This window comes from Pseudosulfitobacter pseudonitzschiae, from assembly GCF_900129395.1.
In the GTDB taxonomy this organism is placed as follows: Bacteria; Pseudomonadota; Alphaproteobacteria; order Rhodobacterales; family Rhodobacteraceae; genus Pseudosulfitobacter; species Pseudosulfitobacter pseudonitzschiae.
This window is the reverse complement of sequence record NZ_FQVP01000001.1, coordinates 225,170-282,473: the sequence shown is the minus strand read 5'-3', so window position 1 is coordinate 282,473 and position 57,304 is coordinate 225,170. Positions and strand designations below refer to the sequence as shown.

Below are 57,304 nucleotides of genomic sequence, written 5' to 3'. Positions count from 1 at the left end.
TGCGGCTGGCGATGCTTTGCAACGCGACAATCACGTGGGCGGCGGCCAGGTTGGGGTCGATCGCCTCGTGCGGGTTGGCGGCATGGCCGCCCTTGCCCACCACGCGAATGGTGAATTCATCGGCGCTGGCCAGCAGCGGGCCGGGGCGGATGGCGAAGGTGCCGGTGGGAAAGCCGGGCATGTTGTGCATGCCGTAAACCTCCTGGATATTCCAGCGGTCCATCAGCCCGTCCTTGACCATCTCGCGCCCGCCGCCGCCGCCCTCTTCGGCGGGTTGGAATATCAGCACCACGGTGCCGTCGAAATTCCGCGTCTCGGCCAGGTATTGCGCTGCCCCCAGCAGCATCGCGGTGTGGCCGTCGTGGCCGCAGGCGTGCATCTTGCCCGGCACAGTCGACGCATAATCCAGCCCGGTCGCCTCGATGATCGGCAGCGCGTCCATGTCGGCGCGCAGGCCGATCACGCGGTCGCTGGTGCCGCGTCCCTTGATCACGCCAACCACGCCGGTCTTGCCGATGCCGGTGGTGATCTCGTCAACGCCGAACGACCGCAGCTTGTCTTCGACGAACTTGGCCGTCTCGTGCACATCGAACATCAGTTCGGGGTGTGCGTGCAGGTGACGTCGCCACGCGGTGATGTCGCTGTGCATCTCGGCAAATCGGTTCTTGATCGGCATGGGACGGTCTCCTTCGGGGCTGTTTTGGGTCTAAATTCCGGGGCCAAGGGTCATGGCCGAGCCGTCGCTGAAGCGGGACAGGCGGAAACGATGCAGATCATGCCCCACCTTGTCGCCCGTGACCAGCGCCGCCAGCACCCGCCCCATGCCGGGTCCGATGCCAAAGCCGTGGCCGCTCATGCCGGTGCCCACGGTCAGGCCGGGGATGCTGGCCACGCGGTCCACCACGGGCACGATGTCGGGCATGGTGTCGATCATGCCGGCCCAGGTCCTCGCGTGGCGCACCTCGCCCAGTCCGGGCATCATGGCGGCGAACTGGCGCAGCAGCTTGGCGGCCTTGCGGCGGTTCGGCGTGGGGTTCAGCACGCGCATCTTCTCGAACGGGCTGACATCGTCATCCGCCCAGCGGCGCGGCGTGCCCCATGCGTCGGGATAGCCCGCGGGCGCACGCGGCAGCAGCCGCACACCGAACGGATCCGCGCGCAATTGCGTTGCATAGTGGCGCAGGCTGCGAAAGGCTTGCGGGCCGACGAAAAGCTCGGAAAATCCGCCCTGCGCCAGCGAATAGCCCCCATCGGCGCGGTGCCGGAAGGCGACCTTGCTGTCCGTCGCGCCGCCCTCATAGACCGCGTCCATCGGCTGTGTCGCCACCACGGTCGCCCGCACGCTGAGTTGCGGGACAAAGACGCCGTGCCGTTGCAGGAACAGCGAGGACCACGCACCACCGGCCAAAACCACTTGCGGTGCCTTGATGCGGCCCGTTTCGGTGATGACACCGGCCACCGCGCCGCCTTCGATGTCCAGCCCGCGCACGGCGCAGTTTTCGACCAAAGTGGCCCCTTCGCGCACGGCAATACCGGCCAGTGCCGGCACGGCGACCCAGGGTTCGGCGCGCATGTCCTGTGCGGTGTAGATGGCACCGGCGTAACGGCGCGACAGGTTCGGGATCAGCTTGGCCGTCTCGGCGCTGCTGAGCATCTTGCTGTCCAGTCCATGGGCGCGCGCATGCTCCAGCCATGCCTCGTACTTGGCATAATCCTTTTCGGATTCAGCCAGATAGGTCACGCCCTCTTGCCGCAGACCGATGTCCACGTTGGTCTGTTGGGCCAGCGCCCGCCAGTGGTCCGCAGCCTCAAGCACGATGGGGATCTCGTCGGGGTCGCGCCCCTGCACCCTGATCCAGCCCCAGTTGCGGCTGGACTGTTCGGCGGCGATGCGCCCCTTTTCCAGCAAGACGACGCGTTGGCCCGCGCGGGCCAGAAACAGGGCCGTGCAGACGCCGATCACACCGCCGCCAATCACCACGACATCCGCCTCTTGCGGGGCGGGACCGGGCCATTGTGCGGGTGTGTCCATAAAAGTGGGAAAGCTCATGCGCCGCACCCTACGCCTTGGATTGGCAGGTGCAAGGTGCGGCGAAATCCCAAAGGGAACTCGTGTTGAAAAATGGCGTGTTTTTCAGCAAATGACGCGGCGACAGATGCGCAAACCTAACGCACCCCGCCGGGCGCTGATCCACGCTGCGGAAGAAATCCGCCGATTGCAGGTCCCACGGGGGGCAGGCCCGCGCCCTTTCCGAAGACATGCGGAAATCAACACCCGCTTTGGTCTTGACGCCAAACCTATCAAACGAAACATTGCTCCAAAGTTTTCGCTTGGAATGGGCACAAGAAACGCCCATCGCCGGACTGAAAACATCGCCTCAAGTTGCCCTATTGGAGCTTTCTCATGAAATTTCGCTTTCCCATCGTCATCATTGACGAGGACTTTCGTTCGGACAATTCGTCCGGTCTGGGCATCCGTGCAATCGCCGAGGCGATCGAGAACGAAGGGTTCGAGGTGCTGGGCACGACCAGCTATGGCGATCTGTCGAAATTTGCCCAGCAGCAATCGCGCGCAAGTGCCTTTGTGTTGTCGATTGACGACGAGGAATTCACGCCCGGCCCCGATCTTGATCCGGCCGTTCTGAACCTGCGGTCCTTCATCGAAGAAGTGCGCTGGAAGAACAACGACGTGCCGATCTATGTCTATGGCGAAACCAAGACCAGCCGCCATTTGCCCAATGACATCCTGCGCGAACTGCACGGGTTCATTCACACCTTCGAAGACACGCCGGAATTTGTCGCGCGCCATATCGTCCGTGACGCCAAGACCTATCTCGAAGGCATCCAGCCGCCGTTTTTCAAGGCGCTGCTGGATTACGCCGAAGATGGATCATACTCGTGGCACTGCCCCGGGCACTCGGGCGGGGTCGCCTTTTTGAAAAGTCCCATCGGGCAGATGTACCACCAGTTCTACGGCGAAAACATGCTGCGGGCGGATGTGTGCAATTCGGTCGAAGAGCTTGGCCAATTGCTGGACCACAACGGCGCCATCGGCGCGTCCGAGCGCAATGCCGCACGCATCTTTAACGCCGATCACTGCTTTTTCGTCACCAACGGCACCAGCACATCGAACAAGATGGTCTGGCACCACACGGTTGCCCCCGGTGACGTGGTCGTGGTGGACCGCAACTGTCACAAATCCATTCTGCACAGCATCATCATGACGGGCGCCATTCCCGTCTTTATGAAACCGACACGCAACCATTACGGCATCATCGGGCCGATCCAGAAGTCCGAGTTCCAGATCGAGGCGATCAAGGAGAAAATCCGTGCCAACCCGCTGTTGGCGCATCTGGATGCGGACACGGTCAAGCCGCGCATCATCACGCTGACGCAATCGACCTATGACGGGGTTTTGTACAACACCGAGACGATCAAGGACATGTTGGACGGTTATGTCGAAAACCTGCACTTTGACGAGGCATGGTTGCCGCACGCGGCGTTCCACCCGTTCTACCGCACCTTTCACGCGATGGGCCGCAAACGCGAGCGGCCAAGCCAGTCGGTGACCTATTCCACCCAGTCGATCCACAAACTTCTGGCGGGCATTTCGCAGGCCAGCCAGGTCCTTGTGCAGGACAGCAAGAACACCAAGCTGGACCGCCATCTGTTCAACGAAGCGTACCTGATGCACAGCTCGACCAGCCCGCAATACAGCATCATCGCCAGTTGCGACGTGGCCGCCGCGATGATGGAACCGCCCGGCGGGCGGGCGCTGGTCGAGGAAAGCCTGCTTGAATCGCTGAATTTCCGCCGCGCGATGCGCAAGGTCGACGAAGAATATGGCAACGACTGGTGGTTCCAGGTGTGGGGCCCCGAAGAACTGGACGAAGAAGGCATCGACAGTGCCGACAACTGGGTACTGAAAAAGACCGACGCCGAAGGTGTGCAACCATCCGATGGCGAGGACTCCTGGCACGCCTTTGGCGATATGGCCCCCGGTTTCAACATGCTGGACCCGATCAAGGCGACGATCATCACGCCGGGCCTGAACCTGGACGGCAAATTCGACATGTCCGGCATCCCTGCCTCTATCGTGACTAAATATCTGGCGGAACATGGCGTGGTCGTCGAGAAAACCGGCCTTTACAGCTTTTTCATCATGTTCACGATTGGCATCACCAAAGGGCGCTGGAATTCGCTTTTGACCGAATTGCAGCAGTTCAAGGATGACTACGACAAGAACGTGCCCATGTGGCGGTGTATGCCCAAGTTCTGCGCAAAACAGCCGCGTTACGAAAAGATGGGGCTGGGCGATATGTGCCAGCACGTGCATTCGCTCTACGCCAAATTTGATGTCGCCGTTCTGTCGACCGAGATGTACCTGAGCGATCTGGTACCCGCGATGAAGCCGACCGATGCGTTTTCGCATATCGCTGCGCGCACAACCGAGCGCGTGCCGATTGATGATCTTGAGGGACGTATCACCACCGGATTGGTCACGCCTTATCCGCCGGGCATCCCGCTGTTGATCCCCGGAGAGGTGTTTAACAAGAATATCGTCGAATATCTGAAGTTTAACAGAACCTTCGCGCGCGAATGCCCGGGGTTCGAGACAGATATTCACGGGCTGGTTCAGGAACTGGATGAGAACAACCAGATCCAGTATTTTGCGGACTGTGTGGCAGTCGATTGATTGCTGGGGGCCCTGCCCCCAGCGCCTTTGCGCACTGTTACAAGTTGGTCTTTGACACGCTTGGCCACAGCGGGGCCGACCCTATTATCGAATGTTATGCAAATCCTGCTCCGCGCGACAGGCTTTCCGGGTCGTGTCGGTGATCTGTGCCAAGCAAAGCTGACCCAGTTGCCAAGCATGTCTGGCCCAAACCGGACCTTCGGCCCAGTCTGCGTCAATGTCTGGTGAGTGGACAAACCCGACCTCCGCCGCAGGCGCGTCAATGTCCGGTTTGGTGCCCCTTCCAAAAACGGTCGTTTTTGGAACGCAGTGATTGGGCTTGCTTGTCTCTGCAGATGAACCAGCTAATAATCGGCCTAGCCTACAGAAGCTACCGCGAAAGTCCAAAATGGCACCAATCGAACCTCAGCCACGTGTTAAACTCTCGAAGTTACGGGACATTGGTTGGGCCTTGTGGGATCCCATTGGCCTGCTTGGCCCTCCAGGCTCCCCATTCGGAGTATGGTCTGAAGAGGACCACCTTAGTTTTGCCGATGAGTACGATCGCTATTTAGTTTCAGCTGCATCGCAAATTCGGAGAGGGGAAGCCGACGAGATAGTCGCGGCATACCTTCAAGATGTAGAAATGAACCATATGGGTTTGGGTAGAGGGCGAGATACATGGAAGCGCGCCGTTGCAGTTGTCAAAGCAATACGTTCTGAAGAAGACCTGTGGACATGGCCAGATGAACAAGGACGATTTTCCTAAAACCCTCGCTTTTGGCGAGCCCGTAGAAGACTTCGGTTGTTGCTGCCACAAACCCCGTTCAAAACCAACGGAGTTATTGAACGTATTTGGTTGTCTTGCAAAAGCTGGCATTCATGCACCGCGCAGCATAAGACAATAAGGGCTCAAACCCGCCGTTCGCCGCAATTTTACGAAGGGCCGCTCGGCTCTCGCCCTGCGGATGCAGCGCCGCGCTTTGGATCAGCAACCTGTCACAAAAGTCGGTTTTGATTGGCAACCGCCCCCTAGCCCAGCCGCGCCACCAGATTGCGCATGAACTGGTGGCCCAGATCGAACTGCGCCACTGTGATGAACTCGTTCGGCTGGTGCGCCTGTGCGATGTCGCCGGGGCCGCAGACCACCGCCGAATAGCCCGCCGCCTGAAACTGGCCCGCCTCGGTGCCATAGCTGACCACATGCCCGCCGTTGTCACCGGTGATCTGGCGCACCATCATTTCGGCGGCGCCATTCTCTTCGGGTTTCAGAGGTGGCACGGCAAAGCGTTCCTTGACGTCGACCCGCGCGTCGGGGTGAACGGTCTGCATCCGTGCCTCGATGTTGCGTACATGCTCAAGATAGCTTTCTTTCAGCGCCACGGGGTCATCCCCCGGCACCGCGCGGAAATCCATTGAGAACCAGCAATCCTTGGCAGTGATATTGTGCGCCGTGCCGCCGCTGATCTGACCCACGTGCCAAGTGGTCACGGGCGGCTCGAACATCGCGCCCAGGGCGGTCGGCGGATTGGCAAAGTTCTCGGCGTTGCGCTGGTTGGCGAAGTCGATGATTTTTGCACCCTCAAGGATGGCGGAGACGCCGGTGTGCAGCAGCGACGAATGCACCTCGAAGCCGATCACATGGGTGTCGAACCCCTGCCCGCCCTTGTGGCCGGTCACCGCTTGCAGCATCGACGGCTCGCCGACGATCACCAGCTCTCCCTTTGGCAGGACCGGCTGCATCGCCTCGATCATCGGTGGCGCGCCGGTACAGCCGACCTCTTCGTCAAAGCTGAGCGCCAGTTGCAGGGGGCGTTTCACATCGGCGTATTTTGCTTCGACCAGCGCCCAGATCGCCAGCGCGTCAAAGCCTTTCATGTCACAGGTGCCGCGCCCGTAATATTTGCCGTCCCGTTCGGTCACCGTCCACGGATCGCTGTCCCACGGCTGACCATCGACCGGCACCACGTCGGTGTGCCCTGACAGCACGACGGCGCCTTCCTCCCATGGTCCTACATGGGCGAACAGCGCCGCCTTGTGCGGCTGGTCGGGATCGGGCCAGCGGTGGGCGGTGATGCCATGAGACCCCAGATAGTCCTCGACCCAGTCGATCAGCGGCAGGTTGGTGTCACGCGACACGGTGGGGAAGCTGATGAGCTTTGTCATCAGCTGCAAAGGCGTAAGGCGTTCGGGCATATCAGTATCCGCTGTCGGTGATCAGGATTTTGTGCCCGGGCGAAATCTCGCGGTATTCCGATGGTGCGGCAACATAATCAACAGGGTGAATGGGGGACGGGATCGGCTTGAAGTTCAGGTCTTTCTCGTCCTTGCGCTGGCGCGGGTCAGCGATGGGCACGGCCTTCATCAACGCTTGGGTATAGGGGTGCTGCGGGTTCTCGAACACCGCGCTGCGCGGCCCCATTTCCACGATGCGGCCCAGGTACATCACGCCGACGTGGTGGCTGACGCGTTCGACGACCGCCATGTCATGGCTGATGAACAGGAACGACAGGTCCATCTCTTCTTGCAGTTCCATCATCAGGTTCAGCACCTGTGCCTGCACCGACACGTCCAGCGCGCTGACCGCCTCGTCCGCGATGATCAGCTTGGGGTTCAGCGCAAGGGCGCGCGCGATGGCGACCCGCTGGCGTTGCCCGCCGGACAGTTCGTGCGGATAGCGGCGCATGAAACTGCGTGGCAGCTCGACGCGGTCGAACAGCATTTCGATGCGCTTGCGGCCCTCGTCGCCCTTGAACATGCCATAGTTCTGCATCGGCTCGGCCACCTGGTCCGAAAGCTGCATCTGCGGGTTCAGCGACGCGAACGGGTCCTGAAAGATCATCTGCATGTCCAGCCGCGCGGTGCGCAGGTCACGCTGGTTCAGGGCGATGATGTCCTTGCCCGCCAGCCTGACTTCACCCGAGAGCGGTTCGACCAGACGCAGGATCGACCGGCCAGCGGTGGATTTGCCACAACCGGATTCGCCCACAAGGCTGAGCGTCTGACCCTTGTTGATGGTGAACGACAGGTCCTCGACGGCGTGGACATTGGCCACTGTGCGCCGCAGCAACCCGCCCTTGACTGCAAAGCGCGTGGTCAGGTTGCGCACCTCAAGCAGCACTTCGTTCTCTTCGCCGACAATCGGTTTGATCTCGCCCTGGCTGCGGCCCAGCAGTTTCATCGGTTCGGGGTATTGTTTGCCGGTCATTTCGCCCAGCTTGGGCACGGCGGCCAGCAGCGCCTTGGTGTAGGGGTGTTGCGGGGCCTCGAAGATGTCGGCGACCGGGCCCTCCTCGACCTTCTTGCCGCGGAACATGACGACCACGCGGTCGGCCATTTGCGCGACCACCGCCATATCATGCGTAATGAACATCACGGCAGTGCCGGTTTCGCGTTTCAGCCGGTCCATCAGCGCCAGGATCTCGGCCTGAATGGTCACGTCCAGCGCCGTCGTCGGTTCATCCGCGATCAGCAGGCGCGGCTCGCAGGCCAGCGCCATGGCGATCACCACCCGCTGCCGCATCCCGCCCGACAGTTCGTGCGGGTATTGCTGCAGGCGACGTTCAGGTTCGGGGATGCGGACCTGGCGCAAAAGTTCCAGCGCGCGGGCGGATGCCTCTTTTTTGGTCATTCCCTTGTGCAGGCGCAGCCCTTCGGTCAGCTGGCGGCCCACGGTGAACACCGGGTTCAGCGCCGTCATCGGTTCCTGAAAGATCATTCCGATCTCGTTGCCGCGAATCGTGCGCATCAGGCTTTGGTCCGCCTGCGCCAGGTCGACATGGGCGTGATCCTTGCGATCGAACATCAACTGCCCGCCCGCGATCTTGCCGCCGCCGAATTCCACAAGACGCATCAGGGACAGCGATGACACCGATTTGCCCGATCCCGATTCGCCCACCACACAGACCGTTTCGCCCGCGTTGATCGAAAACGAGACATCCTCGACGCCCAGAACCGGACCGTCCTTGGTCTGGAATTCGACGCGCAGTTCGCGGATATCGGCAATCGGCCCTTCGGCCCCATGGTCCAGCATATGTTTCCCCGGCTGTTTTGACAGGAACGCTACGGCCATTGTTCGGGCACTGTCAAACCTATCCCGACGAATGCCCAATTATCGAGCAGGACGAGGGTTGCTTTTTCCGCCAAGTCTGTTTCGATGTGGTCATTCGTCTGGGGGACGCGGTAGAAAAATCTGACGTAATCGTTTGGTTACGTTGGGGAAATCAAAAGCTCCCACCGACGCGACACTGCGTGAACCCCCAAAACGGGGCACGCCAAAGGCACAAAACATGTGTCCAACAAGGAGTATATTATGAAACTCAAGACCCTATTGCTTGGCGCGGCTGCCAGCGTTGCCCTCGCTCCGATGGCAATGGCTGCGGGCCACGAAGGCGAACGCGGCCGCGATGGCGAGGTGAAAATCCTCTATTGGCAAGCGCCGTCGATCCTGAACCCGTTCCTGTCGGGCGGCACCAAGGACATCGAAGCGTCGTCGCTGGTGCTGGAGCCGCTGGCCCGTTACAATGAAACCGGTGAAATGGTGCCCTTCCTCGCGGTCGAAGTCCCCACGGTTGCCAACGGCGGCGTGTCCGAGGACCTGACCACGATCACCTGGAAAATCAAGGACGGCCTGATGTGGTCTGACGGCACGCCCGTCACCTCGGCCGACGTGAAATTCACTGCCGAATACTGTATGCACCCCGAAGGCGGCTGCGCGCAGGGAGCGTTCTTTGATGGTGTCGAAACCGTCGAGGCCGTGGACGACCTGACCGTCAAGGTCACGTTCAACCAGCCCAAGCCGAACCCCTATGGCCCCTTTGTCGGCGGTCAGTCCCCGATCATTCAGGCCGCACAGTTCGCCGACTGCCTGGGCGCCAAGGCCCCCGAGTGCACCGAGGCCAACTATAACCCGATCGGGACCGGTCCGTTCAAGGTTGCAAGCTTCAAGCCCAACGACGTGATCCAGTACGAAGCCAACGAAAACTACCGCGAAGAAGGCAAGCCCGCCTTTGCCAAGATCACCCTCAAGGGTGGCGGCGATGCGAACTCGGCCGGTCGTGCGGTTCTGGAAACAGGCGAATTCGACTATGCCTGGAACCTGCAGCTGGCACCCGACGTCATCGCCAAGATGGAAGCCGCCGGTTACGGCAAGGCCATCAACGGCTTTGGTCCGCTGCTTGAGCGGATCGAGATGAACCTGACCAACCCCTCGCCCGATCTGCCGCCGGAAACGCGGTCGACCGTGGCGGAACCCCACCCGATCCTGAGCGACGTGAAAGTGCGCAAGGCGCTGTCGATGGCCATCGACCGTGAACTGCTGACCGAAGTGGGCTATGGCAAGGCCGGTGCGCCGACCTGTAACCTGGTGCCTGCCCCTGCGATCTACGCCTCGGACAACACCGACTGCCTGGTGCAGGACATCGAAGGCGCCAAGGCGCTGCTGGAAGAAGCCGGCTGGACCGACACCAATGGTGACGGCGTGCGCGAAAAGGATGGCATGAAGCTGTCGCTGCTGTACCAGACATCGACCAACGCCGTCCGTCAGGACTTTCAGGCGCTGATCAAGGATTGGTGGGAACAGATCGGTGTTGAAACCGAACTGCGCAACCTGGACGGTTCGGTGTTCTTTGGTGGTGACCCCGGTTCGCCCGACACCTTCCAGAAGTTCTATGCGGACGTCGAAATGTACGCCAACACCTTCAACGGCACAGACCCCCAGCAGTATCTGGCGGCCTACCGTTGCGGTGGCGAACCGAAGCCGTCCAGCCAGTGGCAGGGTGAGAACATCAACCGCTTCTGCGATCCGGCCTATGACGCCATGATCGACGAACTGGCCCGCACCGGTGATCTGGACGCGCGCAGCGCGCTGGCCAAGAAGATGAACGACATGCTGACCAAGGACACGTACACCATCGTGCCGCTGGTCAACCGTGCGCGCGTCTCGGCACATGCCAATTCCTTGGGCGGTGTCGTGCTGAACGTCTGGGATTCCGAGCTGTGGAACGTCGGCGACTGGTATCGCATCAAGGAATAATGCATAAAGTTGTTGTGTCCCCTTCTTTGGAAGGGGGCACGGCCTTCCGACCCTCGGGACAGGGTCGCAATAATCAAGACTGACGCATAAAGGCGCCACACACATGATTACCTTCGCAATCCGCCGGTTGATCCTGTCGATCCCGACGCTTTTGTTCATCAGCCTCGTGATCTTTCTTCTGCTGCAACTCGCGCCCGGTGACCCCATGGCGCAGGTGCCCCTGACGGTGCCGCCGGAAGTCAAAGAAAAGATGCGCATCGCGCTTGGACTGGGTGAACCGCTTTACGTTCAATACTGGAAATGGATGGTTCAGTTCTTCTGGGTCGAGCCGATGGTGTTTATCGACTGGCTGACCCGTGACAGCACCCTGCTGGGCTGGCTGCCCGATACATCGCTGTATGACGGACGCCTGCGCATGTTGTCCTGGCAGACACGCGGTCCGGTGATGGACCTGGTGGTGCAATCCATGCCCCAGACGATCTGGGTTGTTGGCATGGCCTATGTCGTGGGGGTGCTGATCGCGCTGCCCATCGGCATCTATTCGGCCTATCGCCATTATTCGGTCTTTGACCAGACCGGCACATTCATCACCATGATCGGCTTTTCGATCCCGCCTTTTTTCACCGGTCCCCTGCTGATCGTGATCTTTGCGGTGCAGCTGGGCTGGTTGCCATCGAACTATAACACGGTGCACGAGGTCACCAACTGGGACACATTCGTCTACCAGCTCAAGCAGATGGTGCTGCCGGTGATGGTTCTGGCGCTGCAAACCACGGCGCAGATCAGCCGCTATATGCGGTCGGCGATGCTGGACAACCTGGGCCAGGACTATGTGCGCACCGCCCGCGCCAAGGGCCTGCGCGAAGGCGTTGTGGTCATGGTGCACGTGCTGCGCAACTCGATGATCCCGGTGGTCACCGTGATCGCATTGGGCATTCCCGCGATCTTTGGCGGGGCCATCATCACCGAGAACGTCTTTGGCGTGAACGGCATTGGCTACCAGTTGCTGATTGCGCTGTTTGCCAATGACATCCCGACGGTGATGACGCTGACCTTTATCTTTGCCATCCTGATCGTCCTGTTCAACCTGATCGCCGACGTGCTCTACGGCGTGCTCGACCCGAGGATCCGCTATGACTGACCAACCCCTCGTGTCCGGTCCCGACCCCGAAATTGACGAACAGGCCTATGGCGCATTGCAGGACAAGGGGCCCATCGCCCCGCCCCGCAGCCAGTGGTATGACGTCTGGAACCAGTTCAAGCACCACAAGGGTGCGATGTTCGGTGGCTTTTTCCTGATCTTCATCACCCTGTTCGTGCTGATCGGCCCCTATATCTGGACGCTGGACGCACAAAAGCTGGACATCCGCGCCAAGGACATGCGCCCGATCTGGACCCTGATCTGGGACAGCGAGGCCAAGGCCGCCTGGGCGCATCCCTTTGGCACCGACCAGCTGGGTCGCGACCTGCTGGCCAACCTGATCAAGGGCGGTCGCGCGTCGATGGCCGTCGGCTGGGCCGCAATGATCCTGGCGTTGCTGATCGGCACCTTTGTCGGTGTGGTCGCGGGTTACTTCCGCCGCGCCGATTTCTGGCTGATGCGCTTTACCGATCTGGTGCTGAGCCTGCCGATCCTGCCGCTGCTGCTGGTGGCCGTGACCCTGTTCCGCCAGCCCCTGCGTGCCAACTTTGGCCCCGAGACAGGCATGTTCATCCTGATCGTGGGCGTGGTCGGCATCACCTCGTGGATGCAGACGGCGCGGATCGTGCGCGGCGATATTCTGGCGCTGAAGGAACGCGAGTTCATCCTGGCGGCGCGGTCCATCGGCACCAAGAATTCCAAGATCATCCGCCGCCACCTGCTGCCCAACGTGATCTCGCCGATCACCGTGTCGGCGACGCTGGGTCTGGCCACCGCGATCATCACCGAAAGCGCGCTGTCATTCCTGGGCGTCGGCTTTCCGTCGGACTTCCCCACCTGGGGCAAGCTGCTGGCGGATGCGGTGCAACGGATGGAGCAGTTCCCCGAGCGTGTGCTGCTGCCGGGCATCGCGATTTCGCTGACGGTGTTGTCGGTGAACTACCTGGGCGACGGTCTGCGCGACGCGCTGGACCCGCGCATTCGCGGGCGCTGAGGCGGCGCATCTTCTGTCACGCGCAACTGGCGGGCCACACGGGCCGCCAGTTGCGGCACTGGCGGCGCATCAGCCAGCCTGCCGTAGTGGTTCAGCACCTGCCCCGCCAGCACCGGATGCCCCCGTGCCAGCGCCGCCTTGACCAGCCCCTTGTGATAGCTGACCGACCCCTTGCGCTGCCGCAGGTGCACGGCAAAGCCGTCATGCCCCTGCCCCTCTAACAGACCCCGCATCAGGTCGCCAAAGCCCCCCAGCGCCGCCAGATGATGCGGAATGCGGTGGCCCATGAACGGACAGCGCAGCACCGTCAGCCGTGTGTCGGGCAGACGCGCCACATGGGCCATGTCAGCGGCGTGATAGGGGTCAACCAGCACCACGGCGCGGCCTGCAAGCCGCAGGCAGCTTTGCGCATCCAGATAGCGCGGGTCCTCCCAGTCGCCGCGATGCTGCCCTTGGGGATAGCGCCGCTCGAACGGGACACGTGCGCCGATCAGGGTCGACTGCGGGCTGATCGCCACCACCCGCGCCCCCGGCGCACTGGCGACAAAGGTGCAGGCCGCAAAGCCCCCCATCGAGCTGCCATAGAACACCACATCGTCAAAGCGCCGGTAAAACCCGCTGTCGCGCAGCCCGTCAAAGAAATCGAACACGGCACGCCGACGATACCAGTCGTTGCACGGCCCCGTCATCAGCCCCAGATGCGACCAGCCCGCCGCCTGCGCCAGATCCCACGCCCAGGGCCTGCGCGGCGGCGGTGCCAGATGCGCGCCCATAGTGTCGAAACTGACCAGCAACCGCGGCCCGCGCGGCACAAAGACGGCGCGGTGACGGTGCAGCGACCGCATCCAGCCGCCTGCTGCCTGTGCCGCCTTTTTCGTTGCGCGGTAATACCAATGCTTGCTCATGCCGACGGGGATAACCCATCGGCTTTGCCATCCGTTTAAGCGATGCCCCGTCAACAGCGGCTTTCCGCAGGGGATTTTAGACGCAGTTGTCGATCATTTTCGGCAATGGCGCTTGGTCCAATGACCCCTATTCCACGTGCCGCTTGATCCGGCGCAGCATCAGCCACACGGCCCCGATCACCGGCAGGGTGGCGGCGGCTGTCAGTATGCCCTTGCTGATTTCGAAATGGGCGGCCAACGGATACAGAAGATAACCCACCAGCGAGACCGCGTAGTAGCTGATCGCCACCACGGACAGCCCCTCGACCGTGCGCTGCAGGCGCAATTGCAGGTCTGACCGGCGGTCCATGCTGGCCAGTATCGCCTGGTTCTGGGCCGAGCGTTCCACGTCGACCTGTGTGCGCAACAGCTCTGACGCGCGGATCGCACGGGCCGACATGGCGTGCAGCCGTGCCTCGGTCGCCTTGACGGTGCGCATCGCAGGTTCGTAGCGGCGCATCATGAATTCGGCAAAGCTTTGACGGCCCATGAACCGCGCCTCGCGCAGCACCGCGATGCGTTCCGCCACCAGCGCCGCATAGGCCCCGGTGGCCGCAAAACGATAGGCCGAGCGCGCGCCCTGCTGCTCGAGTGCGACCGAGACATCCAGCAGCGCGTGCAGGGTTTCTTCGGTGCGGGCGTCGGGGCTGCGCATGGCGTCGGTCAGGTCGTTCAGCTGGGTGTCCAGCGTGTTCAATGGCCCCGCCAGTTCGCGGGTCTTGGCAAAGCCCAGCAGCGACATGGATTTATAGGTCTCGATCTCGCACAGACGCTGCACGATCCGCCCCACGCGCCCCGGACCCGTGGTGTCGCTGACATAGACCGCGAACCGCAGATGGCCCGCCGGATCAATGCGGAAATCCGACGCGACCACGGCGGACCCGTCCAGCACATCGGCCACCGCGATGCTTTCGGCCACCAGCCAGGTGTCCAGTTCCGGTATGATCTGCGCACCGTCCACGGGACGTGGCATGATGCGGATCAAGGCCGAGGTCATGCAGACCCCCGCCATGTCCTCCAGCCAGTGACGCGGAAACACTTCGAACTCTGCCGGATCAAAGGCGCGCTCGCTCAGACCCGACTGGAACAAGGTATAGGTGACAAATTCAGTGTGCTGCTCCCATTTGACCGTATAGTTGCCCAAGGCCCCAAAATAATGCGTCGCCCCCACGTCGGGACGCGGCGCGCCATAGTGGTCCAGCAGCGCGGTCAACTGGTCATGGGCACGTGCACGTGCGACGTCGTCAGGGCTGTGCTTGATCGCCAGATAGGCCGCCATCGCAGGTGCTTTCAGCACCGGAAAGGGACGCGCGTGCAATTCCGCGGTCAGGCGATGACGCAAGGGGTGATCGTTCACTGGTGGCATGAGGGGCGGCCCTGTTGGTATCTGCTGACCGAGAGACATAGCGAAGCAGTCACAAAAAAGAAACAAAAAAATGCAGCAATATCAATGTCATACAGAATACGACAGTATACCGGCCCAAAGCCGGCACCGCCAAAACAAAAAGGCAGGCCACTGGGGGCCTGCCTTTTCACCTTGGTATTGAACCGGTTCAGTCGATCATCGGCAGCAGTTTGTCGATGGACGCCTTGGCATCGCCATAGAACATGCGCGTGTTTTCCTTGAAAAACAGCGGGTTCTCGATGCCCGAATAACCGGTGCCCTGACCGCGTTTGCTGACGAACACCTGCTTGGCCTTCCAGCATTCCAGAACCGGCATGCCGGCGATGGGGCTGTTGGGATCGTCCTGTGCGGCAGGGTTCACGATGTCGTTCGAGCCGATCACGATGGCGACGTCCGTATCGGGGAAGTCCTCGTTGATCTCGTCCATCTCCAGCACGATGTCATAGGGCACCTTGGCCTCGGCCAGCAGCACGTTCATGTGACCCGGCAGACGCCCCGCAACGGGGTGAATGGCGAAACGCACGGTCTTGCCCGCCGCGCGCAGCTTGCGCGTCAGCTCGGCCACGCCCTGCTGCGCCTGCGCCACGGCCATGCCGTAACCGGGGATGATCACGATGCTGTCCGCCTCGTTCAGGGCCGCGGCCACGCCGTCCGCCTCGATCGCAACCTGTTCGCCCTCGACTTCCATCTGCGGGCCCTTGGTGCCGCCAAAGCCGCCCAGGATCACACTGACAAAGCTGCGGTTCATCGCCTTGCACATGATGTAGGACAGGATCGCACCGGACGAGCCCACCAGCGCGCCGACCACGATCAGCAGGTCGTTGCCCAGGCTGAAGCCGATGGCCGCCGCCGCCCAACCGGAATAGCTGTTCAGCATCGACACAACCACCGGCATATCGGCGCCGCCGATGCCCATGATCAGGTGATAGCCGATGAACAGCGCCGCCAGCGTCATCAGGATCAGGGGCAGGAAGCCGCCCGTGTTGACGTACCAGATCAGGCAGATCAGCGAGAGGCCCGCCGCCGCTGCGTTCAGAACGTGACCGCCCGGCAGCTTGGTCGCCGCCGAATTCACACGGCCTGCCAGCTTGCCATAGGCAATCACCGAGCCGGTGAAGGTCACCGCACCGATGAAAATGCCCAGGAACAGCTCAACCTGCAGAATGTTGATCTCGACCGCTTCTTTCTTGGCAATCAACTGGCCGAAATTGCCCAGTTCCTTGACCGTGCCGTCCGCCATCGCGGCCGCCACATTGCCAATCTCGAAATGTGCGACAAAACCCACGAACACCGCCGCCAGACCGACCAGCGAGTGCATCGCCGCCACAAGCTCGGGCATTTGTGTCATCTGCACCTTGGTCGCCAGTTGGTACCCGATGGCCCCGCCTGCCGCGATCAGCACGAGGGACAACAGCCAATAGCCCGCCCCCGGTCCGATCAGCGTGGCAAAGACCGCCAGCGCCATGCCGGCAATGCCGTACCACACCGCGCGCTTGGCGCTTTCCTGTCCCGACAAACCGCCAAGGCTGAGGATGAAGAGGATGGCCGCGACCACATAGGCCGCTGTCGTAAATCCAAAATCCATTGTCTAAGCCCCTTTAAGATTTCTGGAACATGGCGAGCATACGCCGTGTCACAAGGAAGCCGCCAAAGATGTTGATCCCGGTCATAAAGACCGAAATCGCCGCCAGAACGACCACGAGGAACGACCCCGACCCGATCTGCACCAAGGCACCCAGAATGATGATCGAAGAGATCGCGTTGGTCACCGCCATCAGCGGTGTGTGCAGGCTGTGCGCCACGCCCCAGATCACCTGGAACCCGACAAAGACCGACAGGACAAACACGATAAAGTGCTGCATGAAGCTGGCAGGTGCCACAAGGCCCACGGCCAGCAACAACACCGCACCAACGACCAGCAAGGTCACCTGGTTCTTGGTCTGCGCCTTGAACGCGGCCACTTCGGCGGCGCGTTTTTCTTCCGGCGTCAGTTCCTTGACCGCTTCCTTTTTCGGGGCTGCCGCGATGGCGGCCACTTTGGGCGGCGGTGGTGGGAAGGTGATTTCGTTGGCGTGTGTCACGGTCGCGCCGCGGATCACGTCGTCTTCCATGTTGTGGTTGATCACGCCGTCTTTGTCCGGCGTCAGATCCGTCATCATGTGGCGGATGTTGGTCGCAAACAGGGTCGACGCCTGTGTGGCCATCCGGCTGGGGAAATCGGTGTAGCCGATGATGGTTACGCCGTTTTCCGTGACGATTTTCTCGTCCTTGACGGTCAGCTTGCAGTTGCCGCCACGCTCGGCGGCCAGGTCCACGATGACCGAACCGGATTTCATGGCCGCAACCATGTCTTCGGTCCACAGCTCGGGGGCCTCGCGGTTGGGGATCAGCGCCGTGGTGATGACGATGTCCATTTCAGGGGCCAGCTCGCGGAACTTGGCCAGCTGCGCCTCGCGGAACTCGGGGCTGGAAACCGATGCATAGCCGCCCGAGGCGGAACCGTCCTGTTGTTCCTCTTCAAAATCCAGATAGACGAATTCGGCGCCCATGGATTCGATCTGTTCGGCCACTTCGGGGCGCACGTCAAAAGCGTATGTGATCGCGCCCAGCGATGTGGATGTGCCCACGGCCGCCAGACCGGCGACACCCGCACCAACCACCAGAACCTTGGCCGGGGGCACCTTGCCCGCCGCCGTGATCTGGCCGGTGAAAAAGCGGCCAAAGTTGTTGCCCGCCTCGATCACCGCGCGGTAGCCCGCGATGTTGGCCATCGACGACAACACGTCCATTTTCTGCGCACGGCTGATGCGGGGCACCATGTCCATGGCGATAACCGTGCTGCCTTTTTTGGCTGCGGTTTCAAGCAGGTCTGCGTTGGCGCTTGGGTTGATCAGCGAAATCAGCGTCTGGCCATCGCGCAGACGTTTCACCTCGACTTCTTCGGGCGCGCGCACCTTGGCCACGACATCCGCCGCTTTCCACAGGGCCGCTGCGGTTTTGGCAATCTCTACGCCTGCGGCTTTATAGTCGGCATCGGCAAAGCCGGCCTCGGCGCCTGCGCCTGTTTCAATAATGCACTCATGCCCGAGCTTTTGCAGCATCAACGCGCTGTCAGGCGTCATTGCCACGCGGCGTTCGCCGCTCAGTATTTCCTTTGGTGTTCCGATTTTCACCGCGCACCCCCCGTTTGATTCCATATCCGCCGCCTTGACGGCGGTTAACGACATCGTGACTAGCCTGCACCGGCCCCAGATACAAGCAGCGACGCTGCGATGCAGAGCAATAAGTGCAAAGAAAACACAGGCCACGCGCATTTTTCATGCGCGGTGACCTTGGGTCATCCAGTCACATGGTCGCGGCACTGTGCGCGAGGCGCGTCAAAGGCAAACATATATGGGATTCACGCATCGTTAACCCGGTTTGGGTCAGGCTGGCAGGATGCGACACGCTTCACAACAAACGCCGCCCGCGTGCATTTTTTTCTTCACCGTCCGCCTGCAGGACAGGCGGTCGGACCTGTTGCTGCGGGAAATGAACCGCCTGCGCAATGCGACGCGCACGGCGCTTTCTGCGTATCCCTTTCAGATTGACGATATCGTGGTGCTGCCCAACACGATTCACACCATCTGGACCCTGCCCGAAGGCGATGCAGAGGTGTCCCGCCGCTGGGGCCTGTTGAAGGCACAGTTTTCGCGCGGCTTGCCCGCACCCGTCCACCGCCATCCGGCATCGGTGCGGAACGGGGACAAGGGGATATGGCAGCGCGGGGTCTGGGCGCACCGGCTGTCGGACCCGGACGACATCGCAGCGCACCGCCACATGATCTATTCCGCCCCTGTGCAAGCGGGCCTGGTCACCGATCCACGCCAATGGCCGCACACGTCCCTGCACCGCGCCTTGCGCGCGGGGACATGGACGATGCCACGGGACAACGCCGCGGCCTGATGTTTCAATGGCTCAGGCGGTTTTCAACGCCGGGCGTGCCTTGCCCGCGACCCAATCGCGCAGGGCCTCGCCAAAGGCACCGAACAACACCTTGGACACGGGGTCCATGCTTGCATTGTATTCCGGGTGCCACTGTACGGACATGGTAAAGCCCGGCGCGCCGTCGATATAGATCGCCTCGGGCGTGCCATCGGGGGCATAGCCGTCAATCACCACGCGGTTGCCTGCCGCCTTGATCCCCTGCCCGTGCAGCGTGTTGGTCATCACCGCCTGTTTGCCCAGCAACCGGTGGAACGGCCCGCCTTCGGTAAAGGTGACCTCGTGGCGCAGGGCGAATTTCTCTTCCAGCGTCCCGTCGGGCGGCATCCGGTGGTTGGTGCGCCCCGGCAGGTCGCGGATCTCGGGATAAAGGCTTCCGCCCATCGCCACGTTGACCTCCTGAAAGCCGCGACAGACGCCGAAAAACGGCTGTCCTCGTTCGACACAGGCGCGAATCAACGGCAGCGTCACCGCATCGCGCGCGCGGTCGAAATCACCATGCGCCGCGGTGGCCTGCTCTCCGTATTCCTCGGGGTGCACGTTGGGGCGCCCGCCCGTGAACAGGAAGCCGTCGCACACTTCCAACAGCTCTTGCGCGGTGTTCAGCGCAGGGTCCGCCGCCACCAGAAGCGGGATCGCGCCCGAAACCTCGGCAATGGCCGAGGTGTTCATCATGCCACCGGCATGCACCTTGTAATCGTCACCGATCACATGTGCGTTGCTGATAATTCCGACAACCGGACGTGCCATTGGGGTCCCTTCGCTCTCGCCTTGTGTAACGGTTTTATATCGCAGGGCAAAGCGCTTGCCCAGCCTGACGCACCGTTCCGCACAGAATGCACGAATTTTGCCCAGCAATGCAGCAGCGTCAGCGCGCCCCCTTTGCAGGTTCAGGAAACCCTCGGGGGAGCGTCGCAAGACACCGGGCAGACAGACGCCTGCCCGGTCCGCTTCAGGCTTTGGCCTTCAGCTCAAGCCGACGCGCGTGCAACACCGGTTCGGTATAGCCCGACGGCTGCACCCGCCCTTTCAGCACCAGATCACAGGCGGCGGCAAAGGCCACGCCGTCAAACCCCGGGGCCATCGGCGTATAGGACGCATCATGTGCGTTCTGCTTGTCCACGACAGCGGCCATCTTGCGCAGGCCCGCCATCACCTGATCCTCAGAGATCACCCCATGATGCAGCCAGTTGGCCAGCGCCTGCGCCGAGATCCGACAGGTTGCGCGGTCTTCCATCAGGCCCACGTCGTGAATGTCCGGCACCTTGGAACAGCCCACGCCCTGATCGACCCAGCGCACAACGTAGCCCAGGATGCCTTGGGCGTTGTTCTCGATCTCTTGTGCGATTTCCGCGTCGCTCAGGTTGCGGCCGTCCATCACCGGAATGGTCAGCAGATCCTCCAGCGTGCCGCGCGGCCCGCCCGCCTTGATCTCGTCCTGACGGGCCAGCACGTCCACCTCGTGGTAATGCGTCGCGTGCAGCGTGGCGGCGGTGGGCGACGGCACCCATGCGCAGTTGGCACCGGATTTCGGATGACCGATCTTGGCCTTCAGCATATCGGCCATCAGGTCGGGCATGGCCCACATCCCCTTGCCGATCTGCGCCTTGCCTTGCAGGCCGCAGGCCAACCCGATGTCGACGTTGCGATCCTCGTAGGAGGCAATCCAGGCCGCAGACTTCATCTCGCCCTTGGGCACCATCGGCCCCGCTTCCATCGAGGTGTGGATTTCATCGCCGGTCCGGTCCAGGAAACCGGTGTTGATAAACGCCACCCGCGATTTCGCGGCGCGGATGCATTCGGCCAGGTTCACCGACGTGCGGCGTTCCTCGTCCATGATGCCCAGCTTGACCGTGTTGGCAGGCAGGCCCAGCACCTTTTCCACCCGCGTGAAAATCTCGTCGGCCAGTGCGACCTCTTCCGGCCCGTGCATCTTGGGTTTGACCACATAGACCGATCCGGCCACCGAATTGCGCAGGCCGTCCGATTTTTTCAGATCGTGCATGGCGATCAGTGTCGTGATCATCGCGTCCATCAACCCTTCGCTGATTTCGCGGCCTTCGGCGTCCAGAATCGCGGGGTTGGTCATCAGGTGGCCGACGTTGCGCACCAGCATCAGCGACCGGCCTTTCAGGCGGGCGGCGCTGCCGTCGGCGGCGGTATAGGCGATGTCATCCGCCATCTTGCGGGTCATCTGCTGGCCGCCCTTTTCAAAGGTCTCTTGCAGGTCACCCTTCATCAGGCCCAGCCAGTTGCCATAGGCCACCACCTTGTCCTCGGCGTCCACCGCTGCGACGCTGTCTTCGCAGTCCATGATGGTGGACATGGCCGATTCCAGCCGCACGTCCGAGATGCCCGCCGGGTCGCTGCCGCCGATGTCGGTGCCGCGGTCCAGCATGATCTGGATGTGCAGCCCGTTGTTGCGCAGCAACACGAAGTCAGGTGCGCTTGCATCGCCGCCGTAGCCCACGAAAGCGTCAGGCGTGGCCAGCGCGGCACTGTTGCCGCCTGCGGTCAGCGTCAGGGAACCATCCGACACCGAAACACCGTCCACCGACGCCCATGCACCGCGCGAAAGCGGCGCGGCCTTGTCCAAAAACCCCTTGGCCCATTCGATCACACGCGCGCCGCGCTTGGGGTCATACCCTTTGCCCGCAGGCAAATCGCCCAGCGCATCGGTGCCATAGAGCGCGTCATACAGGCTGCCCCAGCGCGCATTGGCCGCGTTCAGCGCAAAGCGGGCATTGGTGATCGGCACCACCAGCTGCGGACCGGGGATATTGGCAATCTCGGGGTCCACGTTTGCGGTGTCGATCTCGAACGGCGCGCCCTCGGGCACCAGATAGCCGATCTCGCGCAGGAAGGCGGTGTAGCTTTCGGCGTCATGCGGCTGGCCACGGCGTTCGACGTGCCAGGCGTCAATCTGCTCCTGAATGTCCTCGCGCCTGGCCAGCATCTTCCGGGTCTTGGGGCCGAGGTCTGCCACGATGCTGGCAAAACCTGCCCAGAACGTGCTGGCGTCCACGCCGGTGCCAGGCAGGGCGCGATCCTCGATAAAGGCGGCCAGCTCGGGGGCAACGCTCAGGCCGCTGCGATCCACGTGATTGGTCATGACAAACTCCGTATTGTGCCGTGTTGGCGCCAAAGCTAAAGCCAAAGCGCGACAGGGTAAACCACCCGAATGGCGGATTGGTAACATATGTTTACCAGTTGAGCCAAAGACCGCAGGTCGCGCAGTATCACTGTGGAAACACGCAAAAACCGGCACAGCCGACAGGCTGTGACCGGTTCCAGACGGGGTCCAGGGGCGCGTGGCGCCAAGCGGATCAGTTACCTTGCTGTTGCTCGGTGACCGTCGGCGCGCCGGATGCTTCATCTGTGTCGGGGCTAAAGCCGCCAAACACATAGATCACCCCCGCAACCACCGCGATGGCCACGGCTGCACCTATGCCCAACAAGGAAGGCTTGTGCCGTTTCGTTTGCTTTTCAAGCTGTGTGTCGGATGCAGACATATCAATTCCTTTCGCTTTGTTACGCGGCGGGTTGCCGCTCCAGCGTCATAGAACTAACGTCCGCACCTACGCTTTGTTCCACATCCGACCGACGACAGGACAGCCCCATGCGCGATGCCGCTCCCCAGACCATATACCTTGCCGACTACACGCCCTTTGGTTTTGACGTGGATGAGGTGCACCTGACGTTCGATCTGGCCCCTTCGGCCACCCATGTGCGCGCGCGCATCCGGTTCAGCCCGAAACCGGACGCCACCGACCGCACGTTTTTCCTGCATGGCGAGGATCTGACCCTGCTGAGCGCCAAGATCGACGGCGAGACGGTGACCCCCAAAGTCACCGCCGAGGGTCTGACCTGCGAGGTCCCGTCAATCCCGTTCACATGGGAAAGCCACGTTCAGATCGATCCCGCCGCCAACACCGCGCTGGAAGGTCTGTACCAGTCGGGCGGCATGTTCTGCACCCAATGCGAGGCGCAGGGCTTTCGCAAGATCACCTATTACCCCGACCGCCCCGATGTCATGAGCACTTTTACCGTGCGGATCAACGGGCCGCACCCGGTGCTGCTGTCGAACGGCAACCTTGTGTCTGCGGGCGACGGCTGGGCTGAATGGCACGACCCATGGCGCAAGCCTGCCTATCTGTTCGCGCTGGTCGCGGGCGATCTGGTGGCGCATCGTGATACGTTCACCACCATGGAAGGCCGCAAGGTCGATCTGGCGCTGTACGTGCGCCCCGGCGACGAGGGCAAATGCGCCTTTGGGATGCAGGCGCTGAAAGACAGCATGAAGTGGGACGAAGAGGTTTACGGGCGCGCCTATGACCTTGATGTGTTCAACATCGTTGCGGTGGATGATTTCAACATGGGCGCGATGGAGAACAAAGGGCTGAACATCTTCAACGCCTCGGCGGTTCTGGCCTCGCCCGAAACCTCGACCGACATGAACTTCGAGCGCATCGAGGCGATCATCGCGCATGAGTATTTCCACAACTGGACCGGCAACCGGATCACCTGCCGCGACTGGTTCCAGCTGTGCCTGAAAGAAGGGCTGACCGTTTATCGCGACAGCCAGTTCACATCCGACATGCGCAGCGCGCCGGTCAAACGCATCAACGACGTGATCGACCTGCGCGCACGGCAATTCCCCGAGGATCAGGGGCCGCTGGCCCATCCGGTGCGGCCCGAGAGCTTTCAGGAGATCAACAACTTTTACACCGCCACCGTTTACGAAAAAGGTGCCGAGGTGATCGGCATGCTGCGCACGCTGGCGGGGCCGGATTCGTACAAGAACGCGCTGAATATGTACTTTGACCGCCACGACGGACAGGCCTGCACCATCGAGGACTGGTTGCAGGTGTTCGAGGATGCCACAGGGCGCGATCTGACCCAGTTCAAACGTTGGTACTCCCAGGCGGGCACGCCGCACCTGACGGTTACCGAAACCTACGAGAACGCGACCTACACGCTGACCTTTGCCCAAGATACCCCGCCCAGCGCGGCCACGCCCGATCCGCAACCGCTGGTGATACCGGTGGCAGTTGGCCTGCTGGACGCGAGCGGCAACGAGGTGATGGAGACGCAGGTTCTGGAGCTGACGGAAGCCAAGCAAAGCTTTGCCTTTGCGGGGCACAGCGCCAAGCCTACCGCGTCCATCCTGCGCAACTTTTCCGCGCCCGTGGTGCTGGAATTTGCCGCCGATCACGCCGCCCTGCTGGCCCACGATACCGACCCGTTCAACCGCTGGGAATCGGGGCGCGCGCTGGCGCTGGCGTCCTTGCTGGCCTCCATCACCAAGGGAACCGCACCCGATGCGGATTACCTGAACGGCATTGCCACCGTGCTGCGCGACGACCAGCTTGATCCGGCATACCGCGCGTTGATGCTGGGCCTGCCGGGGCAATCGGAACTGGCCGCCGCGCTGCACCGCCAGGGCGACACGCCCGATCCGCAGGCGATCTATGAGGCCGTCGAGGCGATGAAAGAAGCCTTGGCGCAAACGCTGAAGGAAGATCTGCCGGGGCTTTATGCCGCCCATCAGGTGACCGCGCCCTATGCGCCCGATGCCGCGCAGTCCGGGATGCGTGCGCTTGGCAATGCCGCCCTGTCGCTGCTGACCCGTCTGGACGGCGGTGACACCGCGCAGGCACAGTATGATACCGCCACCAACATGACGCAGCAACTGGCCGCATTGGCCAACCTGATCCGCGCGGGCCGTGGCGATGCCGCACTGGCCGATTTCGAGGCACAGTGGAAAGATGACCGGCTGGTCATGGACAAATGGTTTGCCCTGCAAGTGGGCGAAGCCAAACCGGATGATGCCGCCGACACCGCCAAGGCGCTGACCCGTCACCGCGATTTCAACTGGAAGAACCCCAACCGCTTTCGCGCCACGCTGGGCGCTTTGGCGCAGCATCACGCGGGCTTTCATGCCGCTGACGGGTCGGGCTATGCGCTGCTGGCGGACTGGTTGATCAAGCTTGATCCGGTCAACCCGCAGACCACCGCGCGGATGTGTTCGGCCTTCCAGACCTGGCGGCGCTATGACCAGATCCGCCAGTCGCTGATGGCCAAGGAGTTGGACCGCATCGCCTCCACCCCGAACCTCAGCCGTGACACCACCGAGATGATCACCCGCATCCGCAACGCCTGAGGCCTGTCATGACCACTCCCCGCCCCGTCTGTCTGATCACCGGTGCCTCGGCGGGCATCGGGGCCGCCTGTGCCGCGCTGGCCGCCGAACGCGGCTATGACCTGCTGCTGACCTATCGCAGCGATATGGCCGGTGCCGAAGCTGTAAAAGCCCGCGCCGAGGCGGTCGGCGCCCGCGTTGTGCTGGTGCAGGCCGACGTGGCCGAACCCGACGCCATCGACCGCATCTATGCCACGCTGGACGCCGAGTTCGGCTGCATCGACGCGCTGATCAACAATGCCGGTGCCATCGACACAATCGCGCGGCTGACCGACATGGACCACGCCCGCCTGACGCGCATCTTTGCGGTCAACGTGATCGGCGCGATGCTGGTGGCCAAGGGGGCCGTGCAAAGGATGGAGGCGCAGGGCGACGGCGGCAACATCGTCAACATCTCCTCTGCCGCCGCGCGGCTGGGGTCGGGCGGGCAGTTCGTGGACTATGCCGCCACCAAGGGGGCCATCGACACCTTTACCAAGGGGCTGTCGGACGAGGTCGCCCCCAACGGCATCCGCGTCAACGCGGTGCGCCCCGGCATTATCGAAACCGACATTCACGGCAAGGCCGGTGCGGCAGAGCGTGTCGACACGCTTGGGCCGATGACACCGATGCGCCGGTCGGGCAGTGCGCAAGAGGTGGCAACCTCGGTGCTGTATTTAATGTCGGACGACGCCAGCTATATCACCGGGGCGTTTCTGGATGTAAGCGGAGGACGCTGAAGATGCCGATACTGTTGGGCCTGATCGCCGTGGGCATGGCGGTGTACTTTTTCCTGCTGCGGGTGCGACGCGGGTCGGACATGGTGGCCGAGGTCATCGACATGGCCAGCGACGCCCGCGCCGCCGCACGCCGGTTCGGGTTCAAGCGGCGCACCAACGTCCACCCCGTCGACAGCATTGACGACCCCAATCTGGCGCTGGGGGCACTGGCCACGGCCTTTCTGGAGCTGGACGACCTGCCCACCCGCGACACGCGTGCCGCGCTGAACCTGCAACTGCGCACACAGGGGGTCGCGCAGGATGCCGACGCCGCACAGGAAATCGCGGTGCTGGGCCATTGGTTCGTCCAGACCTGCGGCAGCGCGCAGGCGGCGGTCACGCGGCTGGCACGGCGTCTGTACAAACTGGATGGCGGCGCGTCCTTCCCGACCCTGATGACCGTGCTGCAAGCCACGGCGCAGGCCTCGGACAGCGGGCTGAGCAAACGCCAGATCGAGGCGCTGGAGGAGATCAAGCGCGCCTTTCGCCTGACGTGAGCGACTTTGTCCTGAAACGCAGCGGTCGCCGCCTTTCTGTCGTGGTGACGGTGGCGGTGATCTGGCTTTTGCTGGCGCTGGCTATGGTGCTGCTGGACGCCTCGGTCTGGGTCATCTGGCTGGGGGCGTTGGCCACCCTGCCCGCGCTGTATGATATTGTCACGGGACGGGTGTCGTCACTGGTCCTGAGCGATACCATGATGACATGGCAATCCGGCAAACGCACCGGCAGCCTGCCCCTCAGCGCCATCAAGACCGTGCGGCTGGACACGCGGCTGGACCTGTCGATCAAGGCCACGTTGATCCTGCACACAGGGGCAAAGATGCGCCTGCCGCTGGATGCGGTCCCGCCCTCTGCTGCCTTCGAGGAGGCGTTGAAACAACGCGGCATCCTCGTCGAGCGGCATCACTTCCGCCTGGTTGGTTAGCTTTTGCGGTCGGGACGCAGCTTGGGCCGGATCGCATTGGGCAGCGCGCAATAGGGCTGTTTGCGGGTCCAGCCCGCGATGTCGCGCCGTTTGGCCGCGCTGCGCATCGGCCCCCAGTCGGCGGCCACCCCGCGCCATTTGCTGTCGCGCCCGTATATAACGCCATCGCGTGGCACCGTCACGGCAAGGATACGCACCGCGCAGGACAGGTTGGCGCCCCCCTTCATCAGGTCCGGCCCCGTGCCCGCATTGCATTTATAGCCCCGTGCGGTCGAGGGCAGGATCTGCAGCAGCCCGTACCAGCGCCCGCCCCCGCCCACGGCCTTTGGCTTGTAGGTGCTCTCATGTTTTGCCAGCGCCGACAGGAAGCCCAGCCAAAAGGCCCGCCGTTGCCGGGTGCTGGCTTGGGGGTAATTGGGGCACCAGTCTGTGATGTCGCGCGGCACGGTCTGCACCAGCGGTGCGCCGTGGGTTTTCAGCGCGGACAGCGCGACCCGGTTCCACAGCATATGGTTCGGCTGATGCGTCCAGCGGGTGCGCGGCACATCGCCGTCACGCGCAGGGGGGCGCGGCAGTTGCGACAGTTCGGCAAAGGCAGCGGCCCCCACCGTCAGCGCCCATAACGCCACAGTTATCGTGATCAGCACCCGTTTCATCGCAACATTATGCGCAACAGATTTGAGCCAAATCAAGCGACCACAGACCGTCCGGGCCGCTTACTGTTCCCAACGGCGCAACAGCGCCGAAGACAGGGCCCATATTGGTGCCGGAATGTACACGCATGCCACGATTCGCAGCCTGCGCAGCCAGACGGATGCGTGTCGGCCAAAACTCGTAAAACACTGATACGTTGTTAAAAAATCCCTGCAGACCCTCAAGAATAATCACCTTAAACGGGAAATATGGCGCAGCCTGTACCCGCCGTCGCCTAATCAGCGTCAAAGCTCCCCACCGATGCCACGAATACGCCTCAAACCAAGCTCAGATTAAGCGCAGACAATCGAAATAACGAGTACATCAGATGCAATCGAAGTTCACGACTGCCACACTGTTCACGCTGTTCCGCAGCATCAGGTACCGGTCTTCTTCGCATCTGGCCTTTGACGGTGTTGTCGACACCAAGGGTTCTTCCGCACGACCCCATCCTGCGGAAGAACCGCCTGTTTCCCCCGCCCTGAGCATTCCCAGCCCCGATCCCACCGGCGAAGAGCGTGCCTGTGACATGTACCAGACTGCAGGCCAGCGGCTGGCCCGTCAGGAAGACTGGCCCGGCGTGTCTAGGGCAATCCGTGACGCCGAAGCGGCCGCCACCCGCACGCCCGGCGGTATGCCGGTTGCAGACCTGATGGCCTTTGGCGCGCGCGCCGATGTGGTCCATGCCGCCGAACACGCATTGCTGTCAGGCCGGCCCGCCAAGGATGCGCCGTTGCTGGATGGCATCATCGCGCTGGAAGAGGTGCTGGCGGAATTCCCTGACGATTTTGTCATCGCAACCGTGGTTGCGCTGGCGCATATCGACATCGGCTGGGCCTGGCGTGGCACCGGTTGGGCCGTCGAAGTCCCGCTGCGCAACCGCGAAGCCTTTGACGCCCATTTTGACCGCGCCCGCGATATACTTGAGAACTTCCCGAGCAAGGATATTCCCTCCCCCTTGCTGGCATCGGCGCACTGTGCCGTGCTCAGCGGTCTGCCGACGGACACGAACCGCCTGATTGCCGCCTACGAGGCGCTGATCGACATGGACCCGCTGAATGCGCGCACCTATCGCAACATGGGCACCCACCTGTTGCCGCGCTGGCACGGGTCGGTGCAGGACCTGGAAGTTCAGGCCCGCCGCATGGCCAGCCGCAGTCAGGCCATCTGGGGCGCGGGCGGTTATACCTGGGTCATGCTGGACGCCATCGCGCTGGATGATGCGGCGTGCAGCCAGCTGGACATTGCGTTTTTTATCGAAGGGCTGCACGACATCCTGACACGCCGCAGCGACCAGCACACGGTCAACCTGCTGGCCGCCTATTGCGCCAACACCATGGGCATGACGCTGGATGCTTCGGACGAAGTCGCCTTTGTACGCGGGCAGATCGCCGATTGTGCCAAATGGATCATCCGCCAGCACCTGACCGAATTGCACCCGATGATCTGGGCCCATGCGGCGCGGGGTTTCGACAACAACCTGCGGGTGCGCTGTCCCGACCGCTTTGCCGCCGCTGGGGCTGCCGATGCGCACCGCATCCTGTGCGACATGTTCCGCCGCGAGCTGTCACAGGGCAAGCGCGTGGTGTTCACGGACCGTGGTGCGCAGCTGGAGCCGGTCTAGGCCCTGAGTTTACGCGCAGCCGCGGCCAGCAGCGCGCGCGCATAAAACGTATGTGCGCCCTTGAGGCTGTCAAAGACAGGGCCCAACACCAGATCACCGGATTTCGACCGGACCGGCACCACCACCGTGCCAAAAAGAAGCTGTGTGCTGGAGCCTTGCGCCAGAACCTTGAACCAGGATTTGGTGCGGCCCGACCGTTCGGCCATCATCAATTCGTTCCCGCGCCGCGCCTCGACCTGCCAGATGGCAAACTGGTCAGATGCGCCTTCTGCCAGCGCCCGCGCCTGTGCATCTGTCGAAGGCGCGCGTGCCGCCAGACGCAGGACCAGCCGTTCGGCACGAAACAAGGGCGTGGTGTAAAAGGCGGTGACATAATCGGCCAGTGCGACTTTTCCCGGCACCACGCAACTGAAACAGTCGGTGAAATGCCCCTCGCGTTCGGCATAGTCCGCAATCAAGCGACCCGGTGGAATGCCCTGATTAACAACAACAACCATGAGGCATGTACTATCCCAGTCGACGGTCCCTGCATAGCCCCGCAGCGTGTCCGCATTGTCGCGCCCTCTTGCAGCACAGCGGGTGCTGGACTACACCGTCCGGCAATGCCCCACAGCCTTTGGTGAGACCATGCTTGACCTGTCCTACGACCTGCCGAAACCCCGCGTGATTGCCGGGGCCAAACACGACTGGGAACTGGTGATCGGGATGGAAGTCCACGCGCAGGTGGCGTCAAACGCCAAACTGTTCTCGGGGGCCTCGACCCAATTCGGGGCCGAGCCAAACTCGAACGTGGCCTTTATCGATGCGGCCATGCCCGGCATGTTGCCCGTCATCAACGAATATTGCATCGAACAGGCCGTGCGCACGGGGCTGGGACTGAACGCGCAGATTCACCTGAAATCGGCCTTTGACCGCAAGAACTATTTCTACCCCGACCAGCCCGCAGGCTATCAGATCAGCCAGCTTTACCACCCCATCGTGGGCGAGGGTGAAGTGCTGGTGGAGCTGGGCGACGGCACGGCGCGGCCTGTGCGCGTGGAACGCATCCACATGGAACAGGACGCGGGCAAGTCGATTCACGACATGGACCCCGATATGTCCTTTGTCGACCTGAACCGCGCCGGTGTCTGCCTGATGGAAATCGTCAGCCGCCCCGACATCCGCAGCGCCGAAGAGGCCGCCGCCTATATCCTGAAGCTGCGCCAGATCATGCGGTACCTTGGCACCTGCGACGGCGACATGCAGAACGGCAACCTGCGCGCCGATGTGAACGTGTCGGTCTGCCGCCCCGGTGACTATGAACGCTACCGCGAGACCGGCGATTTCGGCCATCTGGGCACGCGCTGCGAGATCAAGAACATGAACTCCACCCGCTTTATCCAGCAGGCCATCGAGGTCGAGGCGCGGCGCCAGATTGCCATCCTTGAGGCCGGCGGCGAAGTCGATCAGGAAACGCGCGGCTTTGATCCCGTCAAGGGCGAGACCCGCACACAGAGGTCCAAGGAAGAAGCGCATGATTATCGCTATTTCCCCGATCCCGACCTGCTGCCGCTGGAGATTGAACAAGACTGGGTTGACCAGATCAAGTCCTCGCTGCCTGAACTGCCCGACGCCAAGAAGGCGCGGTTTATCAATGACTTCGGCCTGACCGACTATGACGCCAGCGTGCTGACCGCCGATCTGGACAGCGCCGCCTATTTCGAGTCCGTGGCCGCAGGCCGCGACGGCAAGACGGCCGCCAACTGGGTCATCAACGAACTGTTCGGCCGCCTGAAAAAGGACGACAAGGACATCGACGCAAGCCCGGTGACGCCCGCGCAATTGGGCGGCATCATCGACCTGATTGCCTCGGACGCGATCAGCGGCAAGATTGCCAAGGATGTCTTTGAAATCACCTATACCACGGGCCGCGACCCTGCCGAGATCGTCGAGACCGAGGGCCTGAAACAGGTCACCGACACCGGCGCAATCGAGGCCGCCGTGGACGAAATCATCGCTGCCAACCCCGACCAGGTCGCCAAGGCGCAGGAAAACCCCAAGCTGGCGGGCTGGTTCGTCGGCCAGGTGATGAAAGCCACCGGTGGCAAGGCGAATCCCAAGGCGGTCAACGAACTGGTCGCGCAAAAGCTCAAAGGGTAATTCCCCCTTCCTGTGACCTGAAAATCCAATTCCGGCGCGCCCCTGAACGGGCGCGCCGCCACGTCGCGCTTTACCTTGGCACCCGCGCCCCGCACCTTGGGTCAACGCAAGTGACACGAAGGCAAACCATGACCAATTCCACCCCCCACTCCGACCTGTTGTTCCGCAGCAAGCCGATGACCGTGCGCCCCGAATGGATCGACTATAACGGGCATTTGAACATGGCCTATTATTCGGTGCTGATGGACACCTCGGTCGATGATCTGTACCCGCAATTCGGGTTCGGTCTGGATTATCTGAAATCCACCGGTTGCACGACCTATGTCGCGGAGTTTCACATCTGCTATGTGCGCGAGTTGCACGAGGGGGATCAGGTCTATTCCACTGTCCAACTACTTGATTTCGATGAGAAACGCTTTCACCTCTACCAAGAGCTGTGGCACGCGGACGGCTGGCTGGCCGCCACTGGCGAGGGGCTGACGCTGCATGTGGACCAGGCGGGGCCGCGCGTGGCCCCCATGCCCGATCACATCATCGCGAACCTGCGCAAGTTTCACACCGCCCAAAGCGCGTTGCCTTGGCCGGATCGTGCCGGTCGCAAGATCGGGATCCGCCGCAAAGGCTGATGCGCTCTTTCACATCTGTCGGGCAGTTGGTATATCCCCCTCCGCAATGACATTACGAGGGCGGTGGCACAGGTCATGACACAGTACGAATACAAGGTTGTTCCGGCACCCGCCAAAGGCCTGAAAGGCGAAGGCGTCAAAGGCCCGGAGGCCCGCTTTGCCTATGCGCTTGAGGGGTTGATGAACCAGCTGGCCGCTGATGGCTGGGAATATCTGCGCGCCGATACGCTGCCTTCGACGGAACGGTCGGGTCTGACCGGATCGACAACCGAATGGCGCAACATGCTGATCTTTCGCCGGGCCGTCGCGCACAAACACACCACCGTCGCACCGGTGTCCGACTCACCCGCAGCCACGACGCCGCCGGTAAAGGCGGCCCCCCTTGTTGCGACAGCACCAAAGGTCGAAGCAGAACCGAAACCTCAGGCGCAGCCCGAAGACACCACGACGACAGCAGATGCGCCGCATCTGGACACCGATGCCGACGTCGACCCGGACGAACAGAAGACACCGCGCGCCGGGGCGACGCATATGCTGTCCGACAACGGGGTCGAGGACACGTCCGAAGTTTCGGGCATGACCAATTCGCTGCAAAACCTTGCCAGCAACCGCAGCCGCCTCAAGGGTGTGACGCGGAACGACAAGTGATCACGCGTCGGCGTCGATTGCCAACGCGTGAATACGACCGATCAGTTCGGCCCCGATGGCCGAATGCACCGCACGGTGACGGGCAATCCGGCTTTGACCCGCAAAGGCATCCGCCCGGATGCGCACATTGAAATGGCTTTGCCCCGCCTCGGGGGCATTTGCATGACCTGCATGGGACGCACTGTCGTCCACAACGTCCAACTCGCGCGGAGAAAAGGCATCGTTCAACTTTTCCGCAATCTCGTCTGCCACTCGCATTAATTTGCTCACTTTTTTAACTGCGCCCCCTTCTATCTCCGCCCCAATATCCTAAAGTAACCGCCCAGAGTCGATAAGGTTGTCCAAATGTCCAAGTCTGATCCCTTCGGTTTCGATATGTCCGTCTCCTCCGCCAAGAAAAAGAACCCGCGCGGACGCCGCGGGATGTCGGGGGCATCCGAAACCTCAACCCGCATTTGCGACCATGACGGCTGTGACGAACCCGGCAAGTACCGCGCGCCCAAGGCGCCGGATGTGCTGGACGATTATTTCTGGTTCTGCCAGCAGCACGTGCGCGAATATAACCTGAAATGGAACTTCTTCGACGGCACGACCGAGGCCGAGTTGAACGCGCAGATGTCCAAGGACAAGGTCTGGGAACGCGCGACCAAGCCAATGGGCGACCCCGAGGCGCGGGCCTGGGCGCGGCTGGGTATCGAGGACCCGCATCAGGTGCTGGGCGCCAACGCCACGCAGAACCCCGGCAAGGCCGGCGGCGCGGGCAAGAAACTGCCCCCCACCGAACGCCGTGCCGTGGAGATCCTGGAAGCCAAGGACAGCTGGACCAAGGCCGAGGTGCGCAAGGCATACAAGGCGCTGATCAAGGTGTTGCACCCGGACATGAACGGCGGCGACCGCTCGCAGGAAGAGCAGCTTCAAGAGGTCATGTGGGCCTGGGACCAGATCAAGGCCAGCAAGAACTTCAAGGACTGAAGGCCACCAGCCCCGAAACGCAAAACGCCCCGCAAAAGCGGGGCGTTTGTCGTTTTGGGCTGGCGGAAAAGGCCAGCGTCCGCGCGCTGTGCTTATTCCGCAGGCAGCAGAACGGTGTCGATCACGTGGATCACGCCGTTCGACTGTTTCACGTCGGCGATGGTCACGGTTGCAACCTGGCCGCGCTCGTCTGTCAGGGTGATGTTGTCACCGGCCATCTTGGCTTTGAGTGTGCAACCGCCAACGGTCGGCACGTCATGTTCGCCGCCATCATCCGCGATCATACCGGCAATCGCATCCGACATCGCGTCGGCGGCAACCACGTGGCACGTCAGGATCTTGGTCAGCATGTCCTTGTTTTCAGGCTTCAGCAGAGTTTCGACAGTGCCCTCGGGCAGCGCATCAAACGCTTCGTTGGTGGGGGCGAACACGGTAAAGGGACCTTCGCCCGACAGTGTTTCAACCAGACCGGCCGCTTGGACAGCAGCCACCAGCGTTGTGTGGTCTGCCGAGTTCACAGCGTTTTCCACGATGTTCTTGTCTGCGTACATGGCGGCGCCGCCAACCATCGGGTTGTCCATCGCCGAAGCGGCGAAGCCAAAGCCCGACAGGCTCAGGACCAGAGCGGTTGTGGCAAGTTTCTTTGTCGAAAACATAGTGATCTCCCAGGTTCAATTCAGTCATCGGCGTCATGCCGTATGTGACCAGAGATACGGACGCCGATGCGTAGTAGTTTCAAAAAATGTTCGTTGATCCGATCACGATGATTTCAGCGCCCCGCATTTGATTTGACCAAACGACGCGCTAAGCGACGCCACGTCCCATGCTTTCGCGAAGCTGCGATGCCTGCCCCCCTTGCCCTTCCTTTCGATATGTTGCACCAACTGCCGGGTGCGCAACGGCGCGAGATACCAAAGACAAGGACAGATGATGGCCGACGGTGACCTGGATATTAACGCAAAACCCACCGAAGAGATTTCCGTGCGCGAGGTCTTTGGCATCGACACTGACATGGTGGTCAAAGGCTTTGCCGACAATTCGGACCGCGTGCCCGATGTCGACAGCACTTATAAATTCGACGCCGACACCACGCTGGCCATTCTGGCCGGGTTCACCCACAACCGTCGCGTGATGATCCAGGGCTATCACGGTACGGGCAAATCGACCCACATCGAACAGGTCGCCGCCCGCCTGAACTGGCCCGCCGTGCGCGTCAACCTGGACAGCCACATCAGCCGGATCGACCTGATCGGCAAGGACGCGATCAAGCTGAAAGACGGCAAACAGGTTACCGATTTCCAGGAAGGCATCCTGCCTTGGGCGTTGCGCAACCCCACGGCCATCGTGTTCGACGAATATGACGCGGGCCGCGCCGACGTGATGTTCGTGATCCAGCGTGTGCTGGAAGTGGACGGCAAGCTGACGCTGCTGGACCAGAACAAGGTGATCCACCCCCACCGCTATTTCCGCATCTTTGCGACAGCCAACACCGTTGGTCTGGGCGACACCACGGGCCTGTACCACGGCACCCAGCAGATCAACCAGGGTCAGATGGACCGCTGGTCGCTGGTGGCCACGCTGAACTATCTGTCGATCGACGCGGAAACCGCGATCGTCCTGTCGAAGAACCCGCATTACAACAGCGAAAAAGGCCGCAAGATCGTCAAACAGATGGTGACCGTGGCCGACCTGACGCGCACCGCCTTCATGAACGGCGACCTGTCCACCGTGATGAGCCCGCGTACCGTCATCGCTTGGGCCCAGAACGCCGAGATCTTCCGCAACGTGGGCTATGCCTTCCGCCTGTCGTTCCTGAACAAATGCGACGAGCTTGAGCGCCAGACGGTGGCCGAGTTCTATCAGCGCCTGTTCGACGAGGAACTGCCGGAATCGGCGGCCAGCGTGAGCCTGGGGTGAGCCTGAAGGCGCTGACAACCGCAGCCGCCCTTGGCGTGCTCGGCGTCGGCGCCGCCCAGGCTGACCGCGATCTGTCCATCTACCCCGCCGCCCAATGCGCGGCCTTTTGGCTGGGCTATTCCGACTATGCGGCGCGGTCGCTGTATCTGAAGGTTGACCCAACAGACGCCACCCGCGCCGCTGCATTCCGCGCCGTTGCCCTGCGCCTTGGCACATCGCCCCGTGACCGGATCGACGCCTATATCGCGGACCAGCGTCCGCTGATGGAAACCATGGTCGAGGCGATGATCTTTGGCCGCGACCGGCAAAGCGCGGATGTGTTTGAAGCCCTCGGCGAAACCTGCAAGAGTTTCGCCAAGGACCACCCCGAGACCCGAAAGCTGTCATGAGCAAACCCACCGACAACCCCGCAGACGCGTTCAAAAAGGCGCTTGGTGAAGCGACCAAGGTCATGGCCAATGACCCCGACCTGAACGTCAGCTATTCCGCCGACCCTTCGGGGCTGTCGGGCGATGCGATGCGCCTGCCGCAGGTGACCCGCCGCATGACCCGCCAGGAGGTTCTGCTGGCCCGTGGCACCGCCGACGCGCTGGCGCTGCACCGGCGCTATCACAACGGGCAAACCCATTCGAAATACCTGCCCTCGGGCGAGGTGGCGCGCGAGTTGTACGAGGCGATGGAAACCGCCCGCTGCGAAGCGATGGGCGCGCGCGACATGCCCGGCACCGCCGGCAATATCGACGCCAAGATCGCCAACGAGGCGGCGCGCAAGGGATACGATCAGGTCAAACAGGCCTCGGACGTGCCGCTGGCCACCGCGGCGGGCTATCTGATCCGTCATCTGGCCACGGGCCGCGAATTGCCTGCGGGCGCCAAGAACGCCATGGAAATGTGGCGCGGCTTTATCGAGGAACAGGCCGGCGTGACGCTGGACAACCTGGACAAGACCCTGAGCGATCAGGCCGATTTTGCCCGCTTCTCGCGTCAGATCATCAAGGATCTGGGTTACGGCGACCAGATCGGCGACGACCCCGACCAGGTGGACGAGGATCAGGAAGACCAGGCCGAAGAAGGCGCGGAAGAAGAACAGGACCCCGACAGCACCGGCAACGACGAGGACGACGGCGAAGAGGCCGAAGGCTCGCCCGAGCAGTCGCAGGAAGAACAGCAGGACGCGTCGCAAGCCCAGGTCTCGATGGACGAGATGGCCGATCAGGAGATGGGCGAAGAGGCCGAGATGCCCGACGGCGAAGCGCCGCTGGAACCGCCTGCCCCGCAGCCTGTCAGCGACGCCGATCCTGATTACAAGGTCTATCTGGCGACCCACGACGAGGAGATCAGCGCCGACGAGCTGGCCGAACCGGTCGAACTGGAACGGCTGCGCGCCTATCTGGACCAGCAGCTTGAACCGCTCAAGGGCGCGGTCAGCCGTCTGGCCAACAAGTTGCAGCGCCGTCTGCAAGCGCAGCAAAACCGCAGTTGGGAGTTCGATCTGGAAGAGGGCACGCTGGACGCAGGCCGTCTGGCGCGGATCGTGGCGAACCCGACCACACCGCTGAGCTTCAAGGTCGAGAAAGACACCGAATTCCGCGATACCTGTGTGACGCTGCTTTTGGACAACTCCGGCTCGATGCGGGGCCGCCCGATCAGCATCGCCGCGATCTGCGCCGATGTGCTGGCCCGCACGCTGGAACGCTGCAACGTCAAGGTCGAGATCCTGGGCTTTACCACCCGCGCGTGGAAAGGCGGACAGGCCCGCGAGGCATGGCTGAACGATGGCCGCCCGCAAACACCGGGTCGCCTGAACGACCTGCGCCATATCATCTACAAATCCGCCGATGCCCCGTGGCGTCGCGCGCGCCCCAACCTGGGCCTGATGATGAAAGAAGGCCTGTTGAAGGAAAACATCGACGGCGAGGCGCTGGAATGGGCGCACCGCCGCATGGTGAACCGGTCCGAGGCGCGCAAGATCCTGATGGTGATTTCCGACGGCGCGCCGGTGGATGACAGCACGCTGAGCGTCAACCCCGCCAACTATCTGGAAAAACACCTGCGTGACGTGATCGCCATGATCGAAAAACGCCGCGCGGTGGAACTGTTGGCCATCGGCATCGGCCACGACGTGACCCGCTATTACGACCGGGCGGTGACCATCACGGACGTGGACCAATTGGCCGGCGCAATGACCGAGCAACTGGCGGCGCTGTTCGACAGCGACCCGCGTGCACGCGCCCGCGTCATGGGCATGCGCAACGGCAGATAAGATCTGCGCCCCCCGGGTGGCGCACATACCGAGAACCAGCAAGAGGAGACAGGCCCATGTACCAGTCGTTCGACGTGACCGCACGCCCCGAGCAAGGCCCCCCTCGTCTGCAAGCCCTGCGTGCCGAACTGGACGCACAGGGGCTGAGTGGTTTCCTGATCCCCCGCGCCGACGCGCATCAGGGCGAATACGTCGCCCCGCGCGACGACCGGCTGGTCTGGCTGACGGGGTTCACCGGTTCGGCCGGTTTCTGCGCCGTGCTGCCGGATGTGGCGGGCGTGTTCATCGACGGGCGCTATCGCACCCAGATCAAGACGCAGGTGGCCGATGTCTATACCCCCGTCCCCTGGCCCGAGACCGGACTGGCCGACTGGCTGATTGACCAGATGCCATCGGGCGGTGTCATCGGCTTTGACCCGTGGCTGCACACCGCAGGGCAGATCGAACAACTGACGCAGGCGCTGGCGGGCACCGGCATCACCCTGAAACCCACCGACAACATGGTCGACGCCATATGGGATGACCAGCCCGGCCCCGCGATGGCACCGGCCAAGGTGCATCCGCTGGAATTCGCAGGCGAAAGCCACGCGGACAAGCGCGCCCGCCTGGGTACTGAGCTGGCCCGCGCCGGGGAAACCGCGGCCATCGTCACCCTGCCCGACAGCCTGTGCTGGCTGCTGAACATCCGCGGTGCCGACATCCATTGCAATCCGGTGGCCCAAGGGTTCGCCGTGCTGCACGCCGATGCGCGGGTCGACCTGTTCATGGCCGACGCCAAGCTGGACGACGTGCGCGACCATCTGGGTGCCGAGGTTACGACCCATGACCCCGACAGCTTCCTGACCGAGATTGCCTCGCTGACCGGCCCCGTGCGGATGGAGAAATCCTCGGTCCCCTTTATCGTGGCCGACACCATGGGCGACAGCGGCACATGGGGTGACGATCCGTGCGCGCTGCCCAAGGCCTGCAAAAACCCCGCCGAGATCGAAGGCAGCGCCAGCGCCCACCTGCGCGACGGGGCCGCCGTTGTCGAACTGCTGGCGTGGCTGGATGCCCATGCCCCCGGCACCGTCACCGAAATCCAGGTCGCGACCCGGCTCGAAGCTTTTCGGCGCAATGACAACGCCTTGCAGAACATCAGCTTTGACACCATCGCAGGTGCCGGCCCGAACGGTGCGATTGCCCACTACCATGTGACCGAAGACACGAACCTGACGCTTCAGGACGGGCACCTGCTGGTCCTGGACAGCGGCGGGCAGTACCTGGACGGCACCACCGACATCACCCGCACGATCGCCATCGGCACACCGGGCGCAGACGAATGCGCCGCCTTTACCCGCGTTCTGATGGGCATGATCGCCGTGTCGCGCCTGCGCTGGCCCGTGGGCCTTGCCGGTCGTGACATCGAAGCCATCGGCCGCGCGCCCCTGTGGTACGCGCATCAGGACTTTGACCACGGGCTGGGCCATGGCGTCGGCGCGTACCTGTCGGTGCACGAAGGCCCGCAACGCCTGTCCCGTGCGAGCCACGTGCCGCTGAAACCGGGGATGATCCTGTCGAACGAACCGGGATACTACCGCGAGGGCGCATTTGGCATCCGGATCGAGAACCTGCTGGTGGTCGAACCCGCAACCGCGCCCGCGCACGGTGACGCGCACCGCGCGATGCTGTCGTGGCGCACGCTGACCTTTGTGCCCATCGACCGCCGCCTGATCCTGCCCGACGAAATGGACAAAGCGTCGCGCGACTGGCTGAACGCCTATCATGCTGAGGTTCTTGAGAAAATCGGCCCTCGCGTCAGCCCCGGTGCGCTGATCTGGCTAAAGAACGCGACGGCACCAATCTGACCCATAGCAGGATTGTTACAAAGCTGCTAAAGACTGCGTTCAGCGTTCCGAGGAGGAAAACCCATGGCCAATCACATCACAATCCGCCCTGCCACAGGCAAATGGAGCGTGCGCGCCGGTGGTGCCGTCATCGGTGAAAGCGAAAACGCGCTGGAGCTGACCGAAGGCGACTATCCCTTCGTGATCTATTTCCCGCGCGGCGACATCGCCACGGCATTTCTGGACCAGACTGACAAGACCACCTTTTGCCCGCACAAGGGCGACGCCAGCTATTATTCGGTGGTGACCAAATCCACCACGCTGGAAAACGTCGCGTGGAGCTATGAGGACCCCAAACCCGAAGTGGCCGAGATCAAGGGCTATCTGGCCTTTTACGCGGGCAACGGCGTCACAGTCGAAAAGATCTGATCGCGCACGGCGTCAGGAGTGTTCTTCTGCCGCCGTCGCCGCCAGCGCGCGGTTGTAGGCGCGCAAGGCATCCACATGGAACAATGCGCCCAACAGTTCGGGCGGCAGGTCCTCGCCCCGCAATGCCACCACCGGAATGAACGCAGCCGATGCAGTCTCGAACACCGGCATCGCGGCTTCCAGCGTGGCCGAGGCGTCCAGATAGGTGCCCTCGCGGATCATGTCCCAACAGGCGTCGTCATCCGCCGCACGCGGATCGTCCGGCTTGCGCATCACTGTTGTCACACGGAACATCGCCAGCAAATAGGCCTGCGGCCCCGCCGCCAGATGCACGCCGCGCCGCTCTAGCTGGGTCAAAAAGAAACTGCGGTGCACCAGACGGCTGGCCAATGCCGTGCTCAGCGACACCGACACCATCACGGCCAACCCAGTCTGCCAGTCGCCTGTCAGCTCGAACACGATCAACGTGGTTGATATGGGCGCGCCCAGCACGGCGGCGGCCACCGCGCCCATGCCCGCCAGCGCATACAGCGTGACCGACCCCGACACATCGGGAAATACCCCCGTGGCAATCAGGCCAAAGGCCAGCCCCGTCAGCGCCCCCACCATCAGCGACGGCGAAAACACCCCGCCGCCCATGCGCCCGGCCATGGTGATCGCTACGGCAATCACCTTTATCACCGCAAAGATCATCACCTGTTGCAGCCCCAGCGTGCCGGTCAGCGCCAGCGAGGTCGTCTCGTAGCCGACACCGATGATATGGGGGAAAAAGATCGCGATACCGCCCAGCAGCGCCCCCGCCACCGCGGGCCGCAACCAGCGCGGCAGATGGGTGCGCGTCTGCACCACCGTGCCCAGATCGTCGGCCCAGAACACGGCCCGCATCAGCACCACCGCCACTAGCCCGCAGACCAGCCCCAGCATCAGGTAGGCAGGCAGTTCCACATAGAACTGCAACATCTCGGGTTGGGCCAGCCGGAACTCGGTCACGCCGCCGAACTCCAGCCGATTGATCACCGTCCCCGCGACGGATGCAATCACGATGGGCGCAAAGGCGTGCACCGCAAAATGGCGCAATACGACTTCCAGCGCGAACAGCGCCCCCGCGATCGGCGCGTTGAAACTGGCCGATACAGCCGCCGCCACCGCACAGCCCAACAGGTCGCGCCCCGTGACACCATCCGCCTTGATCAGCCGACACACTTTGGTCGAGATGACGGCCGCCAGGTGCACCACCGGCCCCTCGCGGCCTGTCGAGCCGCCGGACGACAGCGTGATGAAAGACGCCAGCGCCGACGCCAGCCCCGCGCGCGTCTCGACGCGGCCTTCGCGCATTGCGGCACCCTCGATCACTTCGGCCACGCTGCGCGCGCGCCCGTCGCGGGTGAAAAAGTGCAGGATCACCCCCACCACCAACCCACCCACAATCGGGATCGTCAAAATCAGGTACCACGGCAGGCTCTGGGCAAAACTGTGCAAATGCTGCACATCATCCGTTCCGTAAAGAAACGATTGCAAGCTGTTGATGCCCTTGCGGAAAAACAGGGCGGCAAAGCCTGCGCCAATGCCAATGACCAGCGCGATAAACCAGAATTGTATCTGCGAAGGACCGCGCTGCCGCACCACCCGAAAGCCGTCACGGCAGGCCGAAATCGCCTGTCCGTATGACTGAGAAAAGATCGACTGCTTTGAGGTGCTCATGGCCTGCCATTTTCCGCTCCCCTCTCTCTAGGTCAAGCGGCCCGAAACCAAAAGCCCCGTCAACGTCTTCTCAGGTCCAAAAAATCTGGCGGGGAACTGCACATCCCCCGAAAAACCTCAGCCGTCCAGCAATGCGCTGGCCGCAGCGCGCGCTGCGTCGGTGACCTGATCGCCTGCCAACATCCGCGCCACCTCGTCCACACGCGCGGGCGCGTCCAGCGGGATCACCTGCGACGTGGTCATGCCCTTGGTCACCGATTTCGACACCTGCCAGTGATGCGCGCCCAATGCGGCCACCTGCGGCGAGTGGGTGACCACCAGAACCTGCCCGCCCTCGGCCAGCGCCTTCAGCCGACGCCCCACAGCGTCCGCAGTCGCCCCGCCAACGCCGCGGTCAATCTCGTCAAAGATCATCGTCAGACCCGCCTGCCCGCCTGCCAGACAAACCTTGAGCGCCAGCAGAAAGCGGCTCAGCTCCCCACCCGAGGCAATCTTGTTCAGCGGACCCGCAGGCGCGCCGGGGTTGGTGGCCACGGTAAAGGCCACGGCGTCGCGCCCCTCGGGGCCTGCGGGCTCATCGGTGATGCGTGTTTCGAACACCGCGCGGTCCATTTTCAGCGGGGCCAGTTCGGCGCTGACGGCCTTGTCCAGCTTGGCAGAGACCTTGGTCCGCGCCTGGGTCAGATCACTGGCCGCCGCGTCATAGGCAGCCTCGGCTTCGACCAACGCCTTGCGCAACGCGGCCAGATCGGAGTCGCCCGCATCCAGCGCCGCAAGCTTCTGGCGCAATGTGTCGGCATAGCCCGCCAATTCATCGGGGGCCACGTCATGTTTGCGGGCCAGGGCGCGGATGGCGAACAGCCGTTCCTCGGCCTCTTCCAGCTCGATCGGGTTGAACGACAGCCCGTCGATGGCGGCCACCACCCCGCTCTGCGCCTCGTCCAGTTCGACCATGGCTCGGCCCAGGGCTGCGATGGCCCCGTCCAGCGTGCCCTCGGCCTTGTCCACGGCCCCCTCAAGCCAGCGCAGGGCGTTGCTCATCGCACCTTCGGCCCCGTCATAGCCCAGGATCTCATAGGCCTTGACCACGTCCGACCGGATGCGCTCTGCCGCCTGCATAAGGCGGCGGCGGGTATCAAGCTGTGCCTCTTCGCCCGGCTCGGGGGCCAACTGGTCCAGCTCGCCCACGGCGTGACGCAGGAAATCCTCTTCGGCGCGGATCGCCTCCATCGCCGTCTCGGCGGTGGCCAGCGCCTTGCGCGCCTTGCCAACCGCGCTCCACGCGGTGCGCACCGCAGCCTTCCGCGGTTCCAGCTTGCCGAATTCATCCAGAATATCACGGTGGCCGCGCGGGTTCAGCAATCCGCGATCATCATGCTGGCCGTGCAATTCCACCAGCGTGTCCGACAGCGCGCGCAGCACCTCGCCCGAACAGCGGCGGTCGTTGACCCAAGCCGTCTTGCGCCCGTCCGCGGTGTTGATGCGGCGCAGGATCAGCTCGTCGCCATCGGGCAACCCGGCCTCTTGCAGCACGCCATGCGCCGGATGGCCTTCTGGCAAATCGAACCACGCGGTCACCTCGCCGTGATCGGCCCCTTGGCGGACCAGATCCGCACGCCCGCGCCAGCCCAGAACAAAGCCCAGCGAATCCAGCAGGATCGACTTGCCCGCGCCGGTTTCACCGGTCAGCACGTTCAGACCCGGCTGGAACGCAAGTTCCAGCCGGTCGATGATCAGCATGTCCGAGATATCAAGCCCGCGCAGCATGTCAGTTGCCTGTCGGGTGGTTGCAGCCCTCGCGGATTACAGCCACCGCCCTTTGATCATCTGACGATAGATCTGGCTCAGCCAATTGTCGCCCACCGCTTCCAGCTCAAGCCCGCGGCCCGTCAACAGCTTGTAGCTGTCTTCGTACCAATCGGTGGACCGGTAGTTATAGCCCAGAATGGCGCCAGCCGTCTGTGCCTCCTGGGTCAGACCCAGCGACAGGTAGGATTCGACCAGACGGTGCAGCGCCTCGGCGGTGTGCGACGTGGTCTGGAAATCCTCGACCACGACGCGGAACCGGTTGATGGCTGCGGTGTAGTTGCCCCGCTTGAGGTAATAGCGCCCGATTTCCATTTCCTTGCCGGCCAGATGGTCAAAGGCCAGGTCGAATTTGAGAATCGCGGATTTAGCGTATTCGCTGTTGGGATAAACCTCGATCACCTTGCGCAGCGATTGCAGCGCCTGGAACGTCAGGCCCTGGTCGCGGCCAACCTCGTCGATCTGGTCGTAATAGCTGAGCGCCAGAAGATACTGCGCATAGGCGGCATCGTCGTCATCGGGGTAAAAGTCGATGAACCGCTGCGAGGCCGAGCGCGAGTTTTCATAATCCTTGTCGCGGTGATAGGAAAACGCCTGCATGATCAACGCGCGTTTCGCCCATTCGGAATAGGGATAAAGCCGTTCAATTTCGGCAAAATAGAACGCCGCCTGATCGGGTTTCTTCCGCTCAAGCTCGAATTCGCCGCGTTCGTAAATCTGCTGTGCCGTGTAGGTTTCGAGCGGAACTTCCTGCTGGTTAAAGATGCCGCCCGTTGTCGGACGATCCCTGCCATTGCCACAGGCGCTCAACGCCGTCGCCAACACGAGGGCACACACTACCCCGGTTCGGGTCCCGCCGCTGGTCATGCCTTGCCATCCTCATCGCTGTCCATCGCCTGCTTCGCAGACTGAATTACATCGTCTCTAACACAGAAAATTGGAAGGCAAAACGCCCCAATGCACTGATGTTCAAACTGAATGATTGATGTCACGTCAAACGCGCCGAGGCAAGCTCAGGCAACTTGCGGAATTTCGTCCCAAACCAGGCCGTAACCCGGCAGGCGACGACTTTGTTCGGCGTCGCACACGATCATGCGCACCGCATCCGGCGTTGCAAAAACCTTGCGCAACAAGGTGTTGGTCAGTGAATGACCCGCACGCACACCGATATAGTGGCCGATCAACGGCGCACCGGCCAGCGCCAGATCGCCCAATGCGTCCAGCATTTTATGGCGCACAGGTTCGTCACTGTGACGCAAGCCGCCGGGGCTGAGGACGCGGTCGCCGTCGAACACCACGGCGTTTTTGCCGGGGTTGCCGCCCAGTGCCAGGCCATTGGCCTGCATCGCGATCACGTCCGCCTGACGGCAGAAGGTGCGGCTGTCACACAGTTCGCGGGCAAAGCTGCCGTTGTTCATCACCAGCGATTTTTGCTGGTGACCAATGGCCGCATCGGCAAAATCAATCTCGAAATCAATGCGCAGCGTGTCCGAGGGGCGCAGTGTTGCACTGGCCTCGCCGTCGGTCACGGTGACTTCTTTCAGCACCTCGAATGCACGCACCGGCGCGTTCAGCGCCCGCAGGCCACGCTGCATGATGCCGCGCACGAAAGGTGCGGCGGAACCGTCAAGGATCGGCACTTCGGGGCCATCGATTTCCACCAGCGCATTGTGCACGCCACAGCCTGCCAGCGCGGCCATCACATGCTCGACCGTCGACACGGTGGTACCGGCCGCGTTTTCCAGCTTGGTGCACAGGGGCGAACGGTTGACCGCATCCCAACGGGCCGGGATCAGCGCATCGCCCAGAACGTCACGGCGTGCGAACCAGATCCCGTGTTCGGCCATCGCGGGCCGAATGGTCAGCGTCGCAGGCTTGCCGGAATGCAGACCGGTGCCAGTGAAGCTGATTGGGGATTTGACAGTTGTTTGCACGTTTACGTGTCCTTGGCTGTTAGCGGTGTATCTTAATTAGATGTCAGGGGGCCGTCTCTCAACTCAATCTTTGTAACGTAATGAAACATCCGGAATCAGAAACGGCGATAAGGCGCCTGCGACCCCGTAAACAGTTGGATTAAAACGAAAAAGGGCCACCCGAAGGCAGCCCTTTTCGTTACAAGTGACCTAGCGTCAGTTGGCTTGACGGCGCAGGAAAGCGGGGATTTCGATCCGCTCCTGATCGGGGTCATGTTCCTGGACCGGCTGCGGCGCGGGCGCTGCGGCGCGACCCGATTGCACAGGCGGTTGCTGGCGTGCTGGCTGCTGCTGACGTGCGGGCTGTTGCTGCGCACGTTCGGGTTGCTGGCCTTCGCCGTGACCGGTCATCCGGTTGATCAGCGTGTTGATGCCAAAGCGCGGGCGCTCGGCCTGTGCCGGTGCCGGTGCCTGACGCGGTGTCGATGCGGGTGCTGCCTTTTGGGCTGCGGCACGCAGGCGGGCAAGTGCTTCGGGCGACGGTGTGCCGGGCGCAGGTGCGCGCGGTGCCACGAATGTTTCCGGCTCGGCGTTCAGCGAGTCGTGGTGCTGAGGCTCGAACGCGGCAACTTGCGGCTGGTACGCAGGCGGCGGCAATGCGTCGTCGTTGTCGTCTTCGGCAAAGATGTCCTCGGCCATATCTTCGGCAGCCACCTGTTCGACGTTCATGTCTTCGAACAGGGTCGGCTCCTGATATGAAGTGTGGGCCGCAACGTGCTCTTCTTCATAGACTTCTTCAACTTTCGCGGGCGCAGGCGCAGCGGCCGCTGCGGGCGCTTCTTCCTGTGTGACCTGCGCCTTCAGCGGGGCCGACATCTTGCGGCGCGGCACCGGCATTTCGGTGTTCACCTCGACCGCGTCGATGCCTGTGGCCACAACGCTGACGCGCATCATGCCACCCATGTCCGTGTCCAGCGTGGAACCGACGATGATGTTCGCCTCGGGGTCCACTTCCTCGCGGATGCGGTTGGCGGCTTCGTCCAGTTCGAACAGGGTCAGGTCGTGGCCACCGGTGATGTTGATCAGAACACCTTTGGCGCCGCGCAGGCTGATTTCGTCCAGCAGCGGGTTCGCGATGGCCTTCTCGGCGGCCTGGATAGCGCGATCTTCGCCCTCGGCCTCGCCTGTGCCCATCATCGCCTTGCCCATCTCGTCCATCACGGCGCGCACGTCGGCAAAGTCGAGGTTGATCAGGCCCGGACGGACCATCAGGTCTGTCACGCCCTTGACGCCTTGATACAGAACATCGTCTGCCATCGAGAACGCTTCGGTGAATGTGGTTTTCTCGTTCGCCAGCCGGAACAGGTTCTGGTTGGGGATGATGATCAGCGTGTCCACGACCTTTTGCAGCGCCTCGACGCCATCTTCGGCCTGGCGCATCCGCTTGGCACCCTCGAACTGGAAGGGCTTGGTCACGACGCCAACGGTCAGAACGCCCAATTCGCGGGCGGCTTGTGCGATGATCGGGGCCGCACCGGTGCCGGTGCCGCCGCCCATACCGGCAGTGATAAAGCACATGTGTGCCCCCGCCAGGTGATCAACGATCTGTTCAATGCTTTCTTCGGCGGCCGCAGCCCCGACCGAAGCGCGCGCACCAGCGCCCAGACCTTCGGTTACCTTGATGCCCAACTGAACCCGGTTCGCGGCGGCAGATTGCTGCAGCGCCTGCGCGTCGGTGTTGGCGACGACAAAGTCGACGCCATCCAGTTGTTTTTCGATCATGTTGTTGACCGCGTTGCCACCGGCGCCACCGACCCCGAACACGGTGATCCGTGGTTTCAGTTCGTCCTGTCCCGGCATTGAGAGGTTCAATGTCATCACTAATCCGCCTGTTTTTGTGTTCCGGCCCGCATTCGCGGTGTTTTTCGTCCCAAATCTGACATGATCCTAAAGACTGCGAGCAGGCGCGTCACGTCAAAACTGGGCTACAACCCCAAAATGTTGATGTTTTTTTGCAAAAAACGCGGGATTTCGCCGATCACACCGTATGATGTGGGCAAAGCTATGGCGCACCCTGCACCTAGAGGTGGCAGGCATGCATGTCGCAAGCCCGTTTAGAGAGCACCCAAAAGCGCGGGGTGCGAGGTGGATCTGTCTGTTTGGCTGACTGCTCAATCTGCCGTGGGCCTCTTCGGGCCTTGGGGAAATAGTACATCAGGGCGTTTGCCCGCGCCAGTGGATTCCTGCGCCCGTCGGCGAAAAATGACCGGCGCGGGGCCCCTGCCCCGATGCATGGCCTTACCAGTTGTCGCGGAACCAGCGCACGGCCCGGCGCAGCGAGCGCGCGGGATAGCGGTCGGCAGGAATGTCGAAATCCCACCATTCGTCCTGCGGGTGCGCTGCAAACAACGCCAGCCCCACAGCCGAAGCAAACCCCGGCCCCGTGGCGGCCTGCGGCAACCCGTGCACGCGCAACGGACGGCCCAGACGCACCTGCTGGCCCAGAATTTTCGACGCCAGCCCGTCCAGACCGGGGATCTGGCTGCCGCCACCGGTCAGCACGATCTGCTGGCTGGGCAGATGGTCAAAGCCCGCCGCGTCCAGACGCGCGCGCACCTCTTCCAGGATTTCCTCGACCCGTGGCCGCATGATCCCGATCAGCTCGGCGCGGCTGGCGGTACGGCGGTCGTGTTCATAATCGCCGGTGTCGCCGCCGATCTCGATCATCTCGCGGTCGTCCATGCCTGTGGCGTGCACCCCGCCGTAGAACGTCTTGATCCGTTCGGCGTTGGCCATCGGCACTTGCAGCCCCATCGAAATGTCCGACGTGACGTGATCGCCGCCCATGCGCACCGCATCGGCATAGATCATGTGTTTCTTGATAAAGATCGACACACCCGTGGTGCCGCCGCCCAGATCGATACAGGCCGACCCCAGCTCCTGCTCGTCCTCGACCAGCGCCGAAATGCCCGACACATAGGCCGACGAGGCCACACCCGCCAGTTCCAGGTCACAGCGCTTGATGCAATGCGCCAGATGCTGCACCGCTGCGGCATCGACCGTCAGCATGTGCATGTCCACCGACAACGTATTGCCCAGCTGGCCGCGTGGATCGGAAAGCCCCGACCGGTGGTCCAGCGCAAAGTTTACCGGCTGTGCGTGCAGCACTTCGCGGTCCTCGCCGTAATCGGGCACGTCGCACCGGGCCAGCACACGGGCCACGTCCTGTTCGCTGACCAGATCGCCGTCCATCTCAAGCTGTGCGTCCAGCCCATAGCTGCGCGGTTCGGCACCGGCAAAGCAGGCGATGACGTGGTCAACACGAATACCGGCCATCTTCTGCGCCGCCTGCAAGGCGGTGCGGATGGCGCGCTCGGTCTCGCCCATGGCGCAGATCTCGCCAAAGCGGACACCGCGCGACCGTGTGGTTGCCGCACCGATAACGCGGAAACCCGATTGACCGGCCAGCGAGCCGATCTCGCCGCCCTCGTCCATCTTGGCCGAGCCATCAAAGCGCAGGACAAGACAGGCAATCTTGGACGAACCTACGTCCAGAATGGCCACAACACCACGTTGCATCGCCATCTTGCGCATGTTGCGCATGCTGCGCTGGCTGTCATAGAGGTCATTCATCATATCACTGCCTGTCCATCTCGATTTTACGGATACGCCACATTTCTTGTGTTGCGGCCTCATTCATTTTCACGGTGGGACGCTCTGCAATTCGCATGTCCAACCGCGCCACGTCGCGCGACAGAACGTCCTGTGCGTTCTCCAGCGCGATCACCCGTTCCAGTGCCGGAACAGCACCGTATTCCGGCAAAAGCACACGTTGTTCGCGGTCCAGAACCACGTCCCAGCGGCGCAGGCCGATGCGCACGACACCGCGCAGGCGGCTGCCCAGCGGGGCCGCGGCTTCGATCAGTTCAAGCGCCTCGGTCACAGCCTTGTCCGCCCCCTCGCCCGCCACCAAAGGCAGGTCGGGACGCAGGTTGCGGCGGGCAATGCTGGCGACATGGGCGCCGGTTTCGTCGATCAGGGTCAGCCCGTCGGCCTGGCGCCAGATGGCAACCGGCACACGCGGTGTCACGTCAATCTGCAGGATACCGCCCGGCCGGATGCGCACGGTCGCCTCTTTCACAGGGTCCAGCCCCGCGACAGTGCGCCGGATGTGCTCCAGGTCCAGGTCAAAGGACGACACGGGAAAATCAATCGGCAGGATTTCCCGGATATCCTCGCCGGTTTCGGTGGTCGCCCCGTCGATGGCCATCACCGATACCATGAACTCGGGCCGTTCCTCGATCGCGCGGCGGGCTTCGGCGATGGTGTCCAGAACGGTCTGGCGGCGCGCATCATTGCCAAGGTAGATCGCCCCTGCCACCAGCGCCACCGTGAACGGCAGGCCAAAACGCAGGCCGAACCGGAACCCCGGTGTCAGCATCAGGCGTTGCAACCGCCAAGCCCAGCGCGACGGTGCCGGATCGGCCTTGGGTGTGCGGTTGCGACGGATCAGCGATGGCACGATGCGTCCTCCACCATCCAGCGGCACAGCTTGCCAAAGGACATGCCGGTCTTATCGGCCTGCTCGGGCGACAGCGATGTCGGCGTCATGCCGGGCTGGGTGTTGGTTTCCAACAGGATCAGCCCCGCCGCGCCCCGGCTTTCATCCCAGCGGAAATCGGTGCGGCTGATGCCACGGCATCCCAGCGCCTTGTGCGCACGCACGGCATATTCCATGCACAGGTCGAAAATCTCCTGCGGGATCTCGGCGGGCACCACGTGGGTCGATCCGCCCGGTTTGTATTTGGCGTCGTAGTCGTACCAGCCGGTCGTCAGGATATCCGTGACCGTCAATGCGCGGTCGCCCATCACGCTTGTCGTCAGCTCGCGGCCCGGAGCAAAGGTTTCCACCATCACCTCGGCAGGCATGCTGTCGCTCAACTGCGGCGGACCATTGTTGTCCTTGCCCACCAGATAGACCCCGACGGACGATCCTTCGTTGTTGGGCTTGACCACATAGGGCGGCGGCATCACGTGGCCCGCCATCACTTCGGCCTTGGTGCAGATCATGCTCTCAAGCACCGGCAGACCGGCAGAGCGGAACACTTCCTTGCTGCGCTGTTTGTCCATCGCCAGCGCCGAGGCCAGCACGCCGGAATGCGAATAAGGCACGCCGATCCACTCCAGCAAACCCTGCACACAGCCATCTTCGCCCCACCGCCCGTGCAGGCAGTTGAGAACGGCATCCGGTTTGATGTCCTGTAAACGCGCAACGAGGTCGGGGCCTGCATCGACCTCGACCACGTCAAATCCTTCATCCCGCAAAGCGGCGGCGCAAGCGTGTCCGCTTGAGAGCGAAACCTCGCGTTCAGCGGAGGGTCCACCCAATAGTACCGCAACTTTCGAGGGTGTCCTGCTCGACTGACCCACGTTAGTGCCTCTGTATCCCAAGCCCTTTGCGGACTCTTATCGTTGTGACCGGTTTTCGGTCCTGATCGTTCAACTGATCGTTGTTTTTGGTCGTTATTCTGGTCGTTCTGCCATCTTGTGAACCGGCAAATCCGCGCGCGGTTCGCCGATGCGCATAATTTCCCACTCTAGCGTGATACCGCTGGTTGCGTAAACCTCTTTTCGCACCTTTTCACCAAGGTTTTCAAGGTCCGCCGCAGTGGCATTGCCGGTGTTGATCAGGAAATTGGAATGCTTGGGGCTCATTTGCGCGCCACCCACCGTGGCGCCGCGCAGGCCCGCATCGTCGATGACCTTCCAGGCCTTCAAATCGTGCACGTCGTCGGCCTGCCCCGTCGATGAAAACCCGGCAGGGTTGCGAAAGGTCGATCCGGCGCTGCGGTCCTTGGTGGGCTGGGTCTCGTCCCGCTTTTGCAGTTGCGCCGCCATCCGGTCGTGCAACGCGGCAGGATCGCCGGCAGGGCCGCGCAGCGTGGCGCTAACCAGCACCGCCCCCTGCGGCAGGTCGCTTTGCCGGTAGCGGAAATTCATCTGCGCGGGCGTCAGGGTCACCACCGCGCCGTCGCGCAGGATCACGCGTGCAGATTGGAACACATCCGCCGTATAGCTGCCGTAGCAGCCCGCGTTCATGCGCACTGCACCGCCGATGCTGCCCGGAATGGTGCGCAGGAATGTCAGGTCCACGCCTGCGTCCGCGGCGCGCCGCGCCACATGCGCGTCCAGCGCCGCCGCTCCCGCCGTGACGGTGTCGCCCGAAACCTCGATCCCGTTGAACCCGCGTCCCAGCCGGATCACCACGGCGCGCAGACCGCCATCGCGCACGATCAGGTTGCTGCCCACGCCCATCGGGAACACGGCGACATCTCCGGGCAAGGCCGCCAGGAACTGCGCCAGGTCCTCCTCGTCCGCAGGCTGGAACAACCAGTCCGCAGGCCCGCCCACGCGCAGCCATGTCAGATCGCTCAGGTCGCGATTGGGGGTCAGCTTGCCACGGACGGGCGGAAGATCGATCATGTCAGGGTCTGCTCTTGCGGGTCAGGAAACGGTGAATGATCCACCCCATACCAAAACAGGCGCAAAGAAACAGGCCCATTGCCAGCAAAGCCACGATGACGCTGTTGTTGTAGGGCGGCACGCCAAGGCCGAGCCACAGCAGCGCGGCGATGATCACCAGCGACAGCGGCACATAATACAGATACAGCCGGATATAGCCGCGCAGGCCGATGTACATCGCCACAGCCCCCAGGATCAGCGGCGGGACAAAGGCCGAAACCGGGATCATTTTCCCAGCGTCCGGCTGCGCAGCCAACGCCCCAGGTAGATCACCGGCCAACGCAGCATCGACGCCCCCGCGACCATCACCATCAGGCCGATCCACGGCCCGTGCTGCATCGTGACATAGCCCAGTATCGGGATGCCAACGGCAATCAGGACATAGGCCACCCGCCAATGGTGATCGCGGCTTGGCGTCATGGCGATCACATTGGCGGCCAGCGCCCAGAGACAGGCGAATATCAGTGAAAGTGTCATTGGTCAGGAAGCTCCGGTCGTTGCCCCCTCAGGCGTGCGTAGAAATAGCGCAGCGGATTGCGAAACATCGAAACAAAGGCAGCAAAGGCCAGCAGCCCGGCCCACCACGCCACCTGAAGACCGATCATCACGATCAGAACAGGGGCCGCGATCAGCAAGGCAACACCGGGCACATATTGGCGGCGCATCGGCAGCAAGGCCACGGCGGCGGCGGCAAAGACCCACGCCACCGAGAGCCACAGCAGGGTCATGCCGCGCCCTTTTGCAACCGCTTCGGCAAGGCATTGGCCCATGTGCTGATCGTCCCGGCCCCAAGGCAGACAACCATGTCGCCGGGACGCGCGTGCGCGCGCACCAGCCGCTCCAGATCATCCTCGTCCATTACGGCAAAGGCGTGGCGATGCCCGCTGCGGGTCAGACCGGCAACCAGATCGTCGCGCGATGCACCGGGAATGGGCTGTTCCCCCGCTGCGTAAACCTCGGCAATGCCGACGACATCGGCGTCGTTAAAACAGGTGCAGAATTCCGCAAAGTGGTGGGACAGACGCGAATAGCGGTGCGGCTGGTGCACCGCGATCACGCGGCCCTCGGTCGCCTGCCGCGCGGCACGCAGCACGGCGGCAATCTCGACCGGATGGTGACCGTAATCGTCGATGATGGTCACACCATCGACCACGCCCACACGGGTAAAGCGGCGGTTCACACCACCGAAATTGGCCAGCGCCTTGCGGATCTCGCCGCTTTTCATGCCCAGATGCCGCGCCACGGCCACCGCCGCCAGCGCATTCGACACGTTGTGGTCGCCCGGCATCGGCAGGGTGCAGCCGTCGATGATCTTGTTTTCCGCCCGCAGCACGATATCGAAATGCGCCACGCCGTTGACATAGGTCAGGTTGACCGCCCGCACATCGGCCTGCGCGTTGAACCCGTATGTGGTCACCCGCCGGTCGGTCAGCTTGCCCACAAGGCTTTGCACATCCGCGTCATCGGTGCAGCACACGGCCAGCCCGTAAAAGGGAATGTTGGACACGAAATCCAGGAACCCCTTGTGCAGGTTTTCCTCGGTGCCCCAATGCTCCATATGCTCGGGGTCGATATTCGTGACGATGGCAATCGTCGCGGGCAGACGGTTGAAGGTGCCGTCGCTTTCGTCCGCCTCGACCACCATCCATTCGCCCTCGCCCTTGCGGGCGTTGCTGCCATAGGCGTGGATCACCCCGCCGTTGACCACCGTGGGGTCAAACTTGCCCTCGTCCAGCAGGGCGGCGACCATCGTGGTCGTCGTGGTCTTGCCGTGGGTGCCCGCAATGGCGATGTTCGATTTCAACCGCATCAGCTCGGCCAGCATCTCGGCACGGCGCACGATGGGCAGACCGCGTGCACGGGCGGCGTCCAGTTCGGCGTTCCCCGGCTTGATCGCCGAGGAAATCACCACCACCTGCGCGTCTTCGATGTTTTCGGCCCGCTGGCCTTCGAACACCAGCGCGCCCAGTTCTTCCAATCGGTCGGTGATCTTGGATTTCTTCAGGTCCGAACCTTGCACCACATAGCCATGGTTCAACAACACTTCGGCAATGCCCGACATACCGATTCCGCCGATGCCGACGAAATGAATGGGGCCGACGTCTCCGGGCAGTTTTGTGGCGGCGTTCATTCTTCTGTTCCTCTCCCCGCGAGGGTTTCGACCATCACGGCCAGTTCAAGTGCGGCTGCCGGTTTGGCGTGGCCATGCGCGGCGGAGGCCATTTGCAATGCCCCGTTCGGATTGTCCAGAACAGCATGGATCTGCTCGGCCAGGCTGGCAGGCGTCAGCGCATCCTCGGGGATCAGGATGGCCGCCCCGGCATCGACCAGCCCGCGTGCGTTTGCGGTCTGGTGGTCGCCGGTGGCGGCGGCAAAGGGGATCAGGATCGACGGGCGGCCGATCACGCCAATGTCAGCCACGGAAGATGCGCCCGACCGCGAGATCACCAACTGCGCCTCGGTCATGCGGCGCGGCACATCGTCAAAGAACGGCTGCACATCCGCGTCGATGCCCGCCTGGGCATAGTATTCGGCCACACGGTCCATGTCTTCCTCGCGGGCCTGGTGGCTGACACGGATGTTGCGCACCATCTCTATCGGCAGCTGAGCGATGGCGGGCGGGACCACGTCGCTCAGCACCCGCGCGCCCTGGCTGCCGCCGATCACCAACAGCTCCATCGGATAGTCACCGGGCACGATATACCCTGCCTCGGCCCGTTCCAGCACCGCGCGGCGCACGGGGTTGCCGACGTAATAGCCTTCGATGCCCTCGGGCAGTTCGGTTGGCCACGTGCCACAGGCCACCGCAAGAACGCGTTTGGCGAAAATCTGGTTCACACGGCCCAGAACGCCGTTCTGTTCGTGGATCATGCGCGGCAGACGCAGTGCCGTGGCCGCCGCCATCGCCGGAATCGACGGATAGCCACCAAAGCCCACGACAACATCCGGCCGGTCGCGCATCATCTTGATGATCGCCCCCAGCACGCCGCCCGCAATGCGGAAGGGCACCGCCGCCTTGGCCAGAAGACCGCCGCGCGCAAATGTGGCGCTGCTGATCTGTTCGATCTGGGTGGAATGGGGAAAGCCGCCCGTATAGCGCGCCCCGCGCGCGTCCGTCGACAGCTTCACCCGCCAGCCACGGCGCAACATCTCTTCGGCCAGCGCCTGCGCGGGGAACATGTGCCCGCCCGTGCCACCGGCTGCGATCAACAAAAGCGGCTGTTTCATCGGCCGCGGCCCCGGCCCAGCAAATCGCTGATCTCGCCCTGGGGACGGGTGCGGGTGAACGCCAACAGCATCCCCAGCGCGATTCCCGAGGCAATGACCGACGACCCCCCATAGCTGACAAAGGGCAGCGTCATCCCCTTGGCCGGCAGCAACCGCACGGCCACGCCCATGTTGATCATCGCCTGCACGCCAAAGGTACAGGCCAGCCCGGTGCCCGCCAGCCGGATGAACGGATCACGCTCGCGCATCAGGCGCAGCAGCGACCGCACCACCACAACCGTGTAAAGCGCGATGATCACCAGCACCAGGATCAGCCCGTATTCTTCGGCCGCCACGGCAATGATAAAGTCGGTGTGCGCATCGGGAAGCGACCATTTCACCTCGCCCTCGCCGACGCCAACGCCGAACAGGCCGCCTTCGCGGATCGCGTTGGTGGCATAGCCCAGCTGCGTCGTGGGGTCGATGTCCGCGCTCAGAAACCCGTCAATCCGGCGCGCAAAATGTTCAGAGCTGGAATAGGCCACGGTGCCCGCCATCACGACCAGCCCCGCCATGCCCACCAGCAGCAGCATGGGCGCACCGGCGACGAAATACATCACGCCCCAGCCGAACAACACCAGACAGGCCTGACCAAAGTCGGGCTGCAACGCCAGCATCAGCACAATCGTCACGCAGAGGATGAACGACCACATCCGCCCCGGAGGACCGTTCAGGTCCTGCCCCGCGGCCATCATCCAGGCACAGACCACCACGAAACCCGGCTTCAGGAACTCGGACGGCTGCACGCTGGCAAAGCCCAGCGAGAACCACCGCGTTGCACCCTTGCCAAAATCGGTGCCGAAAAACGGCAGCAGCATCAGCGCCACAAATGTCAAAAGGAACCCGACCACCGCCAGACGGCGCACCATCACCGGTGTCATCATCGAGGTCAGCATCATGGCGACCAGCGCGACACATCCGAAAAACGCCTGTCGTTGCACGTAGTGAAAGGCCTCGAAGCCGTTCTTCGCCGCCAGCGGCGGCGATGCGGCCAGTCCCAGAAGCAGTCCGATCGTGAACAGGATGAGAATGCACGACATCGACCACATGTCGATTGTGCGCCACCATTTCGGCAGGATCGGCTCGCCATCGCGCACCGGTGCTGCACCATACACCATTTCTGTCATGTCAAACCGCCTAGAACTGCCTCAGGTCGCCCCTTTGCGGGGTCTGATGCGCATCATAGCTGGAAAAGTCCCTGCGGGCTAGTGGGTTTCACCCCTGCCCGCCACTGGGCAACCAGCCGCCGATCAGGGGTGGGCGCGGGTGCCGCGAACGGGATAGTCTTTTTCGCGCACAAAGGTGATACCGCGCAGCAGCGCGTCCAGGTCGGGCCGCGCGAAAGGCGCGTTCGACACGTCGACGATTTGCAGGTTTCCATCGCCATTCACCACGAATGTGCCAGGCTCGGCAAAGGGGCGGTCGGTTTCCTGAGGGCCGCGCGGGTCCGAGATATAAAGGCCCAGCTGCGCCATCTGCTCGGGGCTGAGATCATAGGCAACAGGCAGCTCAAGCGCCTGTTCCTCCACCATCTTCTGCGCCTTTTCCAGCGGATCGGCAGAGACCACGATGACCTCGACCTTCTGGTCGTAAAAGGCCGAAGCCATCTCTTGCAGTTGCGACAGATAGCGTTTGCAGATCGGACAGTGCAGGCCGCGATAGACGACAACCAGCTGCCAGTCATGGCCATTGTGCGCCTTGCCCAGCGTGCGGGTGCCGCCGCCGACGGTGTTCATCTGGATTTGCGGGAAGGGCATGCCGGCATCTAGCGTGTTCATGGGACGGTCCTTTCTATATCGCGTTGCCCCCTACCTATGCCCTCGAAGGACAAGGTCAAAGGCTCTCAGCGATTTCTTGACCGCACCCGCACAATCAGGCAGGGCAGAGCGATGCAGA

Annotated in this window: 51 protein-coding genes (2 of these 51 cut by a window edge); 20 read left to right on the top strand and 31 right to left on the bottom strand. The window is 62.7% G+C overall.

From position 1 onward, the window contains the following. Together BUC08_RS01320 and BUC08_RS01315 are read right to left on the bottom strand one after the other, a co-directional pair. A protein-coding gene (locus BUC08_RS01320; RefSeq protein WP_037921333.1) for a M20 aminoacylase family protein crosses the window boundary here: on the bottom strand, positions 1-676 show its 5' portion. Its footprint begins 485 nt before the window's first position; 676 of the gene's 1,161 nt are visible here — the first part of the coding sequence; the start codon lies at positions 674-676; its stop codon lies off the left edge, out of view. 30 nt (positions 677-706) lie between these two features. Then, entirely contained in the window at positions 707-2,050 is a 1,344-nt protein-coding gene (locus tag BUC08_RS01315; protein WP_037921336.1) for an NAD(P)/FAD-dependent oxidoreductase, read from the bottom strand. A gap of 354 nt (positions 2,051-2,404) precedes the next feature. Here BUC08_RS01315 and BUC08_RS01310 point away from each other — a divergent pair, with 354 nt between their 5' ends. Then, positions 2,405-4,696: an arginine/lysine/ornithine decarboxylase gene (locus BUC08_RS01310; protein ID WP_037921338.1), complete on the top strand. Its 2,292-nt coding sequence runs from the start codon at positions 2,405-2,407 to the stop codon at positions 4,694-4,696. Positions 4,697-5,707: 1,011 nt separating this feature from the next. Here BUC08_RS01310 and argE read toward each other — a convergent pair. Beyond that, positions 5,708-6,871, bottom strand: a complete 1,164-nt coding sequence (argE, locus tag BUC08_RS01300; RefSeq protein WP_037921340.1) for an acetylornithine deacetylase — start codon at positions 6,869-6,871, stop codon at positions 5,708-5,710. A 1-nt stretch (position 6,872) separates the two neighbouring features. Next, positions 6,873-8,708: an ABC transporter ATP-binding protein gene (locus BUC08_RS01295; RefSeq protein ID WP_037921342.1), complete on the bottom strand. Its 1,836-nt coding sequence runs from the start codon at positions 8,706-8,708 to the stop codon at positions 6,873-6,875. Positions 8,709-8,987: 279 nt separating this feature from the next. Between BUC08_RS01295 and BUC08_RS01290 the strand changes: the two genes are divergently transcribed. The 3 genes from BUC08_RS01290 (at position 8,988) to BUC08_RS01280 (ending at position 12,844) form a co-directional block, all read left to right on the top strand. Continuing rightward, positions 8,988-10,709: a peptide ABC transporter substrate-binding protein gene (locus BUC08_RS01290; RefSeq protein WP_037921344.1), complete on the top strand. Its 1,722-nt coding sequence runs from the start codon at positions 8,988-8,990 to the stop codon at positions 10,707-10,709. 103 nt (positions 10,710-10,812) lie between these two features. Further along, positions 10,813-11,850 (top strand): ABC transporter permease, encoded by a 1,038-nt coding sequence (locus BUC08_RS01285; RefSeq protein WP_037921346.1) that lies wholly within the window; start codon positions 10,813-10,815, stop codon positions 11,848-11,850. After that, positions 11,843-12,844 (top strand): ABC transporter permease, encoded by a 1,002-nt coding sequence (locus BUC08_RS01280; protein ID WP_037921348.1) that lies wholly within the window; start codon positions 11,843-11,845, stop codon positions 12,842-12,844. Before BUC08_RS01285 ends, BUC08_RS01280 begins: the two co-directional genes overlap by 8 nt. Here BUC08_RS01280 and BUC08_RS01275 read toward each other — a convergent pair. From BUC08_RS01275 to BUC08_RS01260, 4 genes are all read right to left on the bottom strand, one after another. Then, on the bottom strand, positions 12,790-13,749 hold the full coding sequence (locus BUC08_RS01275; protein WP_051693882.1) for a hypothetical protein: 960 nt from the start codon (positions 13,747-13,749) through the stop codon (positions 12,790-12,792). The genes BUC08_RS01280 and BUC08_RS01275 overlap by 55 nt on opposite strands. Before the next feature lie 127 nt (positions 13,750-13,876). Then, positions 13,877-15,154 carry a DUF3422 family protein gene (locus BUC08_RS01270; protein ID WP_037921350.1) on the bottom strand — a complete coding sequence of 426 codons (1,278 nt, stop codon included), beginning with the start codon at positions 15,152-15,154 and terminating at the stop codon, positions 13,877-13,879. A gap of 187 nt (positions 15,155-15,341) precedes the next feature. Next, complete coding sequence (locus BUC08_RS01265) at positions 15,342-16,778, bottom strand: NAD(P)(+) transhydrogenase (Re/Si-specific) subunit beta (RefSeq protein WP_037921354.1); 1,437 nt, start codon at positions 16,776-16,778, stop codon at positions 15,342-15,344. Positions 16,779-16,791: 13 nt separating this feature from the next. Further along, positions 16,792-18,366 (bottom strand): Re/Si-specific NAD(P)(+) transhydrogenase subunit alpha, encoded by a 1,575-nt coding sequence (locus BUC08_RS01260; RefSeq protein ID WP_037922152.1) that lies wholly within the window; start codon positions 18,364-18,366, stop codon positions 16,792-16,794. Between the two features lie 265 nt (positions 18,367-18,631). Between BUC08_RS01260 and BUC08_RS01255 the strand changes: the two genes are divergently transcribed. After that, on the top strand, positions 18,632-19,138 hold the full coding sequence (locus BUC08_RS01255) for an REP-associated tyrosine transposase (protein ID WP_037921355.1): 507 nt from the start codon (positions 18,632-18,634) through the stop codon (positions 19,136-19,138). Positions 19,139-19,150: 12 nt separating this feature from the next. Here BUC08_RS01255 and BUC08_RS01250 read toward each other — a convergent pair whose 3' ends face one another. The 3 genes from BUC08_RS01250 to BUC08_RS01240 form a co-directional block, all read right to left on the bottom strand. Next, positions 19,151-19,927 (bottom strand): gamma-glutamyl-gamma-aminobutyrate hydrolase family protein, encoded by a 777-nt coding sequence (locus BUC08_RS01250; protein WP_037921359.1) that lies wholly within the window; start codon positions 19,925-19,927, stop codon positions 19,151-19,153. 202 nt (positions 19,928-20,129) lie between these two features. Then, positions 20,130-22,289: a malate synthase G gene (locus BUC08_RS01245; protein ID WP_037921361.1), complete on the bottom strand. Its 2,160-nt coding sequence runs from the start codon at positions 22,287-22,289 to the stop codon at positions 20,130-20,132. 214 nt (positions 22,290-22,503) lie between these two features. Continuing rightward, complete coding sequence (locus tag BUC08_RS01240; RefSeq protein WP_037921363.1) at positions 22,504-22,689, bottom strand: hypothetical protein; 186 nt, start codon at positions 22,687-22,689, stop codon at positions 22,504-22,506. A gap of 107 nt (positions 22,690-22,796) precedes the next feature. Here BUC08_RS01240 and pepN point away from each other — a divergent pair, with 107 nt between their 5' ends. The 4 genes from pepN to BUC08_RS01220 are packed head-to-tail and all read left to right on the top strand — an operon-like array spanning position 22,797 to position 27,062. After that, entirely contained in the window at positions 22,797-25,340 is a 2,544-nt protein-coding gene (gene pepN, locus BUC08_RS01235; protein WP_037921365.1) for an aminopeptidase N, read from the top strand. Between the two features lie 8 nt (positions 25,341-25,348). Then, complete coding sequence (locus tag BUC08_RS01230; RefSeq protein ID WP_037921367.1) at positions 25,349-26,098, top strand: SDR family oxidoreductase; 750 nt, start codon at positions 25,349-25,351, stop codon at positions 26,096-26,098. Between the two features lie 2 nt (positions 26,099-26,100). Further along, on the top strand, positions 26,101-26,634 hold the full coding sequence (locus tag BUC08_RS01225) for a hypothetical protein (RefSeq protein ID WP_037921369.1): 534 nt from the start codon (positions 26,101-26,103) through the stop codon (positions 26,632-26,634). Further along, positions 26,631-27,062 (top strand): hypothetical protein, encoded by a 432-nt coding sequence (locus BUC08_RS01220; protein WP_037921371.1) that lies wholly within the window; start codon positions 26,631-26,633, stop codon positions 27,060-27,062. The genes BUC08_RS01225 and BUC08_RS01220 overlap by 4 nt, the downstream gene beginning before the upstream one ends. Here BUC08_RS01220 and BUC08_RS01215 read toward each other — a convergent pair. Next, positions 27,059-27,718, bottom strand: coding sequence for a transglycosylase SLT domain-containing protein (locus BUC08_RS01215; protein WP_051693884.1), 660 nt, complete (start codon positions 27,716-27,718; stop codon positions 27,059-27,061). The genes BUC08_RS01220 and BUC08_RS01215 overlap by 4 nt on opposite strands. 365 nt (positions 27,719-28,083) lie before the next feature. Here BUC08_RS01215 and BUC08_RS01210 point away from each other — a divergent pair, with 365 nt between their 5' ends. Further along, positions 28,084-29,379, top strand: a complete 1,296-nt coding sequence (locus BUC08_RS01210) for a hypothetical protein (RefSeq protein WP_224769732.1) — start codon at positions 28,084-28,086, stop codon at positions 29,377-29,379. Here BUC08_RS01210 and BUC08_RS01205 read toward each other — a convergent pair. After that, entirely contained in the window at positions 29,376-29,876 is a 501-nt protein-coding gene (locus tag BUC08_RS01205) for a hypothetical protein (protein WP_037921376.1), read from the bottom strand. The genes BUC08_RS01210 and BUC08_RS01205 overlap by 4 nt on opposite strands. 130 nt (positions 29,877-30,006) lie before the next feature. Between BUC08_RS01205 and gatB the strand changes: the two genes are divergently transcribed. The 3 genes from gatB to BUC08_RS01190 all read left to right on the top strand — a co-directional run bounded on the left by gatB (position 30,007) and on the right by BUC08_RS01190 (position 32,792). Then, complete coding sequence (gatB, locus tag BUC08_RS01200; protein ID WP_037922160.1) at positions 30,007-31,518, top strand: Asp-tRNA(Asn)/Glu-tRNA(Gln) amidotransferase subunit GatB; 1,512 nt, start codon at positions 30,007-30,009, stop codon at positions 31,516-31,518. Positions 31,519-31,646: 128 nt separating this feature from the next. Next, the gene (locus BUC08_RS01195) at positions 31,647-32,144 is read left to right on the top strand and encodes a thioesterase family protein (protein ID WP_037921377.1); all 498 of its coding nucleotides are present in this window, start codon (positions 31,647-31,649) and stop codon (positions 32,142-32,144) included. A gap of 75 nt (positions 32,145-32,219) precedes the next feature. After that, positions 32,220-32,792, top strand: coding sequence for a DUF4177 domain-containing protein (locus BUC08_RS01190; RefSeq protein ID WP_037921378.1), 573 nt, complete (start codon positions 32,220-32,222; stop codon positions 32,790-32,792). On the opposite strand, the gene BUC08_RS01185 is transcribed toward BUC08_RS01190, so the two are convergent. Further along, a complete protein-coding gene (locus BUC08_RS01185) occupies positions 32,793-33,050 on the bottom strand; it encodes a BolA family protein (protein ID WP_028956058.1) in 258 nt (85 codons plus the stop codon). Between the two features lie 87 nt (positions 33,051-33,137). Here BUC08_RS01185 and BUC08_RS01180 point away from each other — a divergent pair, with 87 nt between their 5' ends. Continuing rightward, positions 33,138-33,764 (top strand): DnaJ domain-containing protein, encoded by a 627-nt coding sequence (locus BUC08_RS01180; RefSeq protein WP_037921381.1) that lies wholly within the window; start codon positions 33,138-33,140, stop codon positions 33,762-33,764. Between the two features lie 92 nt (positions 33,765-33,856). On the opposite strand, the gene BUC08_RS01175 is transcribed toward BUC08_RS01180, so the two are convergent. Further along, positions 33,857-34,420, bottom strand: a complete 564-nt coding sequence (locus BUC08_RS01175; protein ID WP_037921387.1) for a fasciclin domain-containing protein — start codon at positions 34,418-34,420, stop codon at positions 33,857-33,859. Between the two features lie 274 nt (positions 34,421-34,694). Between BUC08_RS01175 and cobS the strand changes: the two genes are divergently transcribed. From cobS to BUC08_RS01150, 5 genes are all read left to right on the top strand, one after another. Further along, on the top strand, positions 34,695-35,681 hold the full coding sequence (gene cobS, locus BUC08_RS01170) for a cobaltochelatase subunit CobS (protein ID WP_037922162.1): 987 nt from the start codon (positions 34,695-34,697) through the stop codon (positions 35,679-35,681). Further along, positions 35,678-36,070: a hypothetical protein gene (locus tag BUC08_RS01165; RefSeq protein ID WP_037921391.1), complete on the top strand. Its 393-nt coding sequence runs from the start codon at positions 35,678-35,680 to the stop codon at positions 36,068-36,070. Before cobS ends, BUC08_RS01165 begins: the two co-directional genes overlap by 4 nt. Then, positions 36,067-37,944, top strand: a complete 1,878-nt coding sequence (gene cobT / locus BUC08_RS01160) for a cobaltochelatase subunit CobT (RefSeq protein WP_037921394.1) — start codon at positions 36,067-36,069, stop codon at positions 37,942-37,944. Before BUC08_RS01165 ends, cobT begins: the two co-directional genes overlap by 4 nt. Positions 37,945-38,000: 56 nt before the next feature. Next, positions 38,001-39,791, top strand: coding sequence for an aminopeptidase P family protein (locus tag BUC08_RS01155; RefSeq protein WP_037921397.1), 1,791 nt, complete (start codon positions 38,001-38,003; stop codon positions 39,789-39,791). A gap of 63 nt (positions 39,792-39,854) precedes the next feature. Beyond that, positions 39,855-40,199 (top strand): DUF427 domain-containing protein, encoded by a 345-nt coding sequence (locus BUC08_RS01150; RefSeq protein WP_037921399.1) that lies wholly within the window; start codon positions 39,855-39,857, stop codon positions 40,197-40,199. A 12-nt stretch (positions 40,200-40,211) separates the two neighbouring features. Here BUC08_RS01150 and BUC08_RS01145 read toward each other — a convergent pair whose 3' ends face one another. The 16 genes from BUC08_RS01145 to BUC08_RS01070 form a co-directional block, all read right to left on the bottom strand. Beyond that, complete coding sequence (locus tag BUC08_RS01145; RefSeq protein ID WP_037921402.1) at positions 40,212-41,900, bottom strand: chloride channel protein; 1,689 nt, start codon at positions 41,898-41,900, stop codon at positions 40,212-40,214. 117 nt (positions 41,901-42,017) lie between these two features. Further along, positions 42,018-43,667 (bottom strand): DNA repair protein RecN, encoded by a 1,650-nt coding sequence (gene recN / locus BUC08_RS01140; protein WP_037921404.1) that lies wholly within the window; start codon positions 43,665-43,667, stop codon positions 42,018-42,020. Between the two features lie 36 nt (positions 43,668-43,703). Next, positions 43,704-44,573, bottom strand: a complete 870-nt coding sequence (locus tag BUC08_RS01135) for an outer membrane protein assembly factor BamD (protein ID WP_037921407.1) — start codon at positions 44,571-44,573, stop codon at positions 43,704-43,706. A 146-nt stretch (positions 44,574-44,719) separates the two neighbouring features. Next, complete coding sequence (gene lpxC, locus BUC08_RS01130; protein ID WP_037921410.1) at positions 44,720-45,640, bottom strand: UDP-3-O-acyl-N-acetylglucosamine deacetylase; 921 nt, start codon at positions 45,638-45,640, stop codon at positions 44,720-44,722. A gap of 195 nt (positions 45,641-45,835) precedes the next feature. After that, positions 45,836-47,497 (bottom strand): cell division protein FtsZ, encoded by a 1,662-nt coding sequence (gene ftsZ, locus BUC08_RS01125; protein WP_073194086.1) that lies wholly within the window; start codon positions 47,495-47,497, stop codon positions 45,836-45,838. A 420-nt stretch (positions 47,498-47,917) separates the two neighbouring features. Next, complete coding sequence (gene ftsA, locus BUC08_RS01120; protein WP_028956045.1) at positions 47,918-49,252, bottom strand: cell division protein FtsA; 1,335 nt, start codon at positions 49,250-49,252, stop codon at positions 47,918-47,920. 4 nt (positions 49,253-49,256) lie between these two features. Beyond that, positions 49,257-50,141 carry a cell division protein FtsQ/DivIB gene (locus BUC08_RS01115; RefSeq protein WP_037921414.1) on the bottom strand — a complete coding sequence of 295 codons (885 nt, stop codon included), beginning with the start codon at positions 50,139-50,141 and terminating at the stop codon, positions 49,257-49,259. Further along, positions 50,129-51,049, bottom strand: coding sequence for a D-alanine--D-alanine ligase (locus BUC08_RS01110; RefSeq protein WP_073194084.1), 921 nt, complete (start codon positions 51,047-51,049; stop codon positions 50,129-50,131). Before BUC08_RS01110 ends, BUC08_RS01115 begins: the two co-directional genes overlap by 13 nt. Positions 51,050-51,142: 93 nt before the next feature. Then, the gene (gene murB, locus BUC08_RS01105) at positions 51,143-52,102 is read right to left on the bottom strand and encodes a UDP-N-acetylmuramate dehydrogenase (RefSeq protein ID WP_037921419.1); all 960 of its coding nucleotides are present in this window, start codon (positions 52,100-52,102) and stop codon (positions 51,143-51,145) included. 1 nt (position 52,103) lies between these two features. Then, complete coding sequence (locus BUC08_RS01100; RefSeq protein ID WP_037921421.1) at positions 52,104-52,370, bottom strand: hypothetical protein; 267 nt, start codon at positions 52,368-52,370, stop codon at positions 52,104-52,106. Next, positions 52,367-52,618 carry a DUF2484 family protein gene (locus tag BUC08_RS01095; protein WP_037921423.1) on the bottom strand — a complete coding sequence of 84 codons (252 nt, stop codon included), beginning with the start codon at positions 52,616-52,618 and terminating at the stop codon, positions 52,367-52,369. Before BUC08_RS01095 ends, BUC08_RS01100 begins: the two co-directional genes overlap by 4 nt. Further along, positions 52,615-52,869, bottom strand: coding sequence for a DUF2484 family protein (locus BUC08_RS01090; RefSeq protein ID WP_037921429.1), 255 nt, complete (start codon positions 52,867-52,869; stop codon positions 52,615-52,617). The genes BUC08_RS01095 and BUC08_RS01090 overlap by 4 nt, the downstream gene beginning before the upstream one ends. Beyond that, positions 52,866-54,272: a UDP-N-acetylmuramate--L-alanine ligase gene (gene murC / locus BUC08_RS01085; RefSeq protein WP_037921432.1), complete on the bottom strand. Its 1,407-nt coding sequence runs from the start codon at positions 54,270-54,272 to the stop codon at positions 52,866-52,868. Before murC ends, BUC08_RS01090 begins: the two co-directional genes overlap by 4 nt. After that, positions 54,269-55,369: a UDP-N-acetylglucosamine--N-acetylmuramyl-(pentapeptide) pyrophosphoryl-undecaprenol N-acetylglucosamine transferase gene (locus BUC08_RS01080; protein ID WP_037921435.1), complete on the bottom strand. Its 1,101-nt coding sequence runs from the start codon at positions 55,367-55,369 to the stop codon at positions 54,269-54,271. The genes murC and BUC08_RS01080 overlap by 4 nt, the downstream gene beginning before the upstream one ends. After that, the gene (gene ftsW / locus BUC08_RS01075) at positions 55,366-56,535 is read right to left on the bottom strand and encodes a putative lipid II flippase FtsW (protein ID WP_037921438.1); all 1,170 of its coding nucleotides are present in this window, start codon (positions 56,533-56,535) and stop codon (positions 55,366-55,368) included. The genes BUC08_RS01080 and ftsW overlap by 4 nt, the downstream gene beginning before the upstream one ends. Positions 56,536-56,658: 123 nt before the next feature. Beyond that, on the bottom strand, positions 56,659-57,186 hold the full coding sequence (locus tag BUC08_RS01070) for a peroxiredoxin-like family protein (protein WP_037921439.1): 528 nt from the start codon (positions 57,184-57,186) through the stop codon (positions 56,659-56,661). A gap of 111 nt (positions 57,187-57,297) precedes the next feature. On the opposite strand from BUC08_RS01070, the gene BUC08_RS01065 reads away from it, so the two are divergent. Beyond that, positions 57,298-57,304: the 5' portion of a BaiN/RdsA family NAD(P)/FAD-dependent oxidoreductase gene (locus tag BUC08_RS01065; RefSeq protein WP_037921441.1), read on the top strand. Its footprint extends 1,184 nt past the window's final position; only the first 7 of its 1,191 coding nucleotides appear in the window; the start codon lies at positions 57,298-57,300; its stop codon lies off the right edge, out of view.

What these genes read in the sequence shown, in the direction of transcription:
- BUC08_RS01090 (WP_037921429.1), bottom strand. Translation starts at nt 52,869, where the DNA reads ATGACCCTGCTGTGGCTCTCGGTGGCGTGGGTCTTTGCCGCCGCCGCC.
- BUC08_RS01290 (WP_037921344.1), top strand. Translation starts at nt 8,988, where the DNA reads ATGAAACTCAAGACCCTATTGCTTGGCGCGGCTGCCAGCGTTGCCCTC.
- BUC08_RS01100 (WP_037921421.1), bottom strand. Translation starts at nt 52,370, where the DNA reads ATGATCCCGGTTTCGGCCTTTGTCCCGCCGCTGATCCTGGGGGCTGTG.
- BUC08_RS01190 (WP_037921378.1), top strand. Translation starts at nt 32,220, where the DNA reads ATGACACAGTACGAATACAAGGTTGTTCCGGCACCCGCCAAAGGCCTG.
- BUC08_RS01225 (WP_037921369.1), top strand. Translation starts at nt 26,101, where the DNA reads ATGCCGATACTGTTGGGCCTGATCGCCGTGGGCATGGCGGTGTACTTT.
- BUC08_RS01180 (WP_037921381.1), top strand. Translation starts at nt 33,138, where the DNA reads ATGTCCAAGTCTGATCCCTTCGGTTTCGATATGTCCGTCTCCTCCGCC.
- BUC08_RS01230 (WP_037921367.1), top strand. Translation starts at nt 25,349, where the DNA reads ATGACCACTCCCCGCCCCGTCTGTCTGATCACCGGTGCCTCGGCGGGC.
- murC (WP_037921432.1), bottom strand. Translation starts at nt 54,272, where the DNA reads ATGAACGCCGCCACAAAACTGCCCGGAGACGTCGGCCCCATTCATTTC.
- BUC08_RS01275 (WP_051693882.1), bottom strand. Translation starts at nt 13,749, where the DNA reads ATGAGCAAGCATTGGTATTACCGCGCAACGAAAAAGGCGGCACAGGCA.
- ftsW (WP_037921438.1), bottom strand. Translation starts at nt 56,535, where the DNA reads ATGACAGAAATGGTGTATGGTGCAGCACCGGTGCGCGATGGCGAGCCG.
- BUC08_RS01295 (WP_037921342.1), bottom strand. Translation starts at nt 8,708, where the DNA reads ATGCTGGACCATGGGGCCGAAGGGCCGATTGCCGATATCCGCGAACTG.
- ftsZ (WP_073194086.1), bottom strand. Translation starts at nt 47,497, where the DNA reads ATGACATTGAACCTCTCAATGCCGGGACAGGACGAACTGAAACCACGG.
- murB (WP_037921419.1), bottom strand. Translation starts at nt 52,102, where the DNA reads ATGATCGATCTTCCGCCCGTCCGTGGCAAGCTGACCCCCAATCGCGAC.
- BUC08_RS01195 (WP_037921377.1), top strand. Translation starts at nt 31,647, where the DNA reads ATGACCAATTCCACCCCCCACTCCGACCTGTTGTTCCGCAGCAAGCCG.
- BUC08_RS01280 (WP_037921348.1), top strand. Translation starts at nt 11,843, where the DNA reads ATGACTGACCAACCCCTCGTGTCCGGTCCCGACCCCGAAATTGACGAA.
- BUC08_RS01285 (WP_037921346.1), top strand. Translation starts at nt 10,813, where the DNA reads ATGATTACCTTCGCAATCCGCCGGTTGATCCTGTCGATCCCGACGCTT.
- BUC08_RS01155 (WP_037921397.1), top strand. Translation starts at nt 38,001, where the DNA reads ATGTACCAGTCGTTCGACGTGACCGCACGCCCCGAGCAAGGCCCCCCT.
- gatB (WP_037922160.1), top strand. Translation starts at nt 30,007, where the DNA reads ATGCTTGACCTGTCCTACGACCTGCCGAAACCCCGCGTGATTGCCGGG.
- BUC08_RS01145 (WP_037921402.1), bottom strand. Translation starts at nt 41,900, where the DNA reads ATGAGCACCTCAAAGCAGTCGATCTTTTCTCAGTCATACGGACAGGCG.
- BUC08_RS01210 (WP_224769732.1), top strand. Translation starts at nt 28,084, where the DNA reads ATGCAATCGAAGTTCACGACTGCCACACTGTTCACGCTGTTCCGCAGC.
- BUC08_RS01255 (WP_037921355.1), top strand. Translation starts at nt 18,632, where the DNA reads ATGCGACACGCTTCACAACAAACGCCGCCCGCGTGCATTTTTTTCTTC.
- pepN (WP_037921365.1), top strand. Translation starts at nt 22,797, where the DNA reads ATGCGCGATGCCGCTCCCCAGACCATATACCTTGCCGACTACACGCCC.
- ftsA (WP_028956045.1), bottom strand. Translation starts at nt 49,252, where the DNA reads ATGAATGACCTCTATGACAGCCAGCGCAGCATGCGCAACATGCGCAAG.
- BUC08_RS01310 (WP_037921338.1), top strand. Translation starts at nt 2,405, where the DNA reads ATGAAATTTCGCTTTCCCATCGTCATCATTGACGAGGACTTTCGTTCG.
- BUC08_RS01315 (WP_037921336.1), bottom strand. Translation starts at nt 2,050, where the DNA reads ATGAGCTTTCCCACTTTTATGGACACACCCGCACAATGGCCCGGTCCC.
- BUC08_RS01205 (WP_037921376.1), bottom strand. Translation starts at nt 29,876, where the DNA reads ATGGTTGTTGTTGTTAATCAGGGCATTCCACCGGGTCGCTTGATTGCG.
- BUC08_RS01070 (WP_037921439.1), bottom strand. Translation starts at nt 57,186, where the DNA reads ATGAACACGCTAGATGCCGGCATGCCCTTCCCGCAAATCCAGATGAAC.
- BUC08_RS01150 (WP_037921399.1), top strand. Translation starts at nt 39,855, where the DNA reads ATGGCCAATCACATCACAATCCGCCCTGCCACAGGCAAATGGAGCGTG.
- BUC08_RS01095 (WP_037921423.1), bottom strand. Translation starts at nt 52,618, where the DNA reads ATGACACTTTCACTGATATTCGCCTGTCTCTGGGCGCTGGCCGCCAAT.
- BUC08_RS01215 (WP_051693884.1), bottom strand. Translation starts at nt 27,718, where the DNA reads ATGAAACGGGTGCTGATCACGATAACTGTGGCGTTATGGGCGCTGACG.
- BUC08_RS01185 (WP_028956058.1), bottom strand. Translation starts at nt 33,050, where the DNA reads ATGCGAGTGGCAGACGAGATTGCGGAAAAGTTGAACGATGCCTTTTCT.
- BUC08_RS01080 (WP_037921435.1), bottom strand. Translation starts at nt 55,369, where the DNA reads ATGAAACAGCCGCTTTTGTTGATCGCAGCCGGTGGCACGGGCGGGCAC.
- BUC08_RS01250 (WP_037921359.1), bottom strand. Translation starts at nt 19,927, where the DNA reads ATGGCACGTCCGGTTGTCGGAATTATCAGCAACGCACATGTGATCGGT.
- BUC08_RS01265 (WP_037921354.1), bottom strand. Translation starts at nt 16,778, where the DNA reads ATGGATTTTGGATTTACGACAGCGGCCTATGTGGTCGCGGCCATCCTC.
- argE (WP_037921340.1), bottom strand. Translation starts at nt 6,871, where the DNA reads ATGCCCGAACGCCTTACGCCTTTGCAGCTGATGACAAAGCTCATCAGC.
- BUC08_RS01175 (WP_037921387.1), bottom strand. Translation starts at nt 34,420, where the DNA reads ATGTTTTCGACAAAGAAACTTGCCACAACCGCTCTGGTCCTGAGCCTG.
- cobS (WP_037922162.1), top strand. Translation starts at nt 34,695, where the DNA reads ATGGCCGACGGTGACCTGGATATTAACGCAAAACCCACCGAAGAGATT.
- cobT (WP_037921394.1), top strand. Translation starts at nt 36,067, where the DNA reads ATGAGCAAACCCACCGACAACCCCGCAGACGCGTTCAAAAAGGCGCTT.
- recN (WP_037921404.1), bottom strand. Translation starts at nt 43,667, where the DNA reads ATGCTGCGCGGGCTTGATATCTCGGACATGCTGATCATCGACCGGCTG.
- BUC08_RS01270 (WP_037921350.1), bottom strand. Translation starts at nt 15,154, where the DNA reads ATGCCACCAGTGAACGATCACCCCTTGCGTCATCGCCTGACCGCGGAA.
- BUC08_RS01240 (WP_037921363.1), bottom strand. Translation starts at nt 22,689, where the DNA reads ATGTCTGCATCCGACACACAGCTTGAAAAGCAAACGAAACGGCACAAG.
- BUC08_RS01135 (WP_037921407.1), bottom strand. Translation starts at nt 44,573, where the DNA reads ATGACCAGCGGCGGGACCCGAACCGGGGTAGTGTGTGCCCTCGTGTTG.
- BUC08_RS01245 (WP_037921361.1), bottom strand. Translation starts at nt 22,289, where the DNA reads ATGACCAATCACGTGGATCGCAGCGGCCTGAGCGTTGCCCCCGAGCTG.